The 57,671-nt window shown below is 32.7% G+C and carries 54 protein-coding genes and 1 pseudogene (1 of these 55 running past the window's edge); 25 read left to right on the plus strand and 30 right to left on the minus strand.

What is annotated here, in order from left to right; translation table 11 throughout:
- Positions 1 to 220 (plus strand): annotated as a pseudogene (locus AC8GF4_RS17680) (IS4 family transposase); the annotation flags it as partial.
- A 63-nt stretch (positions 221 to 283) separates the two neighbouring features.
- On the opposite strand, the gene AC8GF4_RS17685 reads toward AC8GF4_RS17680, so the two are convergent.
- A complete protein-coding gene (locus AC8GF4_RS17685; protein WP_506596633.1) occupies positions 284 to 721 on the minus strand; it encodes a hypothetical protein in 438 nt (145 codons plus the stop codon).
- Between the two features lie 474 nt (positions 722 to 1,195).
- Between AC8GF4_RS17685 and AC8GF4_RS17690 the strand changes: the two genes are divergently transcribed.
- Positions 1,196 to 1,534 carry a hypothetical protein gene (locus tag AC8GF4_RS17690; protein WP_506596635.1) on the plus strand — a complete coding sequence of 113 codons (339 nt, stop codon included), beginning with the start codon at positions 1,196 to 1,198 and terminating at the stop codon, positions 1,532 to 1,534.
- Positions 1,535 to 1,657: 123 nt separating this feature from the next.
- Here AC8GF4_RS17690 and AC8GF4_RS17695 read toward each other — a convergent pair whose 3' ends face one another.
- Entirely contained in the window at positions 1,658 to 2,314 is a 657-nt protein-coding gene (locus AC8GF4_RS17695) for an NAD(P)H-binding protein (RefSeq protein WP_506596637.1), read from the minus strand.
- Positions 2,315 to 2,322: 8 nt separating this feature from the next.
- A complete protein-coding gene (locus AC8GF4_RS17700) occupies positions 2,323 to 2,787 on the minus strand; it encodes a DUF1456 family protein (protein WP_506596638.1) in 465 nt (154 codons plus the stop codon).
- 345 nt (positions 2,788 to 3,132) lie between these two features.
- Here AC8GF4_RS17700 and AC8GF4_RS17705 point away from each other — a divergent pair, with 345 nt between their 5' ends.
- Positions 3,133 to 4,644 (plus strand): redoxin domain-containing protein, encoded by a 1,512-nt coding sequence (locus tag AC8GF4_RS17705; RefSeq protein WP_506596640.1) that lies wholly within the window; start codon positions 3,133 to 3,135, stop codon positions 4,642 to 4,644.
- Positions 4,645 to 4,787: 143 nt separating this feature from the next.
- Here AC8GF4_RS17705 and AC8GF4_RS17710 read toward each other — a convergent pair whose 3' ends face one another.
- Positions 4,788 to 5,594, minus strand: a complete 807-nt coding sequence (locus AC8GF4_RS17710) for an alpha/beta hydrolase (protein ID WP_506596643.1) — start codon at positions 5,592 to 5,594, stop codon at positions 4,788 to 4,790.
- 58 nt (positions 5,595 to 5,652) lie between these two features.
- Here AC8GF4_RS17710 and AC8GF4_RS17715 point away from each other — a divergent pair, with 58 nt between their 5' ends.
- Entirely contained in the window at positions 5,653 to 6,054 is a 402-nt protein-coding gene (locus AC8GF4_RS17715; protein WP_506596645.1) for a TerB family tellurite resistance protein, read from the plus strand.
- On the opposite strand, the gene uvrB is transcribed toward AC8GF4_RS17715, so the two are convergent.
- The 15 genes from uvrB to AC8GF4_RS17790 form a co-directional block, all read right to left on the minus strand.
- Complete coding sequence (gene uvrB / locus AC8GF4_RS17720) at positions 6,051 to 8,042, minus strand: excinuclease ABC subunit UvrB (RefSeq protein WP_506596647.1); 1,992 nt, start codon at positions 8,040 to 8,042, stop codon at positions 6,051 to 6,053. The genes AC8GF4_RS17715 and uvrB overlap by 4 nt on opposite strands.
- Before the next feature lie 42 nt (positions 8,043 to 8,084).
- A complete protein-coding gene (locus tag AC8GF4_RS17725; protein WP_506596648.1) occupies positions 8,085 to 8,390 on the minus strand; it encodes a type II toxin-antitoxin system RelE/ParE family toxin in 306 nt (101 codons plus the stop codon).
- Positions 8,375 to 8,593, minus strand: coding sequence for a hypothetical protein (locus AC8GF4_RS17730; protein ID WP_506596650.1), 219 nt, complete (start codon positions 8,591 to 8,593; stop codon positions 8,375 to 8,377). Before AC8GF4_RS17730 ends, AC8GF4_RS17725 begins: the two co-directional genes overlap by 16 nt.
- Positions 8,594 to 8,638: 45 nt before the next feature.
- Positions 8,639 to 9,586 carry a 23S rRNA (adenine(1618)-N(6))-methyltransferase RlmF gene (gene rlmF, locus AC8GF4_RS17735; RefSeq protein ID WP_506596652.1) on the minus strand — a complete coding sequence of 316 codons (948 nt, stop codon included), beginning with the start codon at positions 9,584 to 9,586 and terminating at the stop codon, positions 8,639 to 8,641.
- Positions 9,587 to 9,821: 235 nt separating this feature from the next.
- Positions 9,822 to 10,484 (minus strand): thiamine diphosphokinase, encoded by a 663-nt coding sequence (locus AC8GF4_RS17740; protein WP_506596654.1) that lies wholly within the window; start codon positions 10,482 to 10,484, stop codon positions 9,822 to 9,824.
- A 420-nt stretch (positions 10,485 to 10,904) separates the two neighbouring features.
- Positions 10,905 to 11,729, minus strand: a complete 825-nt coding sequence (locus tag AC8GF4_RS17745) for a DUF4249 domain-containing protein (protein WP_506596656.1) — start codon at positions 11,727 to 11,729, stop codon at positions 10,905 to 10,907.
- Between the two features lie 37 nt (positions 11,730 to 11,766).
- Complete coding sequence (locus AC8GF4_RS17750) at positions 11,767 to 14,148, minus strand: TonB-dependent receptor (protein ID WP_506596658.1); 2,382 nt, start codon at positions 14,146 to 14,148, stop codon at positions 11,767 to 11,769.
- Between the two features lie 528 nt (positions 14,149 to 14,676).
- A complete protein-coding gene (locus tag AC8GF4_RS17755; protein WP_506596660.1) occupies positions 14,677 to 14,994 on the minus strand; it encodes a hypothetical protein in 318 nt (105 codons plus the stop codon).
- A gap of 186 nt (positions 14,995 to 15,180) precedes the next feature.
- Positions 15,181 to 17,403, minus strand: a complete 2,223-nt coding sequence (locus AC8GF4_RS17760; protein ID WP_506596662.1) for an NADP-dependent isocitrate dehydrogenase — start codon at positions 17,401 to 17,403, stop codon at positions 15,181 to 15,183.
- A gap of 297 nt (positions 17,404 to 17,700) precedes the next feature.
- Positions 17,701 to 18,051: a 50S ribosomal protein L19 gene (gene rplS / locus AC8GF4_RS17765; RefSeq protein WP_506596663.1), complete on the minus strand. Its 351-nt coding sequence runs from the start codon at positions 18,049 to 18,051 to the stop codon at positions 17,701 to 17,703.
- Between the two features lie 201 nt (positions 18,052 to 18,252).
- Entirely contained in the window at positions 18,253 to 19,374 is a 1,122-nt protein-coding gene (locus AC8GF4_RS17770) for an agmatine deiminase family protein (protein ID WP_506596665.1), read from the minus strand.
- Positions 19,375 to 19,482: 108 nt separating this feature from the next.
- Complete coding sequence (locus AC8GF4_RS17775; RefSeq protein ID WP_506596667.1) at positions 19,483 to 20,307, minus strand: AraC family transcriptional regulator; 825 nt, start codon at positions 20,305 to 20,307, stop codon at positions 19,483 to 19,485.
- 118 nt (positions 20,308 to 20,425) lie between these two features.
- Entirely contained in the window at positions 20,426 to 21,106 is a 681-nt protein-coding gene (gene trmD / locus AC8GF4_RS17780; RefSeq protein WP_506596669.1) for a tRNA (guanosine(37)-N1)-methyltransferase TrmD, read from the minus strand.
- Positions 21,107 to 21,238: 132 nt separating this feature from the next.
- Positions 21,239 to 21,883 (minus strand): DNA/RNA non-specific endonuclease, encoded by a 645-nt coding sequence (locus AC8GF4_RS17785; RefSeq protein ID WP_506596671.1) that lies wholly within the window; start codon positions 21,881 to 21,883, stop codon positions 21,239 to 21,241.
- Between the two features lie 122 nt (positions 21,884 to 22,005).
- Positions 22,006 to 22,449, minus strand: a complete 444-nt coding sequence (locus tag AC8GF4_RS17790) for a DUF1569 domain-containing protein (RefSeq protein WP_506596674.1) — start codon at positions 22,447 to 22,449, stop codon at positions 22,006 to 22,008.
- Between the two features lie 181 nt (positions 22,450 to 22,630).
- Here AC8GF4_RS17790 and AC8GF4_RS17795 point away from each other — a divergent pair, with 181 nt between their 5' ends.
- From AC8GF4_RS17795 to AC8GF4_RS17850, 12 genes are all read left to right on the plus strand, one after another.
- A complete protein-coding gene (locus AC8GF4_RS17795) occupies positions 22,631 to 24,757 on the plus strand; it encodes a M3 family metallopeptidase (protein WP_506596675.1) in 2,127 nt (708 codons plus the stop codon).
- A 439-nt stretch (positions 24,758 to 25,196) separates the two neighbouring features.
- A complete protein-coding gene (locus tag AC8GF4_RS17800; RefSeq protein ID WP_506596677.1) occupies positions 25,197 to 25,490 on the plus strand; it encodes a type II toxin-antitoxin system HigB family toxin in 294 nt (97 codons plus the stop codon).
- Between the two features lie 5 nt (positions 25,491 to 25,495).
- On the plus strand, positions 25,496 to 25,852 hold the full coding sequence (locus tag AC8GF4_RS17805) for a helix-turn-helix domain-containing protein (RefSeq protein WP_506596679.1): 357 nt from the start codon (positions 25,496 to 25,498) through the stop codon (positions 25,850 to 25,852).
- Positions 25,853 to 26,020: 168 nt separating this feature from the next.
- Complete coding sequence (locus tag AC8GF4_RS17810; protein ID WP_506596681.1) at positions 26,021 to 26,737, plus strand: hypothetical protein; 717 nt, start codon at positions 26,021 to 26,023, stop codon at positions 26,735 to 26,737.
- A 218-nt stretch (positions 26,738 to 26,955) separates the two neighbouring features.
- On the plus strand, positions 26,956 to 27,456 hold the full coding sequence (locus AC8GF4_RS17815) for a hypothetical protein (protein WP_506596682.1): 501 nt from the start codon (positions 26,956 to 26,958) through the stop codon (positions 27,454 to 27,456).
- Positions 27,457 to 27,777: 321 nt separating this feature from the next.
- Positions 27,778 to 28,623 carry a hypothetical protein gene (locus tag AC8GF4_RS17820; protein ID WP_506596684.1) on the plus strand — a complete coding sequence of 282 codons (846 nt, stop codon included), beginning with the start codon at positions 27,778 to 27,780 and terminating at the stop codon, positions 28,621 to 28,623.
- A gap of 452 nt (positions 28,624 to 29,075) precedes the next feature.
- The gene (locus tag AC8GF4_RS17825; protein ID WP_506596686.1) at positions 29,076 to 29,630 is read left to right on the plus strand and encodes a hypothetical protein; all 555 of its coding nucleotides are present in this window, start codon (positions 29,076 to 29,078) and stop codon (positions 29,628 to 29,630) included.
- Positions 29,631 to 29,633: 3 nt separating this feature from the next.
- Positions 29,634 to 29,837, plus strand: a complete 204-nt coding sequence (locus AC8GF4_RS17830; protein ID WP_506596687.1) for a helix-turn-helix domain-containing protein — start codon at positions 29,634 to 29,636, stop codon at positions 29,835 to 29,837.
- A 519-nt stretch (positions 29,838 to 30,356) separates the two neighbouring features.
- A complete protein-coding gene (locus tag AC8GF4_RS17835; protein WP_506596689.1) occupies positions 30,357 to 31,289 on the plus strand; it encodes a peptidylprolyl isomerase in 933 nt (310 codons plus the stop codon).
- A gap of 266 nt (positions 31,290 to 31,555) precedes the next feature.
- Positions 31,556 to 35,179, plus strand: a complete 3,624-nt coding sequence (locus AC8GF4_RS17840; protein WP_506596690.1) for a hypothetical protein — start codon at positions 31,556 to 31,558, stop codon at positions 35,177 to 35,179.
- A 2-nt stretch (positions 35,180 to 35,181) separates the two neighbouring features.
- On the plus strand, positions 35,182 to 36,270 hold the full coding sequence (locus tag AC8GF4_RS17845; protein WP_506596692.1) for a caspase family protein: 1,089 nt from the start codon (positions 35,182 to 35,184) through the stop codon (positions 36,268 to 36,270).
- A gap of 28 nt (positions 36,271 to 36,298) precedes the next feature.
- Positions 36,299 to 37,363 carry a hypothetical protein gene (locus tag AC8GF4_RS17850; protein ID WP_506596693.1) on the plus strand — a complete coding sequence of 355 codons (1,065 nt, stop codon included), beginning with the start codon at positions 36,299 to 36,301 and terminating at the stop codon, positions 37,361 to 37,363.
- Between the two features lie 116 nt (positions 37,364 to 37,479).
- On the opposite strand, the gene AC8GF4_RS17855 is transcribed toward AC8GF4_RS17850, so the two are convergent.
- A complete protein-coding gene (locus AC8GF4_RS17855; RefSeq protein ID WP_506596695.1) occupies positions 37,480 to 38,373 on the minus strand; it encodes an alpha/beta fold hydrolase in 894 nt (297 codons plus the stop codon).
- 135 nt (positions 38,374 to 38,508) lie between these two features.
- Between AC8GF4_RS17855 and AC8GF4_RS17860 the strand changes: the two genes are divergently transcribed.
- A complete protein-coding gene (locus tag AC8GF4_RS17860; RefSeq protein WP_506596697.1) occupies positions 38,509 to 38,844 on the plus strand; it encodes a tRNA-binding protein in 336 nt (111 codons plus the stop codon).
- 229 nt (positions 38,845 to 39,073) lie between these two features.
- Here the strand turns inward: AC8GF4_RS17860 and AC8GF4_RS17865 are convergent, their stop codons facing one another.
- The 3 genes from AC8GF4_RS17865 to capB all read right to left on the minus strand — a co-directional run bounded on the left by AC8GF4_RS17865 (position 39,074) and on the right by capB (position 42,227).
- Positions 39,074 to 39,892 carry a sulfurtransferase gene (locus tag AC8GF4_RS17865; protein ID WP_506596698.1) on the minus strand — a complete coding sequence of 273 codons (819 nt, stop codon included), beginning with the start codon at positions 39,890 to 39,892 and terminating at the stop codon, positions 39,074 to 39,076.
- A 248-nt stretch (positions 39,893 to 40,140) separates the two neighbouring features.
- Positions 40,141 to 40,686, minus strand: a complete 546-nt coding sequence (locus AC8GF4_RS17870) for an RBBP9/YdeN family alpha/beta hydrolase (RefSeq protein WP_506596699.1) — start codon at positions 40,684 to 40,686, stop codon at positions 40,141 to 40,143.
- Between the two features lie 278 nt (positions 40,687 to 40,964).
- Complete coding sequence (capB, locus tag AC8GF4_RS17875; RefSeq protein WP_506596701.1) at positions 40,965 to 42,227, minus strand: cysteate-C-fatty acyltransferase; 1,263 nt, start codon at positions 42,225 to 42,227, stop codon at positions 40,965 to 40,967.
- A 326-nt stretch (positions 42,228 to 42,553) separates the two neighbouring features.
- On the opposite strand from capB, the gene AC8GF4_RS17880 reads away from it, so the two are divergent.
- The 5 genes from AC8GF4_RS17880 to AC8GF4_RS17900 all read left to right on the plus strand — a co-directional run bounded on the left by AC8GF4_RS17880 (position 42,554) and on the right by AC8GF4_RS17900 (position 46,880).
- The gene (locus AC8GF4_RS17880; RefSeq protein WP_506596703.1) at positions 42,554 to 42,766 is read left to right on the plus strand and encodes a hypothetical protein; all 213 of its coding nucleotides are present in this window, start codon (positions 42,554 to 42,556) and stop codon (positions 42,764 to 42,766) included.
- Positions 42,767 to 42,916: 150 nt separating this feature from the next.
- Positions 42,917 to 43,705: an NYN domain-containing protein gene (locus tag AC8GF4_RS17885; RefSeq protein ID WP_506596705.1), complete on the plus strand. Its 789-nt coding sequence runs from the start codon at positions 42,917 to 42,919 to the stop codon at positions 43,703 to 43,705.
- 362 nt (positions 43,706 to 44,067) lie between these two features.
- The gene (locus AC8GF4_RS17890; protein WP_506596707.1) at positions 44,068 to 44,649 is read left to right on the plus strand and encodes a non-canonical purine NTP diphosphatase; all 582 of its coding nucleotides are present in this window, start codon (positions 44,068 to 44,070) and stop codon (positions 44,647 to 44,649) included.
- A gap of 140 nt (positions 44,650 to 44,789) precedes the next feature.
- Positions 44,790 to 45,740, plus strand: coding sequence for a transporter (locus AC8GF4_RS17895; protein WP_506596709.1), 951 nt, complete (start codon positions 44,790 to 44,792; stop codon positions 45,738 to 45,740).
- Positions 45,741 to 45,761: 21 nt separating this feature from the next.
- Positions 45,762 to 46,880, plus strand: a complete 1,119-nt coding sequence (locus AC8GF4_RS17900) for a GTP cyclohydrolase (protein ID WP_506596710.1) — start codon at positions 45,762 to 45,764, stop codon at positions 46,878 to 46,880.
- A gap of 72 nt (positions 46,881 to 46,952) precedes the next feature.
- On the opposite strand, the gene AC8GF4_RS17905 is transcribed toward AC8GF4_RS17900, so the two are convergent.
- A complete protein-coding gene (locus tag AC8GF4_RS17905; protein ID WP_506596712.1) occupies positions 46,953 to 47,333 on the minus strand; it encodes a PUR family DNA/RNA-binding protein in 381 nt (126 codons plus the stop codon).
- 67 nt (positions 47,334 to 47,400) lie between these two features.
- Positions 47,401 to 49,161 carry an ABC transporter ATP-binding protein gene (locus AC8GF4_RS17910; RefSeq protein ID WP_506596713.1) on the minus strand — a complete coding sequence of 587 codons (1,761 nt, stop codon included), beginning with the start codon at positions 49,159 to 49,161 and terminating at the stop codon, positions 47,401 to 47,403.
- A 201-nt stretch (positions 49,162 to 49,362) separates the two neighbouring features.
- Between AC8GF4_RS17910 and AC8GF4_RS17915 the strand changes: the two genes are divergently transcribed.
- From AC8GF4_RS17915 to yajC, 3 genes are all read left to right on the plus strand, one after another.
- Positions 49,363 to 50,469: a Glu/Leu/Phe/Val family dehydrogenase gene (locus AC8GF4_RS17915; protein WP_506596714.1), complete on the plus strand. Its 1,107-nt coding sequence runs from the start codon at positions 49,363 to 49,365 to the stop codon at positions 50,467 to 50,469.
- A gap of 242 nt (positions 50,470 to 50,711) precedes the next feature.
- Positions 50,712 to 51,623 carry a transcription antitermination factor NusB gene (gene nusB, locus AC8GF4_RS17920; protein WP_506596879.1) on the plus strand — a complete coding sequence of 304 codons (912 nt, stop codon included), beginning with the start codon at positions 50,712 to 50,714 and terminating at the stop codon, positions 51,621 to 51,623.
- 106 nt (positions 51,624 to 51,729) lie between these two features.
- Positions 51,730 to 52,005, plus strand: coding sequence for a preprotein translocase subunit YajC (yajC, locus tag AC8GF4_RS17925; protein WP_506596716.1), 276 nt, complete (start codon positions 51,730 to 51,732; stop codon positions 52,003 to 52,005).
- Positions 52,006 to 52,087: 82 nt separating this feature from the next.
- Here yajC and AC8GF4_RS17930 read toward each other — a convergent pair whose 3' ends face one another.
- The 5 genes from AC8GF4_RS17930 to AC8GF4_RS17950 all read right to left on the minus strand — a co-directional run.
- Complete coding sequence (locus tag AC8GF4_RS17930) at positions 52,088 to 52,639, minus strand: hypothetical protein (RefSeq protein WP_506596717.1); 552 nt, start codon at positions 52,637 to 52,639, stop codon at positions 52,088 to 52,090.
- A gap of 849 nt (positions 52,640 to 53,488) precedes the next feature.
- Positions 53,489 to 54,934 (minus strand): DUF6029 family protein, encoded by a 1,446-nt coding sequence (locus AC8GF4_RS17935; RefSeq protein WP_506596719.1) that lies wholly within the window; start codon positions 54,932 to 54,934, stop codon positions 53,489 to 53,491.
- Positions 54,924 to 55,406, minus strand: a complete 483-nt coding sequence (locus tag AC8GF4_RS17940) for a TlpA family protein disulfide reductase (RefSeq protein ID WP_506596721.1) — start codon at positions 55,404 to 55,406, stop codon at positions 54,924 to 54,926. Before AC8GF4_RS17940 ends, AC8GF4_RS17935 begins: the two co-directional genes overlap by 11 nt.
- Positions 55,407 to 55,590: 184 nt before the next feature.
- Positions 55,591 to 56,157, minus strand: a complete 567-nt coding sequence (locus AC8GF4_RS17945) for a TlpA family protein disulfide reductase (protein ID WP_506596723.1) — start codon at positions 56,155 to 56,157, stop codon at positions 55,591 to 55,593.
- Positions 56,158 to 56,306: 149 nt separating this feature from the next.
- Positions 56,307 to 57,671, minus strand: partial view of an ATP-binding protein gene (locus tag AC8GF4_RS17950; protein ID WP_506596725.1) — the 3' portion only. The gene runs 102 nt beyond the window's last position; the window shows 1,365 of its 1,467 coding nt (coding positions 103–1,467); its start codon lies off the right edge, out of view; it ends in the stop codon at positions 56,307 to 56,309.

The following is a 57,671-nucleotide window of genomic DNA, read 5'->3' on the forward strand; positions in this document are numbered from 1 at the left end:
AAGACTGGAAAAACTATTTTCTCTAACAATGATTGCTTTTGTATGGTGTTATAAAATTGGTGACTATTTGGATGAAAACATCAAAAAAATAAAAATAAAAAAACATGGCAGAAGAGCTGTAAGCGTGTTCAAATATGGATTAGATTACTTGTCGAAATTTCTTTTTACAGGATTTAACTCTTTAGATAACAGTCTTTTTTGCTTTTTGTCATGTACTTAAAAAATATTTTACTAATAGCCATCGAATCAATGTACCTTTGAATATTGCTAAGCGATTGATTGTTTAATGAAATTTGCTGTAATTGAAAATTGGTTCTTTTAAGTAATTCAATAATATAGATGTGGTAGTAAGCTCACGAACCGTTTGCATTTTACTTTTATCTTTTATTATTCCCTTTATAGATTTCTCTTTCCATTCAACAAGTAATGCCAATTCAGCAGTAAACCCTTTGTAATCGATACCTTCTTTAAGGATTACTCTTGCTTTTTGGATTTGTTCATTAATTTCATTAAAACTTGAGTTTTGCCTGCTTAATAATACATTTAAATCATAGTTTTCTTGATTTTCTTTCAAATTCTCAATATGCAATTTCTGCATTAATGAATCCAGAAGTTTATCCTTTTGGGTTTCAGTTTTTATTACGGGTGAGACTTTATCTTGCCCACAAACATTTAATATGCTAAACAAAAAAGTAAATAACAAAAAATTATTATAAATCATTTTTAAATAGTTTATCATTTTTCTTGAAATAAATTAGTTAATTCTGAAGTTTAAAAAAGATAGTAATGCAAATCCATTTGTGATTAAAAGTAGGAAAAAAATAAATATACTGGTCTTTATAAATATGATTTATTTTAAAAAATCAACATAAAACTATTTGATATTCAATTTGATAAGGTCATCAGCGTGTTCTATGTTAAGTTGTAGCTCTTAGATTTTTTTTTACTTGAATGTTAACAAAAAAATGCTTTGCGTTTATTTGGTTTTAAATGCTTTTTTGTTGCTTTTTTCTTAAGTTTTTAAGATAGAAATTTTGAAGAATATAATTTTAATTAAATTGAGGTGTCAGATATATAAAGTAGTAAAAGTAGGAATGTTTTTTGTAATTTAAAAATCGGTTAAGTAATTGATTTATTGGTTTTTATAGTGTTTTTTGAATGTAATTTTGGGTAACAATCTTAAAACAAACAAATCATGAAAAATTTATTTTTATCCGTTATTGTTACTTTATTTGTAACTTCTTCATTTGCTACTGCTATTAATGAAGAGCCTAAAGTTGTTTTGGTAAAAACTACAAAAGAACTAACGCAATTGCTTAATTCAACTTATTCTGAAGGTTTTTTAGAAAAAAATGAAAAAGTAAAAGTATTATTCACTGTAAATGAAATGAATCAATTGGTTGTATTGCAAGTGAATACTAAAAATTCTGACATTCAATATTTTGTAACAAAAGCGCTTAACTACAAAAAAGTAGTGTCTAATGAATTGAAATTTGGAGTGAACTACCTTGTTGAGGTGGATTTTAAAATGTAAAAAAGAGTTTTCAAATTATAAAGGCTGTCTAAAAATTTTAGACAGCTTTTTTTTGTATGGTCATTATTTATTTGTCAAAGCAATTGGATGAAGTTCAAACTTTCATTCAGGCTTCGATTTATATTATTTTCCAATTTCTTGAATCCAATCCGATTCGTAAATTTTAAATCCTTTATTATTTTGTTGCGCTATTGCAAAAAGAGCTTTTGCAACTATTGCGCTTTCTATAGGTTTGTACTTTTTTAATTTTCCAATAAAAAAAAAGGAAAATGTTTTCATAAAAAAAGCCCCAACTTTTTCTCCAAATCTAAATTCTGTTCGATTGCCTAAAAGTAGGGAAGGTCTCAAAATGCTGACTTTTTCTAGTGATGAAGCTTTAAGAAAACTTTCGATTTCGCCTTTTGTTTTCAAATATAAATTAGATGAAGTTGCATCAGCACCAAGAGAAGAAATAATCAAGAATTGTTTAATTTTTTTCTCTTCATCAATTTTTGCAAATTGTTGAGGATATTCAAAATCTACTTTTCTAAACGCTTCTTTGCTTCCAGCTTTGTTTATAGTTGTTCCAATAGTACAAAAGAAATCATCACCTTCAACTAAATCCTGATAACTTTCGGGTTTGTCAAAGTCAATAATATGTTGTTTTAATTTTGGGTGTTGAATACCCACATCTCTTTTTACGAAAGTAATAACGGTCGAATAGTCCTTACTCTCCAAAAGAAGTTGAAGCAATTGTGATCCAATAAGGCCAGTGCTACCTATAATTAAAGCGGTTTTCAAGATATGTACTAATTTTTACCTTTACCAAAATTGTATTTCACTTTCTCTACCACTTGAATTTTGTCATTTCCTTTTGGAAATTGTTTTTTTGATGGTCTCTTTGCTGCTGGTTTCTTTTTAGAAGGACTCTCGTCACCTCTTCCTCTTTCTTCGTCTTTTGCTTTTGGTTTGAATTCGGGTCTTTTAGAATCTCCTTCTTTCGCAGGAATTTGAGCTTTGTGTTTGGCCAAAACGTCATTTGGATTTTTTGGATTTTCTTTGGTTCCACGCAAATGAATTACCAACCCATTTAAGAAATTACGCAATACTTGATCGCCACATTCCATGTAGTTTTCGTGTTTTTCATCACGAAAAAAAGCACCCAATTCTGATTTTGTAATTCTAAAATCTACCAATTCCAGAATTTCTACTATTTGATCATCGCGTAACATCAAGGCTACTCGAAGTTTTTTGAATATATCGTTATTTGTCATTTTTTTTGTATTTAAAGTGCAAAGATAAGCATTTAACAAATGAATTTCCGGTTATTGTTTTTCTGACATTAAAAACACTGTGCCAATAATTTGAAATTCGATTTAAATTCTATTATTTTTGGATAATCAAATAGGTTTGATCATTATAAAAACACGTTCTACCATGAATTGTGTGGATAAGAAAAAAATAAAGAAAAATATCACCATTAAGAGATCTAGGACTTAATTAACCTTAATAACGTAATGGTGCAAAGGAAAATTTAATTTTAATTTTTAAAACCCACACGATTGAGTGTAGAAACTAAAAACCCAATAGTATAAATATCCAAAAGAGTATCATAAATTATGAAGAAAATCACAATCAGTATAGTTCTCTTTTTTAGTATAATGTATGTTCAAGCTCAAGCAGGTCATGAAATTAAGATTAATTTGAAGAATTGTAAAGACACCATTGCTTATTTAGCCTTTTATCAGTTTGATAAATTGTACGTTTCCGATACTTGTAAAAAAGTTGTCAACGGAAATATTGTATTTAAAGGAAAGAAAAATTTAGACAAAGGAGTTTACTTTTTACTCAGTCAGGAAAAAGGAAATTATTTTGATTTTATAATAGACGAAAACACTCAGAAACAACAAATCAATTCGGATAAAACCAATTTACTGGAAAATTTAAAAGCGGTAAATTCCAAACAAAATGAAAATTTCTTCAACTACATTCGTTTTGTAACCACCAAAAATAAAGAGTTTGATAGTTTTAAGAAATCAATTAAAGAACAAAAGAAACCAGATTCTATTGCTCTTTTAACCAAAGAATACAAAGTCTTAAACGATGGTATACTCATAAATGACCTAAATACAATTACCCAAAATAAAGGAACTTATCTTGCCGATATCATTAATTTAAAAACCGAAAAAATTGCCAAGGATGTTCCAAAAGCTTCCAATGGCAGACCCGACAGTGTTTTTATATATAATTATTATAAAAAACATTTTTGGGATGGTGTCAATTTTCAGGATGACGCTATGTTACGCAACCCATTTTTTACGAATAAAATAAAGCAATATTTTAATACGGTTGTATTACAGCACCCTGATTCGGTTTGTGTAGAAATTGACCGAATGATGCTTAAAACTAAGCAAGGCACCAAAATGAACATGCTTTTACTGGCTTATTTTACCCAAACGTATGAGATTCCAAAACTTATGGGAATGGACAAAGTGTTTATTTATATGGTTGATAATTATTTTAAAACAGGTAAGGCCAATGGTGTTTATGATGAAAGTGTGATCAAAATCATTATCAATAGGGGCAACGTTTTGGCTCCATTACAACTCGGAAAAACCGCTCCTGAGCTTTATATGATTGACATTCCTACTCATGATAAAATTGCCAAAATGGGTTTTGATACTGCCAAAACCAGCGAAGAAATAACCAAAATCTATTATGCCAATAAACCCGAAATTGAACAATCATACGTGACTTTAACCAGCATAAAAGCCGATTATTTGATTCTAATGTTTTGGGATGTAGATTGTGGACATTGTCAAAAAGAAGTGCCGAAAATTCTGGAAATGTACCACGATTTTCAAAAAGAGGGGAAAGATGTGAAAGTTTTCGGAGTCTACACGCAAAATGATTTTGAGAAATACAAGAAATACATAATTGACAATAAAATCGATTGGATCAATGTCTACGATGGAGTTCATATCAATAATCTCAAAGATAAATATGATGTGGTAACCACTCCTGTAATTTATATTTTGGATAAAAACAAAGTCATCAAAGCCAAAGGAATTGGTTCCGAAGCCATAAAAAGTATCATCACCCAAATGGAAAAGGAATATTCTAAAAAATAACGATTTAAGAATGATGATTGCTTCGCCAGTTCGCCTTTCAGGCTCGGGTAACGATTTTTGATTTTTAGATGTTGTGTAATTCTATAATGCTTCGCCAGTTCGCTATCGCTGGGGTCAAAAATCGTTAATCAAAAATCATAAATTTAATACCCCAACCAAATAATGGCATTTGCAAAACCATCCCGCCATAATTTTTCATTGTGATGACCGCCTTTTACAATTACTTTCTTGTTTAAATTTAAGCAATAACAACGGTTGGTATTCAGTAGTAGTTCCATGTGATTGAGATCTTTTACCATGTCATCATCATCTCCTTCCGAATCCCCACAAAGGAAATATATTTTAGCTTTTAGTTTTTTGCTGGTCGCCATATAATCATTGATGTCTTTTCGATTGATCCAAAAAGCAGGAGAAAAAACACCTGCTTTACCAAAAACTTCAGGATATTTTATAACAGCATAAAAAGAAGTTAATCCACCCAAAGAACTCCCCATAATGGTGGTGTTTTTGGCATTAATTTTCGTTCGGTATTTATTGTCAATTTCGGGTTTTAAAGTGTTAACGATAAATTCGAGGTATTTATCGGCATTTCCTCCACCGTATTTATCGTTTTTATAAGGGGTTAGCTCTTCCAGTCGTTTTTCGCCTCCGTTTTCAATACCAACTACAATTACTTGCGCGCTCAAACTATCTAGTTTTTCGTCCACATTCCATTCGCCTGCAAAAGAAGTTTTGGCATCAAAAAGATTTTGAGCATCATGCATGTAAATTACAGGATATTTTTTGGTTGAAGTTTTGTAGTTTTTAGGCAAGTAGAGCCAAATTTTACGGCTTGTTTTCAGTTGAGGAGCTTCTACTATAAAAGTCGAAACTTGTTTGGAAGCAGTGCTTTCTTGAGCTGTTGATTTACCAATAAATAGTAGTAAAGAAATTAAGTAAATGAATTTCAAGATGATTTAATTTTTAGATTTAAAAAAAAAGAATATTTTAGCTAAAATTAATCATTAGATGAACACACACATAGAAAAAATAAACTTATTATCGGAAATGATAGCTTTTTCATTGGTAGATGGTCGGTTGCACGAAAGAGAATATCAATTTGTTTGGATTGTTGCACAGGAATTAGGTATAAGCAAAAAAGAGTTCAGCGATTTATTTCATCAAGAGTTGCCCACAGGAGTTATAAAATCTGAGTTTGAAAGAATTCAGCAATTTTATCGTTTGGCATTATTGATGCATGTTGATGGTGTTTTACATCAAAAAGAGGAAGAAGCCATTCGCCAAATTGCCATTAATATGGGATTAAATCCAAGCGCAACGAATCGTATTCTTAAGTTAATGAAAACTTCGCCAAGCGCTATAATTCCTGCAGAAGTATTATTGAATCATTTTCAGGAACAATTGAATTAATGGATTTTTGCTTGCAAAGCTTTAATGTCATCTCTAAGTTTTGCTGCTTGCATGAAGTCTAGATCCTTTGCTGCTTTTTCCATTGCTTTTCGTTTTTCTCGAATGAGTTTTTCCAAATCAGGTTTAGACATATAGGCCGTTTCAGGTTCGGCGGCTACATTCATGATGTGTCCCAATTCGTATTCTACCAATTTGTTATTGGTAAAGGCACTTTCTATTTTTTTGTTTAATGCTTGTGGAACTACATTATTCTCAGTGTTGAAATTGATTTGCTTGGTTCTTCTGTAATTGGTTTCGTCAATGGTTTTTTGCATACTGTTTGTGATTTTATCAGCATACATAATTGCTTTTCCATTCAAGTTTCTTGCCGCACGCCCAATGGTTTGAGTAAGTGAACGATGGCTTCTCAAGAAACCTTCTTTGTCGGCATCCAAAATTGCTACCAATGAAACTTCGGGTAAATCCAATCCTTCACGAAGTAAGTTAACTCCAATTAGAACATCAAAAATCCCTTTTCGTAAATCTTGCATAATTTCAATACGTTCCAGAGTGTCCACATCCGAGTGAATGTAGCGGCAACGAATGGAAACTTTCGTTAGGTATTTGGCTAGTTCTTCGGCCATTCTTTTGGTCAGAGTAGTAACCAAAACGCGTTCGTCGAGCTCGCAACGTTGTTGAATTTCTTCAATCAAATCGTCAATTTGGTTCAAGCTGGGGCGAATTTCAATTATAGGATCCAATAAACCAGTTGGTCGTATGACTTGTTCGACATAAACTCCGTCACATTTTTGCAATTCATAATCAGCAGGAGTTGCTGAAACATAAATAACTTGGTTTTGCATGGCTTCAAATTCGTCAAACTTTAAAGGTCGGTTGTCCATTGCAGCCGGCAGGCGAAAACCATATTCCACTAAATTCTCCTTGCGGCTTCTGTCACCTCCGTACATGGCGTGCACTTGTGAAAGGGTTACGTGACTTTCATCCACAACCATCAAATAATCCTTTGGAAAATAATCCAATAAGCAGAAAGGTCTTGATCCCGATTCTCTTCCATCAAGGTAACGGGAATAATTTTCAATTCCAGAACAATATCCCAATTCTCGTATCATTTCGAGATCAAAATTGGTACGTTCTTCGAGGCGTTTGGCTTCTAGATGTTTGCCGATTTCTTTGAAATAATCCACTTGTTTTACCAAATCCTGTTGAATCTCCCAAATGGCGTTTTGTAACACATCTGGCGAAGTCACAAACATATTGGCTGGATAGATAGTGAGTTTTTCGAATCGCTCAATAACTTTGGATGTTTTTATATCGAAACTTTCCATTTCTTCGATTTCATCCCCAAAAAAATGAATTCGAAAAGCATCGTCAGCATAACTTGGGTATACTTCAACAATATCTCCTTTTATTCTAAAATTTCCAGGTGTGAAATCAGCTTCGGTTCTGGAATATAAACTTTGAACTAAACTGTGTAGCAATTTGGTTCTGGAAATCATTTGGTTTTTCTCAATGGAAATTACATTTTTCTGAAATTCTACGGGATTTCCAATACCATAAATACAAGAAACGGAAGCGACTACCAAAATATCTCTTCGTCCAGAAAGTAGGGAAGAGGTGGTGCTTAAACGCATTTTTTCTAGCTCTTCATTGATAGATAAATCTTTTTCTATGAAAACACCAGTTACAGGCATAAAAGCTTCGGGTTGGTAATAATCGTAATACGATACAAAATATTCCACTGCATTATTGGGAAAAAATTGTTTGAACTCTGAGTACAATTGAGCCGCCAAGGTTTTATTGTGTGCCAAAACCAATGTGGGGCGCTGTATTTCCTGAATAACATTCGCCACTGTAAATGTTTTTCCGGAACCAGTAACTCCAAGCAAAGTTTGAAATTGTTCGCCAGCTTCAATGCCTTGAACTAGTTTTTCAATGGCTTGTGGCTGATCGCCTTTGGGCTGATACTCGGATACGACTTGGAATTTCATTTGTTTGGAACGAAGGTTCAGAGATAAAAATTTTGGAAATATTTATTTGTAAAACTTTGGATTTCTACTAGTATGTCGAACTCGAATTATATAAATAACTTTCTGGGTAATTTTATAAGAAATTCTGTAACTGAATTTTTCAAAGGCTCTATACTTTTCATTAATTGGAATTCTCATTTCATCAGTTTCATAAATCTCCCAACCTGTTTTAAGGATTAATACTGAATCTACAATTGAATCAATGACTTTGTCAGGAACTGTAAAACCTTTGGTTTCTTCAAGTAAGTAAAAATAAATATCTTTTAATTGGTCTTGAGAAGTTGAAGTCCAAACTATCTCTTTTTCCATTCAGCAATTTTTTCTAAAACTTGATTATGAGAAAATACATTTCCATTAACAATATCTTTTTCAGATTTCTGCAAATCCTGATTATAGCTTTCAATGTTTTCTGATTTACTGTCCAAAAGTGTATTTATTGCTGACAAAAAAACTTCATCATCAATTTCAGATATTTTGGAAATTAAAATATTTTTTAATTCGATTGCGCTCATAATAAATGAATTTATACAAATTTAATCAAAAGAGTGTTGCAAATATTAAAACTTCCAAGCTTTTTGTTGTGCTTCGGTCATAAAAGTCCAAGCGACAATACGGCTTGTTTTTTGGCCTTGAGCCATTTCTATGGTTTTGTGAATTGCTGCCACATTATTCAGTGTTTTGTAAATCGTATTCAAGTTCGATTGTTTGGAAACCAAAGTGGTAAACCAAAGGCATTGCATAGGATATTTGGCGCTTTCAAAAATCATTTGTTTGATGAAACCCAATTCCCCACCTACACACCATAATTCCGCATTATGACCACCAAAATTAAGAACTGGTTTTGCTGTTTTAGGAGCATTTGGAGCCAGATTGTTCACTTTTCGAATACTGCTTTTTGTTGCTTCTTCGGATGAAGAATGAAAAGGAGGATTGCAGATGGTAAAGGTAAATTTGTCTTCGGGTAATATAATGTTTTTGAAAATAAAACGGGAATTCACCTGTAATTGTAAGCTTACGGCCTCAACTAGTTTAGGATTATGTTCAATAATTTTTTTGCAGTTTTGAATAGCATTTTCGTCTATATCAGTTCCTACAAATGACCAGCCGTAAATAGCATTTCCTAATATTGGATAAATGCAATTGGCACCAATACCTATATCGAGTCCGACAACCGATTCACCTTGTGGTATTTCACCGTTATTTGTTGTAGCCAATAAATCGGCGAGATGATGAATATAATCTGCTCTTCCAGGAATTGGGGGGCATAAAAAATCAGTAGGAATGTCCCAATTTTGAATATTGTAGTTGGTTATTAATAAGGCATTATTAAGTGCTTTAACCGCATCGGGAATGCTAAAATCTATTGTTTCGATATCATGTTCATTGATAAAAACAAATTCTCCCAATTTGGGGTAGTTTAATGTTAATAGTTCAAAATTATATCCAAATCGATGAAGATTTCTAGGGTGTAATGTTGTTTTTTCGGTATTCTTTATCGTTTTCATTTTCTAAATTTCGTTGCAAATATAGTCAATCATTTGATTGAAAAAAGTAAAACGGCTAGTAGTAGCTATTTTGATTTTTTTATTTGCAATAATCAAGCCAAAGTATTTGATATGTAGGTTGTTATGGTTTTTTGATTGTGGTCTATAATTTTTATTTTGAAAAAATATCTAAATGTATGTCAAATTGTATTTTAAATATTCAATGTTTATTAGTTCTTTGAGTACTATAGTTTTACTAATCTATGCATTCCATCAATAACAAATCGCCATCATTGTGGTTTATGGTAACTAATCCATCATGAGCTACTTCATTACTGCTGCCAGTTCTATAACCCATAGTAAGAGTGTCATTTTCTAAAGGATATACTAAGTTTTTAGAATAGATTCCGTTTACAACTCCTATAGGGATTAACGAAATTGGAGTGCCAGCAGTGTACCATTTCTCGAAAGTATTGGGAAGTAAATGTATTTTTGAATGATCGTCGAGTATTACGATTTTGATTAAATTTCTATAACGAACAATATTTGTCAGGTTGGTAATGGTATGATCGGCTCTTCTTCCGGTGGCCCAAACGACATTTACTGCAGGTATTTTTCTTTCTATTAAATAATCCAATGCTTTTTCTAAATCGGTTTTGTTTTGATCCGGAGTGTGAATGATTTCAATTGGATATTGAGAAGTTTGATATTTTTCGGGTTCAAATCCTCTATCAAAATCACCCAGCAAGACATCGACTTTTATGTCTAATTCCATTACACGTTCCATAGCCGAATCCAGTACAACTACTAATGGAGACCATTCTAGTAATTGTCCGAGTAATTCTGGATGACAAGAGGCGCCGTTTGCAATTATTAATGCGGGTTCTTGGTCGTCCCGTACGATATGGTGTGAAGACATTTGAATTTTAGATTTTAGAGTTTTGAATTTTGATTTATGATTTTGGTATAAATGGTAATCTTTAAAATTCAATTGTTTTTTTGGTAATAAAGGGGCAAATTTACGGATAATAAACTAATTTCTTGGAAGTTAATTTCCAACGTGTATAGTAGAGAATATTATTTAGTAGAAACTTATTTTTTGAGTTTATACACTTTAATGATTACCTCCAAAAAAACCTAATGATTTCTTTTTAGCGCCCACATAAGGGATGTACCTTGTGAGTTCCACTTTTTCTGTGGGATTCACAAGGTTTGGAAAAATGGCGGGAACGATGTTGGCTGAAAATGCCTAATCTTTCGCTCCAAATTATTTTGTATACAATTTGTCGTGCACCTTTCTCCAATTGAACACTAATTACGGAATATTAAATACTAATTCTTATTGAATAGTATATTCTCGGGAGTCAATTTCACTTACAGAAAAATATCCCAAAGGGTAATTTGCTGTATTGGTCGTATTTACTACATTACCTCTGATAGTTGATGGTGGGGATTGAAATGGGCCACCACCACTTTGACCAGCGAGATTAATGATAATGCTCATATAATTGTAATAGCTTTTGGAAACGCCTAAGTGGGTAATGTTGATTTTCTGACCTACTTTTAAAGAATCATTTTGAGAAATACTGAAGAATTCGTTTCCATTAAAAAAGGAGTCTTCATCGGTATATAAATCGGATTTTTTTTGGTTTTTTATGTAATCATAACGATATAAGTAGAAATTTTGTTCGTTTGCAGGATCGTTATAAAACGCTTTAATTTCAATGTCTTTACCTGTAAATCCGCCTTGATTGTTTTGAACTATTTTGGTAATTGGAGCAACGGCTAACATTTTTTCAGTAGCAGTGTATGTTTCTCCCTTTATTTTAATGGTCAAAAAATAGGTTTCGTTTAATTTTGGAGCAAAATCGGAACAGAAATAAATACCAGTATTTGGATTTTCAATAAAGTTAAAAATAGTATTTGAATTATCTTTAACAAAAACTTCAGCTCCTGAAGCTGGTGGAATTATTTTGTCAAAATAGCCTGTAGAATAAGTGAGTTTTATAGTTTGTATATTTCCAGTAGTTCCTTTTTGCCAATTTAAAGCTGCTTCTACTGCTAATCTCGGAGCAGCAGTAGTCAAATCGACTTGTATGACATCTTCACAACTTGTAATTGCAAAGGATAAGATAATGAGTAAAGTTGTTATTAATTTCTTCATTGTTGTTTGTTTTTGTAATTGCTTGAACAAATATGTTTTAAAATTTAAAATTGTAGCTTACTGAAGGAACTATACCAAAAATGGATGTTTTTACCGCTTCGTTTGCTCCCGTGTCAACATTTTCTCTAAATCCTACAGAAGCCGCATTTTTTCTATTGTAGAGATTATAAATACTAAAAACCCATTCAGCTCTCCAGTTTTTGTTTGGATTTGATTTTGGAGTTAATGTAGCCGAAATATCCAAGTGATTAAACGATGGAAGTCTTTCTTCGTTGCGCAATCCATAGATAGGTATACTCAATCCAAGATAGTCGTATTGTCCGTTTGGATAAGTGGTTGGCTGCCCTGTTTGGTATATAAAGTTAGCACCAAATGTCCATTTTGGATTTAAATAATACGAACCTGTTACAGCCAAATTATTGACTTTATCATATACTGAATTGTACCATTGTCCATTATTTATACCGGTTTCAGTCGCTGTTCTTCCAGGTGTTTTTTGCTCGGATTTGGACAGCGTATAGGATATCCATCCCGTTAAATTTCCTTCGTTCTTTTTGAACATAAATTCTAAACCATAGGAACGCATTTGCCCGTTTAGAATTACTTGTTCAATAGCTTTATTGGCAATTAAGTTGGCGCCATCTATATAATCCAATCTGTTTTGTACTTCTTTGTAATAAGTGCTTACTTCAGCAGAGTACGCTCCTTCTTTGAATTTTCTAAAATAACCAAATGCTACTTGGTCTGCGATTTGAGGTTTAATATAAGTACCACTTGGTGTCCAAATGTCTAATGGTGTCGGAGATGATGTATTGGAGATTAATTGAAGGTATTGCACCATTCGATTGTAGCTTGCTTGAAATGATTGATCATCGTTGAGTTGGTAGTTGATGCTTAGACGAGGTTCCAAGTTGTTGAAGCTTTTTATAACTTCATTTTTAGTATAATATTTTGTGTCTATAGGTGTTGCTTTTTCATAAATCTGAAAATCTGTATTGAACAATACGGGGTTGTTATTATCGTACAAATTGACAGTAGAACTTCCTATGTTGTAAAATAAACTGTAGCGTAAGCCATAGTTTATGTCAATACGTTTCGAAATTTTTTGTTCTGCATTGATGTAAAATGCGGGTTCAAATGCATATTTCTTTTCCAGTTGGTCGAAATTAATTCCAGATTCTGGACTTGAAGGTTTAATGGTTCCAGGATTAAAATCGTAATAAATTGCATTTATACCATAATTTAGTTTTATACGATCAGAGATGTAACTTTTTAAGTCGTATTTTATATTGTAATTTTTAATGCCAGATTTCCATTCAAATCCCACAAAATCTAGATCCAAGCCGTAATAATAATCGCTATAGATTAGTGATAAATTCGAAAATAATTTATCTGAAAATAAATGATTCCATCTCGTATTAAAAGTAGTGTTTCCGTAAATATTGGTAAAACTTTTATTTAATTGAAAAACATCTCTACCAAAATAACCAGATACATAAAGACTATTGTTTGGATCTAATTTATAGCTCAATTTGGTGTTTAAATCATAAAAATAAGCGGCATTGTCTTTTTGGTCTTTAGATAATTTTAAAAATAAATGCGCATAAGAGGCGCGTCCAGCGATTAGGAAAGATCCTTTGTCTCTTACAATTGGTCCTTCGGCCAAAAGACGACTTGTAATAAGCCCGATTCCACCATTCATATGAAAGGAATTACTGTTTCCGTCTTTTTGATAGATATCCAAAACCGAAGAGGCTCGACCTCCATAGCGTGCAGGAATGCCTCCTTTGTATAATTTTAAATCTTTAATTGCATCAGGATTGAATACGGAGAAAAAACCAAAAACGTGCGACGAATTGAAGATAGAAGCTTCATCTAATAAAATTAAATTCTGATCAGCGCCGCCACCACGAACGTTAAATCCTGAAGCAGCTTCACCAGCATTGGTAACGCCAGGAAGTAAAAGAATTGATTTTATAATGTCCACTTCACCGAGTACCACTGGCATTTTTTTGATAGTAGAAACCGAAAGTTTATTGACACTCATTTCGGGTTTTCGATTTTCGGTTTTATTGTCGTTGCTATTAATTATAACTTCTTGTAAAACATTTTCGGAACTCGTGAGCTTAAAATTTTGTTTTGTGTTTTTATTTAGTTCAATAGTTTCTTCAATGGTTTTAAAGCCTAGTGATGTTATTTCTATTTTATAATTTCCTTTGGGTAGTGTGATGGAATAAAATCCATATTCATTGGTAATGATGCCTGTTTTTAATTCGGGAATTAAAATGTTTACACCTATTAAAGTTTCATTACTATTTGTGTCCGAAATGGTACCACTTAAAGTGAATTTTTCTTGTGAAAATAAATGGAAAGTAGAGATAAATAGAAGGAATACGAATATTTTCTTATTTGTAATCATTGGTAAGATTTAGTATTACAAAATAAGTGAATTTATTAGCTAATAATAGAGGAACGAGTGTTAATGTAACGTTAAGAAGCTACACTAGTTGTTTGAACTTTTTTTAGTTTTATTTTTAACTTTTTTGATTGCAGATGCACTTACTTTGATTTTAAATCATGATAATTAATGAAGATTAATTAAAAAGTTTTAAGTCTTGAAAAATTGATGTTCGATAGGTACAAAACAATCATGCAATACAGACAGAAAACCATTTTTTTTCTATCTGTATTTTATGATTGGGAGTGAAATCTAGGCTTAGATCTTGTTATAGTGTGTTTTATAAAAATACAATCAAATGGAAAAGGATTTTTTCAAGAAATATATTGCTGTATTTTGAATCTAAAAATAGTAGAGCCAAACAAAGTATATCTTGAACTCCATATTAATTTTAAAATATAAAAAAGTTCTTAGGTTTGAAAAAAATTTTAGCTGTAGTAGATTTCTAATTCGGAATCTGTTTTATATATAATTCTTTTTTTTATTACTTTATAAAATAAGAATTAACAATAGAATGATAATGATAATGGCTCCAATTGATAAATAGACTCCATTGCCAGAAGCTTTTAAGCTTGCTTTTATTTCTCGAACTTCTTTACGTAACTCTTTTTTTTCTTTAGCATTCAGGTTTGATTTGTCCATTGCTTTAATTTCTTTTAGACGTTCAAACATAACTTTTACTTCAGCTGGCATTTCTTTGGGGTTTGAAGTGACAGGTTCTGTATTTTTTTCTGATGCATAACCAATGGTAGGAAGAATGCTTAATGACAACACCATCATCATTAAATAAAGGGATAATTTTTTCATATTTTTTTGTTTAAAATGTTAAATAATTTACGTTATAAAGGTGAAAAAATCTGGCGTACAATGTGTTGCATATTTTTTAGTAATAATTACAAAATTCACACATTGATAAAGTTTAAAATTTGACAAAAAAAAGACAGCTGTTTCCAGCTGTCTTTTGAATGTGTTTAGTAATTAGTACTACTAAAATTATGCTATTTTAGCCAAAATTGTATTGAAAGTGGCGCTTGGACGCATTGCTTTGTCTGTCAATACTGGGTTTGGTTGGTAATATCCACCAATGTTTTGAGGTTTTCCTTGAGACCCTATTAATTCAGTATTTATTTTTGTTTCATTGGCGAAAAATTCAGCTGAAATTGGAGTAAATGTTGCTTTTAGTTCACTGTCTTTGTCTTGATTTGCCAAAGCTTCTGCCCAATACATAGCCAAATAAAAATGAGATCCACGATTATCAATTCCGCCTATCCTACGGGAAGGAGATTTGTCAGTTGCCAAGAATTTTTCGGTTGCAGTATCCAAAGTTTCAGCCAAAACGATTGCTTTTGGATTGCGTAATGTTTGACCTAAATGTTCTAATGAAGCACCAAGAGCCAAAAACTCTCCTAATGAATCCCAACGCAAGTAACCTTCTTGGATGAATTGCTCCACATGTTTTGGTGCTGATCCACCTGCGCCAGTTTCAAATAAACCACCACCATTCATCAATGGAACAATAGAAAGCATTTTGGCCGAAGTCCCTACTTCAAGAATTGGGAATAAATCGGTTAAATAATCTCTCAAGACGTTTCCTGTTACCGAAATAGTGTCCAATCCTTTAATGATTCGCTCCAGGGTAAAGTTGGTAGCTTCGATAGGATTCAAGATTTGAATGTCTAAACCAGTTGTATCGTACTCTTTTAAATATTTTTCAATTTTAGTGATTAATTCTCTATCATGTGCTCTGTTATTGTCTAACCAGAAAATAGCAGGAGTATTAGACAAACGAGCTCTGTTTACAGCTAGTTTTACCCAGTCTTGAATAGGCGCGTCTTTTGCCTGACACATTCTGAAAATATCGTTTGTTTCTACATTTTGTTCCATTAAAACAGTTCCATTTGTATCAACAACACGAACAACTCCGTCTGCTTTCAATTGGAAAGTTTTGTCATGAGAACCATATTCTTCGGCTTGTTGTGCCATAAGTCCAACGTTTGGAACACTTCCCATTGTAGTCGGAACAAAAGCACCATGTTTTTTACAAAAGTCAATAGTGGCAGTATAAACTCCAGCATAACATCTGTCTGGAATAATCGCTATCGTATCTTGTTGTTTCCCTTCTTTATCATACATCTGTCCAGAAGTACGAATCATAGCAGGCATAGAAGCATCTACAATCACATCCGAAGGGACGTGAAGATTCGTGATTCCTTTGTCTGAGTTTACCATTGCTAATGCTGGACCATTCTCGATAGCCTTTGTAATTGCAGCTTCTACTTCGCCTTGTAATGGATGTCCTGCTATTTTAGCGTAAACATCACCTAATCCATTGCTGGTATTGATGTTTAATTCTGAAAATAAAGCAGCGTATTTTTGAAAAACATCAGCAAAGAAAACTTCTACAATTGCTCCAAAAATTAAAGGGTCAGAAACTTTCATCATTGTAGCTTTCAAGTGAATCGAAAGCAAAACGTTTTGTTCTTTGGCTTCTTGTATAGTTTTGTTAACAAATGATTTTAAAGCATTAAGGTTTAAAACCGAACTGTCAATAATTTCTCCTGATTTCAAAGGAGTGCTTTCTTTTAAAACAGTTGTACTACCATCTTTGGCAATAAATTCGATTTTTACATCGGTAGCCTCTGTCAAAGTCAATGATTTTTCACTTCCGTAAAAGTCACCACTTTCCATAGATGCTACACGGGTTTTTGAATCGGCAGACCATGCTCCCATGGAGTGAGGATTGGCTTTTGCGTAATTTTTTACTGCTTTTGGAGCTCTACGATCTGAGTTTCCTTCGCGTAAAACAGGATTTACAGCCGAACCCAAAATTTTTGAGTATTTGGCTTTTATGTTTTTTTCGTCTTCACTTTGCGGGTCTTCTGGATAATCTGGTAAATTGTATCCATGAGATTGTAATTCGTCAATGGCAGCTTTTAATTGTGGAATTGAAGCTGAAACATTTGGTAATTTTATAATGTTTGCTTCGGGAGTTGTAGCTAATTTTCCTAATTCTAATAACGCGTTTTCCGTTTTTTGATCTTCTTTTAAAAATTCAGGAAAATTGGTAATTATTCTTCCTGCTAGAGAGATGTCTCTTGTTTCAATTTCGATATCAGAAGTAGCAGTAAATGCTTGAACAATTGGTAAAAAAGAGTAGGTTGCCAATAAAGGAGCCTCATCTGTAAGGGTGTAAAAAATTTTAGCTTTTGATGTCATTTTTTTATTTTTTAAAATCTAAATCACAATTTATAAACGGCCTTTTGAATAATTACAACGTTTGAGTTAAGGCGGGCAAAGATACAAAATCAAGTTGTAATAGAGATTGAAATGTTATATAAAAAAATAATTATAGAAAGGTATTCTGTGATATTTTTTAATAATTAGAATATGATATTTTTAACCCCTTTTTATTTTTAAATTCTTAATTTGAATACGGTATAATTATCAAAAAAAAAGTCCCAATTTCGATTTTCATCGCATTGGGACTTTTTGTAATAAAGTAAATAGTTTGAACTATCTTCTTTTATCTCTAATTTTTGCTTTTTTACCAGTAAGTTCTCTGAAGTAGAAAATTCTTGCTCTACGTACGTGACCTTTCTTGTTGATTTCAATTTTTTGCAAAGCTGGCAAGTTTACTGGGAAGATACGCTCAACTCCAATTGCTCCTGACATTTTACGAATTGTAAAAGTTTCTGTGTTTGCAGAACCTCTTCTTTGAATAACAACACCTTTAAAAAACTGTGTTCTTGTTTTTTCACCCTCTTTAATTTCGTAGTAAACTGTGATAGTGTCTCCAGCTCCGAATACAGGGAAATCTTTTCTTGTTACAAATTCGTCTTGAACGAATTTCATTAAATCTGCCATGATGTTTTTTTATTATGGTTTTTATCAAATCAACATTCGCGGACTTCGCCAGAGGTTAATCTAAATTTGGGTGCAAATGTAAGGCTTTTGTTTGAAATCACAAATTTTATTTTTAAGTAATCAGTATTCCCTTTCTTAGTGTTCAGTTAAAACAAAACGATTAGAAACTAATTACTAAAAAACGGAACACTGACTACTCTTTTACTTTGGTTGTTGTTGCGTAACACAGTGAATCATTCCTCCGTTGGCGTACAAATTACGAACATCTATACCAATTACTTTTCTATTTGGATAAATAGACTGAATCAAACTATTGGCTTTTGCATCGTTTGGGTCATTATAATTAGGGACTAAAACTACTGTGTTTGCGATATAATAGTTTACATAAGACCCTTTGTATCCTAGTTTTTTGCCGTATGTCGTAACTACTTCATTTTGAGTCAATGGAAGTTTTAAGAAAGTATAACTTTTGCTGTTTTTGTCTTTAGCATTGTATAAATTTGTAATGTCGGTTTGAGGTACTTCCCAATACAATAAGTCACTTTCGTTCATCGTAACTATTGTGTTAGTGTTTCCAAAACGAGCAAAACCATCAATATGCATATCCGTGATTTCTCTTCCTGCTTTACCTTCTAACCAAATAAAATGTGTAGTTCCAAGGTACTTCTTGAAAATAGCTTCTGCTTGTATTTGTGTCATACCTGGGTTGCGATTCGAATTCAAAATTGAACTTTTGGTAGCCATTAAAGTTCCGTTTCCGTCTATTTCTATTGCTCCACCTTCATTGATCATAATAGAATTCAAATCAACCATAGCGGTTTTTTGATCGTTTGCAATTTGAGTCGGTATGGTATTGCAGTTTTCAAAAGCGGCTTTTTTGCCCCAACCATTAAATCCCCAATCTTGAATAACCAATTGATTGTTTTTGTCTCTTACATATATAGGTCCATTATCTCGAACCCAAACATCATCTGTTTTGTGAATTTTAAATTCAATATTCGATAATGATACTCCAGCATTTTCAAGTATTGAAATTATTCTAGATTTTTCAGTACTATCGTAAGCAACAATATGAACTTTTTCACTTCCAATTAAAGATTTTGTCATAGCAACCCATGTGTCATCAAGGTCGTTTCTAAAATCATTACCATATTGGTATTGATGGGGCCATTGCAACCAAGTTCCTTCGTGGGGTGCCGATTCTTCGGGCATAGTATACATGATTTCTGAGTTAATGGGTTCGTCTGGCGTATTTGAAACAGGTTCTTCTTGACAAGAAGTTAATAAAGGGAATAATAGTGGTAAGAAAAATATTTTGTTCATTTTTTGAGTTTAATTGTATTAATAATAAAATTGTCGATCAGTACTAGTATTTTGACAGGACAAATGTATTTCTAAACACAACCCAATAAGTTGTCCAAAACGGACAATTTACAAAAGTGGAATGTAAATCGCTGTTACGTAGTCTTCTTCGTGATTGCAGTTGGCTTCGTTTTTTATATATTGCTCAACTACTGCGGTGTGCGAACATTCGAATTCATTATCCAGAAGCCAGCTTCCAAAGATTTGTTGGTACGTATTTTCTAATGAGTCGTAGCTGCCATAGTGATTAAATTTGGCATAATTGCCGCCAAAGATGGATTTAGTGGGAAAGCTTTTTATTGAAATACTCGTTTCTATACAGGCATCATAAGTACATTTTGACTTTTCTGTAATTACTATATCATCTGCAATTACACCAAAGTATGCTGAATTGGATTCTGTTATGTCGTTTTTTAAAAAATTTTCCCAGAGACTTTCTATATCTGGATTGATATACGAAGTTTTGCAACTCATATAACAAACTCTAATTTCTGGTTTAAAGAGAATTTTCGGATTCAAAAGACAAGTAATTTTTTGTTGAGGATGTATGTCATTCAACAGGATTTCTTTTTGACTTCGAGCCGCAGAAGGTGAGAAATTGAAATGTTTCTTAAAAGTTTTTGAAAAAGATTGAACATCAGAAAAGCCAACTTCAAGAGCAATATCTGAAATCTGTTTGTTGGTATATAATATTTTTTTATACCCGTTTTCTATCTTCAAACGAGTATGAAAAGAACCAATAGTTTCATTAAAAAGAGAGTAAAAAATACGTTGTAAGTTTCTGTACGAATAACAAGAAATTGATTCTAGGATATCAGTTGAGATGGTTTTATTGTAATTGGTCTCAATATAATTCCGAGTATCATAAATACGTTTTAGGTTAAAATCACTCATTTTTTAGTTTTCAATTTTAAGAAAAAAGTAATTAAAGAATAATGCTTCAATCTAGGTTACAATTGCAACTTTTTATAAAAAATTCAAACTGATTACTAAAAACCGACCACTGCCAACTTTAATTCTCCTCCAACAAATCCGGTCTCCTGTTCTTAGTATGTTCATAAGCGGTGTCTTCTCTCCATTTGTCAATTTTAGCAAAATGGCCACTCAATAATACATCAGGAACTTTCCAACCTTTGTAATCGGCAGGTCTGGTATATATAGGACCAGAAAGCAATCCATCTTGAAAACTATCCGTCAATGCTGAGGTTTCGTCACTCAAAACACCTGGAATCAAACGGATTAATGCATCGGATAACACCAAAGCACCCAATTCTCCTCCAGACAAAACATAATCACCGATTGAAATTTCTTTGGTGATAAAATGATCTCGTACCCGTTGATCCACTCCTTTGTAATGACCACACAAAATGATGATGTTCTCATACATTGACATGGTGTTGGCCATTTTTTGGTTTAGTGTCTCACCATCTGGAGACATATAGATGATTTCGTCGTAGGTTCTTTCGCTTTTCAAGTGAGTGATACAAGCGTCAATTGGCTGTACAGTCATTACCATTCCGGCACCTCCGCCAAAAGGATAATCATCCACACTTTTTTGCTTGTTGGTCGTATAATCTCTTAAATTATGAAAATGAACTTCTACCAAACCTTTGTCTATGGCACGTTTCATAATCGAAGCTTCAAAAGGACTTCTTAATAATTCAGGTAATACAGTAACGATATCAATTCTCATGGTACTTTTTTAAGAACCACAAAGGTACATATTAAATGATTTAAGATTTTCAGATTAACGATTTTTGATTAACGATTTTTGACGTTTAATTTTTCAATCTAAAATCTAATATCGTTAATCACTATTCAAAAATCAAAAACTCCATTCTTTGTAACTCATCTCTTTTTGTATCTTTTCTTCAATTTTTTCAGATATTTTCTGATTGAAATCAATACCTGTAATTTCTTCAATTTCGGTTATAGTGGTGGCAAACTTGTAAAGTGGAGCATCCGATTTTTCATTGGGAACCAAAAACGGAATCATAACCAAACCATCGTTTTGAACCCGTACCAAGATTTTGAAAAAATAATCGGGAACAGACACTTCTTCTTCACCAATTGTAATCAAATTATCATGTAAGATACTTCCAGTTACAATGAAAATTGCTGTATATTTTTCAGCCCAATAGCGTGCTTTTTGTTCCAAACGATTCCAAATACCGGAGTTGAATTCTTTGTTCTGTGGTGCTACATTCGAAGTGTAAAAAGTTTCGTGATAAGCTTCCTTCGAGAATTTCATATCTGCTGCAGGAACCAAGTGTCCTTTGTCATAACCTGAATCTTTATAGTTTTTCCAATGAGCAGATTCTGTCTCAATCAAAGGGTCTTGTGAAAAATAAGGTCTTTCAAAATGATGTTGGCGATTATTTTCACTCATTAAATAGTAAGCAACCCATTCTGCTTGTTCATGTTCTTCAGAATAAGAAAGAAAAAAATGTTTGTGTCGAACGATACTCATGTGTTCAATTGGTTTAGAATTGTATTGGCCTCAATTTCGATCTAATTTTGATAAAAAGGGTCCTTTGAAAAACACAACCTTTTGGGTCAAATTATTTTCTAGATTTCTAGGTGTCAAGATTTTTATACACCAAACTGTTTTAAATGATGATCCACATGTTTCCACATCAATTTATCCCAATCTTCATAAGTCATTTTGCCCCAAAACGGGTGATCCATTACTTTGATAGTTTGCTGCCCTTTTGCAAATTGATTAAAGCTTTCTACAAATTCTTTTTTTGCTATTTCAAGATCATACTGATTGGTAAAAACAAACTCTTTGGCAGTTGGGCTGTTTTTTCCAAATTCACTATTAAAAACTTTGTTTTTCAGCATTTTTCCAAGAAAACGCATCAGGAAATTCACTTTTACATCTTGTTTGTCAAAAGCTACATTAATAGCACTGGTACAATGTTTGCACATTTGGTCCACTGTCATTTTTCCCCACAATGCTTTAGAATCAGGTGTAAGGGAATTAATTCTAGCAATTATAGCTTCGTTTTCAGCTTTGTCAAAAATTGAGTTCATTTTTTTTGTTTATAATGATATTCACAAATATATAGGAATATTTAGAGAAATTGAAGTTAATTTTTGAGGGTTAATTGTCATGCTTCTTAAAAATTTGGACAATTCTAATAAATAATGATAACGTTATCGTAAATGTTTTTTTTGACTACTTTTATAGCTTTAAAATAAACAATTCTTAATTATGCAAAGTTTTTCTAAAGTAATTATTGCAAGTTCATTGTTTTTGGCTGCATCGCTACAAACACAAACGATGACAGCACAAAACAATTCTGTTAAAATGACAAATCCGTTATTACAAAAAAGCACTTTACAATATCAAGCACCTGATTTTAGTCTGATTAAAGACGAACATTTCAAACCCGCTTTTGAGTATGGTCTTAAAATTCACGATCAAGAGGTTGAGGCAATTGCCAATAATACTGTAAAACCTACTTTTCAAAATACCGTTTTAGCATTAGAAATTTGTGGTGTTGATTTAAACAGAGCCGTTGGTCTTTTTTATAATCTAACAGGATCAAATACCAATCCTACCTTGCAAGCCATTGAAGCAGAATATGCTCCTATATTTTCAGGGCACAACGACAAGATTTACTTAAACAGTACATTATACAATCGTTTCAAAGCCATTGATTTGAATAAATTAAAAGGGGAAGACAAAAAACTAACTCAATATTATTTGCAACAATTTGAATTGGCTGGAGCCAATTTGTCTGACGCAGATAAAGAAAAAATGAAAAAAATAAATGAGGAGTTAGCAACTTTAAGTACTCTTTATGGAAATAAGTTATTGGTATCTCGTAAAAATGCTGCTGTTGTATTTGATAATGTAGCCGATTTAGATGGACTTGGTGCTGATGAAATTGCTGCTGCAAGCGCAAAAGCAAAAGAAGCAGGTCTGGAAGGTAAGTATGTAATTGGGATCATGAATACTACACAACAGCCATTATTGTCAAGTTTGAAAAACAGAGCGTCTAGAGAAAAAATCTTCAAAGCATCTTGGTATCGTGCCGAAAAGAATGATGAGGGAGATACTCGTGAAGTCTTAGAGAAAATTGCAAAATTGCGTTTGCAAAAAGCCAATTTAATGGGTAAGAAAAGTTTTGCCGAATGGAAATTGCAAGATCAAATGGCTGAAAAACCAGCTGCTGCAATGGAGTTATTAGCCAAAATTGCAGCCCCAGCTGTTGCCAAAGCCAAAATTGAAACCAAAGAAATACAAGATTTAATCGATTCTCAAAATGGAGGGTTTAAACTAGAACCTTGGGATTGGAATTTCTATGCAGAGCAAGTGCGTAAAGCAAAATACGACTTAGACGAAAGTCAAATTAAACCGTATTTCGAATTGAATTCTGTTTTGGAAAATGGAGTTTTCTTTGCTGCCAAACAAATGTATGGTATCACCTTCAAAGAAAGAAAAGATCTGCCAGTTTACAACCCAGACGTAAAAGTCTATGAAGTTTTTGATGACAAAGGAACATCAATCGCCATATATTACCTTGATTTTTATACCCGTGATAATAAAAACGGAGGAGCTTGGATGAATAATATCGTGAGTCAATCCCATTATTTAAAACAAAAACCAGTAATTGTAAACGTATATAATTTCTCCAAACCAGTAGCGGGAAGTCCTTCTTTAATCAGTTTTGATGACGTAATTACTACTTTTCATGAGTTCGGACATACGCTTCATGGATTGTTTGCCGACCAACAATATGTTACTTTGTCGGGGACTTCGGTTCCAAGAGATTATGTAGAATTTCCTTCTCAAATCAACGAACATGCCGCATTGGATCCAGTAGTTTTGAAGAATTATGCGTTGCATTACCAAACCAAACAACCAATACCTCAAGAGTTAATTGATAAAATTAAAAAAGCAGAAACGTTCAACAAAGGGTATGATGTAACCGAATTACTAGCAGCAGCAACCCTTGATATGGCTTGGCATAGTGTAGAAAAAGAATCTGATTTTAAGCCTACTTTAGTTTTCGAGAAAGAAGCATTGGAGAAATACGGATTATTAGTTAATGAAGTGCCAACGCGTTACCATACACCATATTTCGCACACATTTGGGGAGGTGGTTACTCAGCAGGGTATTATGCTTACACTTGGTCAAAAACTTTAGATTACAATGCCTTTGATTGGATGGAAGCCAATGGAGGTATGACTAGAGCAAACTGTGAACGTTTCAAAAAATACATTTTATCCGTTGGGAACAGTGTAGATTTAAACAAAGCTTTCAAAGATTTTATTGGTCACGACATGCAAACAGAACCGTACCTGAAAAACGCTGGACTATCAGCACATTAATTTTAAAATATATTTAATATCAAAATGGCATTCGAAAGAGTGTCATTTTTTTTTGGAGCAATTTCCAGCTCTTTGCTTCAAGCTTGCTCATATCCTTGTTTTTTCTTGGACCAAAAAGGAGCTTCCTCTGGTCGCTCTTTTTGGTCCAGAAAAAAATCAAGGCTTTTTCACAAGGCTTTCCACTTCCATCTGGGCTAGGGTAAAGTGTAGTCAAGAACGCTATATAGCATTGTGATTTTTGTAGTTATGTAAGGCAAATTTTAATGCATTTACAGAGTTATAATTTGTAAATAATAGTTAAAACAAACAGAATTTGTAAATAATAGGTTTTGTTTTGTCAGACTTATTTGTAAGTTGGCAGTCATACTCATGCGACGAAAAAAAATAAAAATCCCGTTTCGGGAACTTTTTTTATTATCTTTAAAAAAAATTAATACATTTGAGAGTAGTAGCTAAAAAAATATTAAGAGATTTTTGGGAGATACACGGTGATTGTGAACAACAATTAAAATCATGGTTTCAAGAAGCAAGTACCGCTGAATGGAAAAACCCAAACGAAACAAAATTAGATTATCCTAGTGCTAGTATATTAAATGATAATAGAATAGTATTCAATATTAAAGGAAATAATTATAGATTGATTGTTAAGGTAACTTATGAATATCAAATGATTTGGATTAGATTTATTGGGACACATGCAGAATATGATAAGATTAATGCAAATGAAATTTAAATATTATGGAAATTAAACCTATAAAAACAGAAAACGATTACAATAAAGCTTTACAAAGACTTGAAATAATCTTTGATGCAAAAAATGGCTCTCCTGAAGGAGACGAACTCGAGGTGCTCGGTATTTTAATTGACAAATATGAAAATGAAAAATTTCCTATCAGCTTACCAGACCCAATCGAAGCAATTAAATTTAGAATGGAGCAAATGGGTTACAATCAAAATGATTTAGCAAATATTGTAGGTCTGAAAAGTCGTGCAAGCGAAATTTTAAACCGAAAAAGAAAACTTTCTTTGGAAATGATAAGACAATTACACGAAAGGCTTCATATACCTACTGACGTTTTAATTCAAAATTATTAAAAGTACGACAGCCAACACACGCTACAACGGATTTGGGCAATTGGCTTAATGGAAAGTTGGTTTTGTATTTGGGATGATTTGGCAAATCCGAAAATAGGGCTTAATTTAGTCCCAAACCCGCTGTAGCACGAGAACGTTATGCACAATGCAAAAAAAAATAGAGACTATATGAAGTTAAAAATATATTATTTATCTTTTTTTATCTTGTTACTTTGTTTTACAAGTTACAGCCAAAACTATCAGTCTATCCCAAAAGATTTTATTGAAACAATTCCACCAAAAGTAGAAAGTGAAGAATGGTATAAATTAAATAATTCTCACAATGAATTTGGAGTCAAGATTGGTAACGGAAAACTTGAAATTGAGAAAACTAAAGAGAATAATAAATGCTCGCTTAAAATTAAGGACGGAACACTTGTCGGAATGGATGGTGGAGAATTTGGGAGTCAATTAATTTTTGAACCCGATGATAAAACTAAGTCGACAATAAAAATTAATAGAGGAAATGTAAAATATATTTTCAATTATAAGGACAAAACATATTTCATACTTGGATATGCTCATATGGCTACTAGTGCAGGTGCATTATATGAACTTGAAAGAAAAAACAACGAATTTACGTTTAAAATGCTTATTGACTTTGGAGATGCTCCTCAAGCATTTACTATATACAAAGACAAATTTCTTGTAGCAACATATGAAAATTTTTTTATAGTACAGGATTTTAAAAAAAAGTTGGTTTTTGAAAAAATATTTTGGAATGGGCTATATCCCAATTCAATTTCGGTAGTTGATGATAAAAATGTATTCGTTGGAATAAGAAGTGGAATCGTAAAAATTGATTTAAAAGAAAAAACCTTGAAATTTTTTAAAAATACTAATTAAAAAGCACCGTGCATAACACACGCTACAAGCAATTTGGGAATCAGGCTCAATAGAAAAATGGTTTTGTATTTGGTAAATTAGTCAAAATCCAAAAATAATTACTTTATTTAGCCTGACCATCGCCTACTAGCAAGGTGTTAGTGTCAAGCGACTGGAAATAAATTCATTAGTGTTATTGAATATTTATAAACTATAAAAAACAACTTAAAACTTAAAAAATGAATTATTTTAAAATTGTATTATTATCTATTTGCCTTACTTCAAATTTTATCTTTTGTCAAACGGAGAAGGAATTTACAACTTTAAAAACCAATACAAGTGATGTGAAAATTCCAGGAATATGGGAAGAGTTAAATAAAATGGACGATTCTGGACAAACTTATATGAAAAATAAAGAAAGAATAATTATTGCAGTTGCTCAAAATCCGAAAAAAGCATATCCAACGTTTATAAAAACGAAATCTGATTACGAAAATGTAAACTTATTTTACAAATGGGATTCGGATTATTATGCTGAAAATAAATTTAAAACAAAACTACTAAAAGAAAACAGTAATCTAGAATATGTAATTTGGAAATACAACGATAATAAACTTGATAATGTATTTTTATTTGGTTCATCAAAAGATAATTTTCTAAATTTACTTGTGTACACCGACAAATGGAGTGAAGAACAAAAAATTACTTTTTTAGAAGAACTTTATCAATTAAATAAATAACTACAAGTTTAAATACCAACTTTCATAACTTACACAAAATTTATATAAAATACTAAATTAACAAACTTGATTGTTGCTAAGCTTTTTAAAACAAGATACAAAGAAAATATAATTATAATTTAAAAATATTGCCAGCGGCTAACACACATACTACAAGCAATTTGTATAGTAGGCTTAATTTGAAATTGGTTTTGTATTTGGAAGATTTGCTTCGCCTGTTCGCTTTCACTCGGGTGGCAAATCCGAATATTAGGCTTAATTTAGTCTTAAACTATGTAGCACCAATACGTTAACAAGAATAATAAAAAAAACTCAGTAAACATGAATATATCAGGCATTGAAGATGAAATTTTTAAGTATAATAATTCTCCTTTAGAAAAATTATCAGGACTCACTCCTACGCAAACTCATGAACTGATCCATAATCCTTTAGGTGAAAATTCTTGCATTAAATTTAATACTAAATTTAATTCTGAAATACTTGATAAAAGCCCTTTTTTTAGAGTTTCAGAAGAGTTTTTAAAAATTATTCAGCGTGAAGGTTTTATAAAACTCACACCACTCGGTGCACTTCCAAAAAAAGTACTTGTTGAATTATATGATTACAAGTTTATTATTGACGAACATATTGAAGCAGGAATAAGCAAACTTTATAGAGAAGACGAATGCATTTCACTAAAAACTGTCCGTATAGTATGTCAATTGACAAATCTTGTCAAAAAAAGTAATGGAAAATTACTGCTCACAAAAAATGGGGAAAGATGCTTGAAAGTTGAAAATCGTTTTGAACTGTTCAAAGTTATTTTTTTAATTTTCACAGAAAAATTTAATTGGGCATTTAACGACGGTTATACAAAAGAACCTGCTGGACAATATGGCTATTTGTTTTCAATCTACTTATTGAAAAGATTTGGAGAAAAAGAAAATTTGACTAGCTTTTATTCATCGAAATATTTGCAAGTTTTCGAAAAGTTTATTACACTATTCGATAAAGATTATTCAACACCTGAAATGCAATTCAACAATTGTTATACTATAAGAACTTTTGAAAGATTCACCGAATGGTTTGGTTTTACAAACACAACTGGAAAACTAAATTTCTTTGACCATGAAAATGCAAAAGTTGTAAAAACGGAACTGTTAGATAATTTATTTGTCCATGATTAATAATTACGGTTACTAAAAGCTATAATATCATTTTGGACAATTTGTTTGTTCGGACAGTAATTTTTATTTGGTTAACAAGTAATTACCCTGAAAATTCAGTTTTGTTTAATTTAAAATAACTTGCTGTAAATTATAGTTGTGTTCAAGCAAGCTTTATTTGTTTTAACCTAAAATCCGCATTAGACTTCATAGTGAAGCTGAATTATTTAATAAAAGCAAGTGTTTAATTTTGCAGAAGAAATTAATTCACTAAACACCTAATAAATTTGTTTTTTTTTGTAAAGTAATTCTGACTTAATAGATTTCTAATGCGGAATTTGGGTTTGTTCCTAAAAAAAACTTTAAGAAATTGATTTCTAATTTGCTTATTTATTCTTTATTATTACATATTTGTTGTTATTCAATAAATATTTAGTATTTTTGAATAAAAATTTTAAATCTAAAAATGAATTATGGAAATTAAAATCACAACAAAACAGATATTGTATGTGCTAAACATACTTACTTGGATTATTTTTGTCGGACTTTGTATTGATGCTGGGGGTGTTTTAAGCAATACCTTGTATTCCTTACTTTATAATCCGTTGGCCGCTGCTCATTTTTGGTATGAAATTGATTTGTCAAGTCTATTGGATTATGACAAAGGGTATTTTATTACAGAAACTATCTTAATGTCTATCGTTGCTGTTATGAAAGCAACTCTTTTTTATTTAATTATAAAAATAGTACACGACAATAAAGTAGATTTTATAAAACCTTTTAATATCGAAATGCAGCATTTTGTTTCAAATGTTTCTTATTTGGCTTTGGGTATTGGCTTATTTTCAAGTTGGGGTCAAAATTATACAAAATGGTTGGTTGAAAAAGGCATTGCAATGCCCGATATTCAGAGTTTGCGATTGGGTGGAGCAGATGTTTGGTTGTTTATGGGAATTACCCTTTTGATCATTGCACAAATTTTTAAAAGGGGAGTAGAAATTCAATCAGAAAACGAATTAACAATTTAAAGTATGGCAATAGTAGTAAACTTGGATGTAATGATGGCCAAACGCAAAATTTCGTTAAACGAACTCTCTGAAAAAGTGGAGTTAACCCTGTCGAATCTGTCGATTTTAAAAACAGGAAAAGCAAAAGCCATACGTTTCAGTACGCTTGAGGCCATCTGCAAAGCTTTAAATTGTCAGCCTGGAGATATTTTGGAGTATATTGATTAATTTCAAAATCCGCATTAGACTTCATAGTGAAGCTGAATTATTCAATAAAACCGGATGTTAACAGACTCCATTTTAAATAAAAAAAAACCGTTGGGTGTAATTATTTTTCACCACTTAGAGTTTATTGTTTTTAAAAGAAAGAAATAAACGTTTTACTTTTTACATAGAAATTCTATGTGTGAAATAGTGCTATTTCTATTTATTCTTTGCCTATTAAGCATTAATCTAAGATTCTATGTGGTTGAAATTTTATTTTATTTGAATTTCACCCAACGGGTTAAAAAAACTTTAGTCATTTGATTTTAAAGCTAGGAAAATGAATCAAAGGGTTTCTATACTCTTTCCTTAAATTTTTAATTCCGTTTTTATTTCTTGGTTATAAAGTGAAAATTCAGATTTTGTAGATTTATAATGTGGTATCTGAGTTAAAGAAATGATATAAAAATGGTTTTATACAAAGTCATTTTCTCATTCTCTAATTTTATTCGTAAATTTGCACTTCAATAAAAAATAAACAAAATGGAAAACGGAATATACGCTAAATTCAACACCGCAAAAGGGGCGATTTTAGTAAAACTAACACACGATTTAACTCCAGGAACTGTAGGGAACTTTGTTGCTCTTGCAGAAGGAAACATGGAGAATAAAATTAAACCTCAAGGAACTAAATTCTATGATGGTTTAAACTTTCATAGAGTGATTCCAAATTTCATGATTCAAGGAGGTTGTCCTCTAGGAACTGGAACTGGAGACCCAGGTTACAAATTTGATGATGAGTTTCATCCTTCTTTAAAACACGATCGTCCAGGAGTACTTTCTATGGCTAACTCTGGTCCAGGTTCTAATGGATCTCAGTTTTTCATCACTCACATTCCAACAGATTGGTTGGATAACAAGCACACTGTTTTTGGACATGTTGTAGAAGGTCAAGATGTAGTAGATGCAGTTGAAGGAAATGATTTGTTAGAAAGTGTTGAAATTCTAAGAGTTGGTGAAGAAGCTCAAAAATGGAATGCTATCGAGGCTTTTGTTGGTTTAAAAGGTGCTCGTTTGAAACGTGATGCCGCTTTGAAAGCAGAATCTGAAGCAAAAATGGAACAATTGGCTGCTGGTTTCGAAAAAACAGAAAGTGGTTTGCGTTACCAATTCATCCAAAGAGGTGATGGGAAACAAGCAGAAAGCGGTAAAACCGTTGCGGTTCACTATGAAGGTTCATTAGAAAACGGAAAAGTTTTTGATTCTTCTTATCCAAGAAAAAAACCAATCGAATTCCGTTTGGGTCAAGGTCAAGTAATCGAAGGATGGGATGAAGGTATTGCATTATTGAAAGTTGGAGACAAAGCTCGTTTTGTTATTCCATCTGAATTAGGTTACGGATCTCGTGGTGCTGGAGGTGCAATTCCACCTAACGCTACTTTGATTTTTGACGTAGAATTAATGGAAGTAAAATAGTTGGTTCATAGCTATTAATAGGAAATCCCAAAACGGTAAATCGTTTTGGGATTTTTTTTGCAATTATTTTGTCTTAGTTTTTTTTTGTTCTACTATACTTCATTTTGGTTTTGATGTTTTATTCTTTTATTTAGCGATATTGCTGTAATTATCTTAAAAATTATGATAATATAGTAGTTTAATAATATTATTTTAATGATAAATTTCTTGGTAATATTTTTTTTAATTGAAAATTAAATTTATTTTAGTTCTTTAAAATAAAATTAATGGAAAAAGAAACACAAAATTTATCTGTTGTCTCTGGGCCAGATAGCAATAGAAAATTTAAAGGAAAATTAGTCTCTTTGGCAGGAAAGCATAAAATGAATAACATAAGTGTATTCATTCATTCTAGTCATAATGATAATAAGACAAGTGAAATTGTTGGAGTTGGTAAGACAGATAAAGATGGTAATTTTTCTATTGCTTATCCTAACGGACAATTTTCAACTGCAGAATTAAAAACAAATGTATCCAAAGAGATAATTCCAATTTCATTAAATCCAGACGGTACTTTTCCTAATTTTACTTATGCAGGATTAGAAAAAGTAGATGAAGAATTATTGGACAATTGTAGTTGTGGAACAAAAACACCAAGACTACCCGATGAGGAAGATTTTACAATATCTGATTCTTATTCTCAAGATATTGGGGGAAGTTGTGTCAATTTTACAACACCAAACAGAGCATTAGAGGAGTTTTCATACTACTCAATTGTGCGATTAACCGATCCCGGAGTTAGTTTAAATGCTGAAAATCTAAGAAATAGGTTAAGTATTATTGATGCTCAGATCAATTTATTAAGGAAGGAACTTCAAACTGTATCTGGACCAATTAAAGGAATGACTTCAAAAGAAGTTTTGGTTACAGATGAGCTTAATGTAATGTACAAAGACGATTATCGTCTTCAAATGATAAATTTACTCAGAAAAGAACGTGAGCAATTGGTTCGAACAGGAAGAAAAGAAGTATCAATAGTGAGTCCGATCAATTGGGATAGTGAGATTTCTGATTCAAATCAGGCTACTAGTTTGGCATTTGGACATTTGCTGCATTTTAAACAAGTATGGCGTGCCGATGGTTATTCCTTAGGCGATTTGGTTTATAGTTTGCCTCTAGCTCCTGGTCAAAAAAAGCGATTGGCAATTATGGATTGGTCACGCAAAGAATTGGCATCTAAGTCGGATGTTTCTACCTATGAAGAAAGTATGTCTAATACTATGACAAGAGATCGTGACATTAACGAAATTGTTAATTCGGTCCTTTCTGAATCTATGTCGGCTTCTAGTGATTCTAAAATTAAGAGCAATAGTTGGTCAATTGGGGCAAGTGTAAGTGTACCAGCTGGACCAGTTAGCGTTGGTGTTTCTGGAGGATACTCTTCTTCTAATACTACGGGTAGTTCAAGTGCAGAACAAAATGCAGCTCGAAATTTAACCGCTGGCAGTATGCAAAATATTAGAGACAAATCCATGCAAAGTGCTTCGGCATTAAGAAGTCAACGTTCTACTGTTATTACAACCACAGAACAGTCTGAGACTATGACAGTGCAAACAGAAGTCTTGGCTAATTACAATCATTGCCACGCAATAACCATACAATATTTTGAGGTTTTGCGCCACTTTGCTTTGTATACAGAGCTTGCAGATGTGCAAGAGTGTGTTTTTATTCCATTGATTATGAGTACGTTTTCTTTAGGAAAAGTCGCCAAATGGAATGACTCTTTGGAGCCTTATATTAAAGCTAATAATTTTCAAAAATATAAGATTTATAAAAAAGGATTGGAAGCTTGTGTAAAAGAAGATGAGGCACTTAAGAAAAATCCACCTGCAGATCCGTATGCTGGCTTACCGCTAGGAAGCTATGCTGATGATGATTTGGTTGAAATTTGGGGAAAATTAAAAATCCGAGCTAATATAACAAGGCCGGCAGAAGTTTATCCTGATCCTTTGCCAATAGTTCCTGAGGGAATTTTGTTAGAATCTGTAAAAGAAACCATTTACAGTCAGGCTTTATTGAATAATCCGGTTGATAAGCAATTTTGGCAAACACAATTGGGATTTATTGATAACTGGGAAAGTATTCGAAGAAAAGTATATAGTGTAGTTTCTAAAGATAGAGATAAAGTTTTTCAAGAAGCTATTTCGAGTATCAATTTTGGAGAACAGATCTTAAATAAAATGGGTTTTTGGCTAAATAAGTTCTCATCAAACAGCCCAAACCAAAGATTTAAACCCAAGTTTAGAACTATTGTTAGAACTAAAGCTAATAAAATGGGGCAAATATCTAAAGGTCTTTCAGGTGAGGTTTTTGAATTTGGTTTCAAACACAATATGACTTATAATGTTCCAAGAGCTCAATTAAAAGCAATTCAGCTTTGGGCACAAGATTTTGCAACAGGGGATTTTTTGGGTTTACCAGCTGGATCATTCTTTATTTTAGAAGAATTAAATGTTCAATATAAAACAAAGTTTTTTTCTAGTTACTTAATCAATAGCTCGAGTATAAATGATGACCTAAATAAAGTATTGGCTTTGACTTATGATATTCCATTGTCTTCTACAGAAATGAAAAATGTACGAGCTGAGTTTAGGGAGGCAAAAGAGTCTGTTATTAGACATTTAAATGAGAATATTGAATATTATCACAAAGTCTTATGGTCTACAATGGATCCCGATAAACGATTGATGATGTTAGAGTCCTATCACGTTGAAGTCCCTGGTAGGATTATACCAGGAAATACTTTGCCAGAACCTTCTGAGTTTCGATCATTAGCGTCGGTAGTCGAAAATAAGCTTATTTCAATAGTTGGTAATTCAATAGTTATGCCAGTGGCTAAGGGCTATAATTTGAATCCTAGATTTAGATTTGAAAATGATGAAGTGATTTTGGAAGATGGGAAAAAAGTATCCAAATTACATAATTATTATATGCCAGAAGGATTGTATAAGTCGGCTCCCTATAGAATAAGTGTTCCTACCGAAGGAGTTTTTGGAGAAGCAGTGAGTGGAGCTTGTAATTCTTGTGAAAAAATTGATGATTCTCGTTTTTGGAAATGGGAAGATCATCCAATACCAGATGATACCACAGAAATAGCGCCAATAGATATGGGATCTAGAAGATCAGACCCAGGTGATCTTTCTGCAAAGGATTTTGCTCAAACACTGATGCAAATGAAAGATCCATTAGCGACTGTTGATCCTACCGGATTAGGTAAAGCATTGGATATTATCGGAAAAGGGGATTCCTTTAGAGATATTACTGGTTTGACAGAAAATCAAAAAAATGCTTTAGCGGGCTTACAGGCTACCCAAGCAGGAGTAGATAAAGCGATGGCAAATTCAATTGAAATGTCCAAACAAGCTGCAGAAATGTATAAATTCCAACAAAATCTTAAGAATTCGGATAAAATTGAAGATAAAATTAAAAATTCCAATTTGCCCGACGATAAGAAACAGGAATTGATGGAGAAACATTTAAACAGTTTAATTGGTGGAGATACTAATAAAGAAACTAGTGATAAGTCAAATTCTCCAATAGGTAAACTTATTGATAAAGCGATTACTAGCAACAAAGGTAAAGTAAATTATACCGATGCAGACGGAGCAAATATTGATATGGACTTTGAGGATGAAAATGTTGTTGAAGATGTTATGCCTTCAGAAGATTTAGTACCGGGTAGATCAACAGCTCCATCCGTTTTGGACAAAACAGAAGAAGTAGATATCACCGATCCTGATTTTATACAAAAGAGAGCTCTTATTGATCAATCTCTTTCAAACATGAGTGTAGAATTAGCGCAGTTGGTTGATCAATTCAGTACAAACAATTCTAATCCTCCAATGGCATAATTATGGCAGTACCAAAAAAAATGGCATTATTAATTGGATGTACCAATTTTGAAAACAATATTTATCCTCCTATTACAGGCGATAAAGACGCAGTTGTTTGGAAAAGTATACTTATTAATCATCATTGTTATGATGAAAATAATATTTTCGAACTCATTGGAACCGATGTTACGGTTAGAAATATTGTTATTACTATGTTGGCAATGGCAAGTAAGTTGCAAGAAAAAGATCATTTGACAATCTTGTACTCAACTCATGGGGAATATGACAAAAGTGAAGACAAACATTATTTTACTACTTATGAGAAAGATAAGTTCATGTCCGATTCTATTCTGTTTTTTTTACTTCGTTTTTTTAAACCCGATATTTGTATCACTTTAATAACAGATGCCTGCCAGATTGGTACTCTAATGCAAGGGATTGATACTGACGGTTTGAATAAAAAGGAAACTGAATTTATAGAAAAAGCAGTTAGTTCAGAATCGGCTGCTATCCAAACAGAGGTGCGCAAAATGCTAGCTGTTCCTGCTTTACCGCTAGCCGTTTCCATAGCACACTTGGCTGCAGTAGACAATTATACCAATGCATTTGATTCTGTTTTGACTCAAAGTGTTGAGGTTTTCTATAACAAAGTAATGCTCAATGAAGATACTTTTTCATTGGGTAAAATTTCAAAGCTCAAATTTAAATTAGCAAGTATCTACCGCGGTGGAATTTGGTATATGAAATTAAAAACATTTTTGACTAAGATGAAAACTTTTGGAACTCAAAATCCATCGATTAACGACGGACTAAAACGTGATTTAGGTGTTGATTTTGAACATTTAATAATTAATAAAGAACTTTTTTATGAAGATTTTTATTCTTGTATTGGAAAAGAAAAAGATATACCTGCTTTTATAGAGAAATTTAAAGCGAATATAGATACTTATTGTGATTTTTTGAATCCTGGTGAAAAATATGAATTTTTAAAAACGCAATTCGAAAATTTAGAAAATGCGTATAAATATAAGTCCAAAGATCTTCCGATGCTTTCTTTTAGAGGTATGTCTAATTCTCGATTTGACACCAATTATGCATTTGAAGCCTAATGTTTAACCCAGTAATACACTAATTAATATGCCTGTAGCAAATAATTTATATTATCCCAAAGGATATGGACTTTGTGTGGGAATCAACGAGTTTGTAATATTTAATGATTTGGAAGCGTGCTTGTCAGATGTTGAATATTGGCAATATCAAATGGTACAACAACGCGGTTATGAATATGTTGTTCAATTAAAAGATGCTAATGCAACACTTCGAAATGTGATTGCAAGTTTATGGTTGTTGGCTCAAAAAGCCATTGCTGGTGATATTGTTTTTATTTCTTTTTCAACGCACGGAACTGCAGACTACAAAGGATTTAATAAACTTTATTTGCATGATAATATTTTTACTGAAAGGATGTTGCATTTTATGTTAAAAGCATTTAAACCTTTAGTTCGAGTATATGTAGTAACCGATATTTGCCAGTCTGGAACATTTATTGGTGGGGTTTCTTCTCCTATTTCAGACAACGAAATTATATTGATTCGTGCAGCCATGGCAACGCTTTCGACCCAAGCCGTCTCCGAATGTGATGTTTTAATCGCTAATCAAGAGAGTCTCAAAATAAGTGCTAGTGTGGCGCATATAGCCTCTGTAGGTGATCAATTGTATGTACCAGATGGAATTCTCGTAAAAGAAAGCAAAAATACTTTTAAATGGTCATTTAGTTATACGGCTGAGGAATATAGAGCAGATTTGGAACAACGATTTGAAAACAATTTTTATAATAACGCTTCAAAACTAGTACAGAATTTGAATTTTTATGGAGAAAAAGACAGTCGACTAAAAAATTATCTGCTAAAACAATGTACTTTTAATGAGCAAACATTAGAGGAGTATGTTAAAACTGCAATGAATCATAATATGATTTTTACAAGTTTTATTCCTGTTCTAAAGAGTAATAATTACACTTTTGATGGGGATCTTTTTGTAGTTGAAGATTTTAATAAGTTTTTAGATAATTGGTTGAATAAGCAACAAATAGCATGGCTTACCAATCCAATTTTAACGTATGTTGGGAGAAAATCAATTGCTTTTGAAAATCAATATGTTTTCAAAAAATACAGTCGTGATTATTATAACGAAAATGTTTAAATCAACTTTTTTGCCAATTTGAATTTTGACGTAGAATTAATGGAAGTAAAATAGTCGGTTCTTAGCTATTAATAGGAAATCCCAAAACGGTAAAAAGTTTTGGGATTTTTTTTTGACTATGTTTTTAAAAAGGCAACCAAATCTTTATTTAATTTCTCTTTTTCGGTATAAAATAATCCATGTGGGGCATCTTTATATATTAAATACGTATTGTCTTTAATTAATTTTGCTGTTTTATCAGATGAAATTTCGATAGGAACAATTTCATCTGCACTTCCGTGTATGATTAAAGTGGGTACATTTATGGTATTCAGTTCGTCTCTGAAATCTGTTGTAGAAAAAGAGTTTGCACATTCTAACGTAGCTCGTGGAGATCCAAAGGAACATAACATTCTATAATATTCAAGCAATGGAGTGCCTATTGGTGTGTTTGTAATGTTTACTCCAAAAAAAAGTTTGCCAAAATTATCTATAAAGCCAATTCTATCGCCTTTAATTTTTTGAGCTGTCGCTTCATTCTTTTCTTTTGGATGTCCTTCAGGATTGTCTTTTGTTTGTAATAAAAAAGGAATTATTGAAGAAATCAACACCGCTTTTGCCACTTGTTTTCCGCCATATCGACTAAAATATCGAACAACTTCTCCTCCTCCCATAGAGAATCCGACTAACGAAACTTCTTTTAATTCTAATTGTTCAATTATTGACTGTAAATCATCTGTCAATGCATCATAACTATAACCATTCCAAGGCTGTGACGATTTGCCAAAACCACGACGATCATAAGCAATTACTCTAAAATTATTTTCGACTAATGAGGCAATTTGGTATTCCCACATTTCATTAGACAGAGGCCATCCATGAATTAAAATTACCGGTTTGCCTTCTCCATAATCTTTCAGGTAGAGCTTTACATTTGGAGCAGTTTCTATATATTTATCCGTATTAATAGTCAAAATAGCAGCATTGGATTCTTTTATGAACTCATCTGGTTTGATTTGAACGTTTTCCATGTTTTATAAATTTAAAAGAACCTATTTGTTCCAATGTAAAATTAGAACGTACTTTTAAAAAAAAAGTTATATAATTTGTTGCTATAGTTGTAAAATTGATATGTTTGTTTATAATTAAAAAATAATCATATCATTATGGATTTAACTTGGTCAGAATTTGAAAGAGTAGAAATGCGAGTGGGAACGATACTCGAAGTCAATGATTTTCCCGAAGCCCGAAAACCGGCTTTTCAATTAACTATTGATTTTGGTTCCGCTATTGGAATCCGAAAAACGTCGGCGCAAATAACCAAAAGATATGCCAAAGAAGTTTTGGTTGGAAGGCAAATCGTAGCGGTTGTTAACTTTCCTAAAAAACAAATTGGAAAGTTCATGAGCGAATGTCTGGTGCTTGGTGCAGTAGGTGAGGATGGAGATGTTATTTTGTTGGCTCCTGATTTCAAAATAGAAAACGGATTGCGAATTGGGTAGATTTAGGCAAAGTTAAAAACTATCAACCTTAGTTCGATAATGGTTGCATATAAAAATTGATAGTAAATAAATAGGTACTTTACTATTCCTGCAAGGTCTTTTTCGAGACCTTGTAGGTATTTTATCAATAGTTATTATACCTACAAGGTTAAAAAAAACCTTGCAGGACTTCCAAAGAATAAAATAGTATTGATTAACAGAGTTCAGGTTATCAATATTTTCGATTTATCTACTTCTCAATAGGTAAATCATTAGAACCCCATTCGGTCCAGGAACCATCATAAACGGCTTTTGGATTGTCCGAAATCAATTCGCAAGCTAATAAAACAATACAAGCGGTTATTCCAGAACCACAGGTAAAAAGCAAAGGCTGGTCGTTTAGTTTTAGGATTTTTTTTAATTCTTCTGTTGATTTGTATTTTCCGTCTTGTTGCAGTTCAGTAAAAGGAACGTTTATGGAACCGGGAATATGTCCACTTCTTAATCCAGCTCTTGGTTCTTCGTTGGTGGCGTAAAAACGATCTGCTGATCGGGCGTCCATTAAGACCGCCTCTTTTGTGGAAATGTTTTCTAAAATCTCTTCTTTGTATTTGATTAACTCGGGTTGAAACTTAGCTTCAAAATCGCCTTTTGGATGGCTTTTCTGCTGTTGGTTTTCTGTTGAATATCCTTCTTTAATCCATTCTGGAAGTCCACCATCCAAAACATAAACATTCGAATGTCCCATGGCTTTAAGCATCCACCAAGCTCTTGGGCTCGAATAAATTCCTAATGTATCGTAAACGACAATCGTACTATTTTTGCTGATGCCTAATTTTTGGGATTCGGCGGTAAATTGTGTTTCCGATGGGAAAGTGTTTGGTAATGGATTGCTGGTGTCACTAAAATTGTTTTTGATGTCAAATAAGCGAGCGCCTTTTATTTGTAAATCAGGATTTTGATTTTCCAAATTGGATTGATTTTGGTCTAATCTTGCTTCGAGAATTATTAAATTGAAATCATGCAAATGTTCTTGAAGCCATGATGCGGAAACTATTGGATTTGTCATTTTTAAAGTTTTTTTTGTAGTTATATTCTAAATAAAGAGTGTTTAATTTTAAACATGTAAGTCATATAAGTATAAAGTTATTAGTTTGTCAAAACATAGATTTTAAAGGAGATATAAGTTGAAAAAACTTTGTAGTTTAAGTAGCTTTACTTTAATGAACTTTTGGTTTAACTTGATTTTTTAAATTAATAACTTCTATGACTTCTATGTTTATCAATGTATTTGACTGAATAGCGTTATTTGTAGAATTAATTTATTTTTGCGATTAATTGGTGTAAAAAAGTTTGCCCTTCTTCCCAGTATTCTAAATTAGAATCGGAGTTGACGTGTCCTTTTAGGCCGATGTTTATAAAGTCACTTCCCCAATAAACGGCTAATTCTTTGGCTCTTTCCAGAGACATATAAGTGTCGTTTTCGGTTCCAATGACCAGCGACGGAAAAGGAATAGATTGTGTTGGAATGGGGCCAAAATGCCTTAGGAAATCGGGTGTGTGTGCAGGAGAATCCACATCGGCGGGAGCTACAAGCAGAGCGCCAACGATGTTTGGATTGTTGTTTAGGGAAGCCCAATGCATTACTAAGGAAACTGCAAGGCTGTGAGCCACCAAAATAGTTGGTTCATCTACTTGTTGAATGGTTTTGTCAAGTCGGTCCAGCCATTGGTCTAATTGAGGTAAGTCCCAATTGTCTTGTATGACTTTGGTCGAATTAGAAAATTTTTGCAACCAAAAGCTTTGCCAGTGTTTTTCGCCAGAATCACCTAGTCCTGGGATAATTAATAAGTGCGGAATCATTTTGAGTATTTTTTGAAACCATAAAAGTACCCATTTTTTTAGGTTGTTTGCATTTGTCTTATGAAAATATAAACATGTAGCATAGCCCCGATGGGAGGGAAAATCCTTTTTTTAAACGCAACCCTTTCAGTGTTTTGAACTCTGAAAGGGTTGCGTTTAAAAAAAGATTGGAAGGACAGCGGGACTGAACTTGTTGAAATTCAGTAATGCTTTGCTCCAAAAAAAAACCATCAGCCTTTCGACCGATGGGTTTTCTGTATTTTGATGGACAGTTGAAATTAAGCGTCCAAATCTACTTTTGTTCTGCTTGCAATTTCTTTGTAAGTACCATTTATTAATTTCTCACGAATCGCTTCAAAGGCAGTAAGTGTTTCGGCAATGTCTGCCAAGGTATGAGAAGCGGTAGGAATAACACGCAATAGAATCATTCCTTTTGGGATAACTGGGTAAATAACGATTGACAAGAAGATACCGTAATTTTCTCTTAAATCGTTTACCATTACCATTGCTTCTGGCACACTTCCTTCTAGATATACTGGCGTAACACAAGTGTTAGTATCACCAATGTTAAAACCTTTGCTTCTCAATCCGTTTTGCAAAGCATTTACATTTTCCCATAATTTGTCTTTCAATCCTGGGTTGTCACGCAACAATTGCAAACGTTTCAAAGAACCAATAGTTTGTATCATTGGCAACGCTTTGGCAAACATTTGAGAACGCAAATTGTATTTTAAGTAATCGATTATGTCTTTGTCAGCAGCTAAAAAAGCACCAATGTTGGCCATTGATTTGGCAAAAGTAGAAAAGTATACATCGATTCCGTCTTGGCAACCTTGCTCTTCACCAGCGCCAGCGCCAGTTTTTCCAAGTGTACCAAATCCGTGTGCATCATCTACAAGCAAACGGAAATTGTATTTTTCTTTCATGGCTACAATCTCTTTCAGCTTCCCTTGTTGGCCACGCATTCCAAAAACACCTTCGGTAATAAATAAAATACCACCACCAGTTGTTTCGGCTAGTTTTGTAGCACGTTGCAGGTTTTTCTCCATGCTTTCAATGTCATTATGACGGTATGTAAAACGTTTTCCGCTATGCAAACGAACACCGTCTATGATACAAGCATGAGCATCTACATCATATACAATAACATCGTTTCTTGTTACTAAGGCGTCAATACAAGACATAATACCTTGGTAGCCAAAATTCAATAAATATGCTGATTCTTTCATTACAAAAGCAGCCAATTCATTCTCTAATTGTTCGTGATATTTTGTGTGACCACTCATCATTCTTGCTCCCATTGGGGCGGCAGCTCCAAACTCGATAGCTGCATCCGAATCTGCTTTACGCACTTCAGGATGGTTAGCAAGTCCCAAATAGTCATTCAAACTCCAGTTCAAAACTTCTTTCCCTTGAAATTTCATTCTCGGTCCTAAGTCTCCTTCCAATTTTGGAAATACAAAATAACCTTCTGCTTGTGACGCCCATTTTCCTAATGGACCTTTATTGTTTTGAATTCTTTCGAATAAATCTGTTACCATAATATATAATATGTACTACTATTAATTTTTAAGAAGTTGCAAAAATAATTATTTATAATGTATTAGCACCTTGAAAGTATGTTTATTTTTTGTATATAAAATCTATTGTGGAGCTTTATCCTGCAGTCCTTTTCAAGGTTTCCGATATAAACCTTATTCCTATTACGCTACAAGGAGCTTCTCCTATGCTCACTTTTAGGAGAAGGGCTAGGTGAGGAGTCGTTCTTGAAGGGTAAGAAAAAATAGTTTTTTTCCATCAAAGCTTTCCATTTGCATAAGGGCTAAACTAGAAATCAACCAATTTTTTCAATAAAAAACATGTATATTTGAAACTGTTTGCAATGGCAATGATAAAAGCAATAGCAATGACAATGACAATTGCAATGACAATAGCAATGACAATAGCAATGACAATAGCAATGACAATAGCAATGACAATAGCAATGACAATAGCAATGACAATAGCAATGGCAATAGCAATGACAATAGCAATGACAATAGCAATGGCAATAACTATAGCATTGAAAATAGAAATATAAATAAAATAGTAATTAAAACAGCAATTTAAAATTATACTTCAATCTTGTAATTTGCAATCATAATCTTGCAAAAATTGACAACTTACTTCTAACCCCTAACCTCTAACCCCTAACTTTTAACCTCTAGCTTCTAACTTCTAACTTCATAATATGTCTCAAATAGCAAAAGAACTAAAACTCGCCGTACTTATTGATGCCGACAACGTTCCTTACAGCAATGTCAAAGGAATGATGGAGGAGATTACCAAATACGGAACACCAACCACTAAACGTATCTATGCAGACTGGACCAAGCCTAATTCAAATGGTTGGAAATCGGTTTTGTTAGAACACGCTATTACTCCCATACAGCAATACAGTTACACTGTTGGAAAAAATTCTTCGGATTCCGCTATGATTATTGATGCTATGGATTTGTTGTATTCGGACAAAGTAGATGGTTTTTGTATTGTTTCCAGCGACAGCGATTTTACGAGATTGGCAATACGTTTGAGAGAATCGGGAATGAAAGTAATTGGAATAGGAGAGAAAAAAACACCCAATTCTTTTATTGTAGCCTGCGATCGATTTATTTATATTGAAGTTTTGGATGGTGCAATCAAAAAGAAAAAACCAAAACCAGTTGCTTCTTCTCCAATTAGTGATACAAAAGACACCAAAAGAACAGTCGAAAAAGAAACAACTGTAAAAATAGACAATCTTACTATTGATTTAATTGAAGATGCTATTGATGCTATTTGTGATGATGCTGGTTGGGCATTTTTGGGTGATGTTGGTAATTTAATAGTCAAAAATAAACCCGAATTTGATCCTCGAAGCTATGGATTTAATAAACTAACACCAATGCTTAAATCCCTGACAGACATTTTGGAAATCGATGAAAGAGATTCAGACAAAAAAGGAATCAAACATGTTTATGTGCGATTGCGATACACATAAAATAATTACAAAAAAAGGAGAGCTTTTCAAGGCTCTCCAATTTGTAAGTTCTGATTTATCATTATCTAACTTATACTTTAAATTCTAGTATAGCTGACTATTGAGATACTTTTTCTAAAATTGAATATTTGTGATATTATATCTCAAGTAATTAATCAAAACCACATTCAAATTTACAATTTAATTACATCTATAATACTTTATATTAGGTTTTTAACTCTATTTTAACCTGTTATGTTTTAGCGGTAAAAAAGGATGTTTTACAGTTCCTAGACTTACTGAGTTAATAATTGAATCAGTTACTTATTTGATTAAGATAAACCAATACATTTGCATTTTTAAATACCAATTCAAACCAACAAATGAAAATAGTCTTCGCTACCAATAACGAAAATAAAATCAAAGAAATACAAAGTATGCTTCCTGAAAGCATTGAAATCATCAGCCTGGAAAGCATAGGCTGTCATGAAGAAATTCCTGAAACTGCAGATACAATTGAAGAAAATGCCATCATGAAAGCCAATTATGTAACCGATAAATTTGGTTTTGATTGTTTTGCTGATGATACTGGTCTTGAAGTGGATGTTCTAAATGGGGAACCTGGTGTTTACTCCGCTCGTTATGCAGGAGAACAACGTTCTTCCGAGGATAATATGAATAAATTGCTTTTGAATCTTGAAGGTAATGCCAATAGGAATGCCCAATTTAAAACCGTTATTACTTTAAATCTAAAGGGGGAACAACATCTTTTTACAGGAATTGCTAGGGGTGAAATCACTTTAGAAAAAAACGGGAATCAAGGTTTTGGTTACGACCCCATTTTTAGACCTGAAAACTATCAAGAAACCTTTGCTCAATTGACATTAGAAACCAAAAACAGAATTAGTCATAGAGGTAAAGCTACTCAGGAATTGATTTCATTTTTAAACAAAAATCAGCAGTAGAATTTGTTTTGCGATATTGAATACAGTAGGGAGTACTTTTTTGAAGTGAATATGCTGCAGTAATTTTTAACCAAATGATAGTTACAATAAAATATAGTACATTTGAAATGCGTTATAGTTTTTCACACAAATAAAATAGTATGTTCAATATCAAAACGGTAATAGTCGCTTCTTTTTTTTTAATCCCAACCATTCATTACGCCCAACACACTGATGAAATCAATTCGAATAGACCAGGAGAATCTATGTCTGCTTTTGCGGTAGGTAAAACTGTACTTCAGGTAGAAACAGGCGTATTTGGTATTAAAGAAAATCATAATCTTTTGAAATATGATGCTAATGGTTTTGGGGTTGATTTTGAAGTACGATATGGTGCTTTTCTTGAGAATTTAGAATTCATTGCAGACGTTCAATATGTAAATGAAACATTTACTTATCCCATGCAAGTGGATGATAGAGCAGATTTTAAACAATCTGTTTTAGGGGCGAAATATTTAATTTATGATCCAAATAAGGGATACAAAAAAGAAGTAAATATGTACAGCTGGAAAGCGAATCAAAAATTCAATTGGCATCAAGTAATTCCTGCTGTTGCTGTTTTTGCTGGTGCTAACTTTACAGGAGCAGATAATCCCTATTCTTTTTCCCCAGAATCGAGTATTTCTCCTAAAATTGCTGTCATTTTACAAAACCATTTGGGTGATGGTTCCTGGGTTTTTGTGACTAATATTATTTCTAATTATATGACAACGGATTATCCAAGTTTGAGTTATATCTTGACTTTAACTAAGGGGATTAATGAGAAATGGTCTGCCTTTGTTGAAAATCAAGGGATAAAAAGCGATTTTTATAGTGATGCCATTGTAAGGGGAGGGGCTGCATATTTAATTAATAAGAATCTACAAGTTGACGCTTCATTAAGTACAAATTTTAAAGATACTCCTTCGGTTCTTTATGGAGGAGTTGGTATGTCTTGGCGTTGGGATGGAAGATACAAAGAGGTTCATCTTTTGACTAAAGAAGAGCAAGCAGCCGAAAAAATGGCTGGGAAAACCAAAACTAAAAAAGGGTTTAAGAAATCTAAAAAATAAAATAATACTACTTAAAATAGGATGATCACCATACAAGAAGCAAAGACCAAAAACGAGTTAATTGAATACATAAAATTTCCTTTTTCCTTATATAATGACAATCCGTATTGGGTTCCGCCCATAATCGCTGATGAGTTGGAAACCTTTGATAAAACCAAAAATCCAGCTTTTAATAGTGCCGAAGCTAATTTTTATGTTGCCTACAAAAACAACGATATTGTAGGAAGAATCGCAACAATTATCAATTGGGATGAGGTCAATCACCAACAGAAAAAGAAAGTCCGTTTTGGTTGGTTTGACGTTATTGATGATATCGAAGTGACCAAAGCATTGCTCGAAAAAGTCTATGAATTGGGACGAAAGAATAATCTTGAATATGTAGAAGGTCCAATGGGGTTCTCCAATCTGGATAAAGTTGGTGTTCTGACCGAAGGATTTGACGAATTGGGAACTATGATTACGTGGTACAATCATCCGTATTATGCAACCCATTTTGAACAATTGGGTTATGTAACCGAAAAAGAATATGTGGAAAATAAATTCCCTTTTGCGAATGCCAAGCCCGAATTTTTTGAAAGAATAAATGAATTAGTCAAAACCAGATACCAACTCAAACCCATCAATTTTAAATCAGCGAAAGCAGTAATGCCTTATGTGGATAAAATGTTTGATTTGTTTAATGAATCTTATGCTAATTTATCTTCGTTTGTTGCGATATCCGATGTGCAAAAAGAATATTTCAAGAAAAAATACGTCAGTTTTATCAATCCAGAATATATAAAATATGTTGAAGATAAGGATGGTAATCTAGTCGCTTTTGCTATTGTGATGCCTAGTTTTTCTAAAGCTTTGAAAAAAGCTAATGGAAAATTATTCCCTTTTGGATTTCTTCATTTATTACATGCAAGACGCAACAGTAAAGATGTTGTTTTTTATCTAATAGGAGTTCATCCCGAATATCAAAACAAAGGGGTGACGGCTATTATTTTCAATGAATACCACAAAACATTTACCGAAAGAGGTATTGAAAATTGTTTTAGAACTCCCGAATTGGCAGATAATATTGCTATTCAGTTGCTTTGGAAAAATTTTAATCCCGTGATTCATTGTCGCAGAAAAACGTTTAGAAAGGAACTTTAAGATAAGTAATTATTAAAAATAAAAAAACCGACAGTGTTTTGAGCGCTGTCGGTTTTTTTATTTTTCATTGATTTAAATATCGTCAAATTCGATATCGGTAAAACTAGAAACACTAGGAACAACATCTTCGTCTGTTTTTTCCAAAGTATATTCTTTTTTAAAGTCTTTTTGATGTCTTTCAGAAATCACTTCTTCTCCTTTGTGGTTTAAAACATAAGAAGTCATTTCTTCTAAAATTTCTGAGAATGCTGTAAAATCTTCTTTATACAAATAGATTTTGTGTTTTTTGAAATGAAAAGAACCGTCTTCTTCAGTAAATTTTTTGCTTTCGGTAATCGTAATATAATAATCATCAGCTTTAGTAGCTCTTACATCAAAGAAATAGGTTCTTCTACCAGCTCTTAAAACTTTTGAAAATATTTCTTCTTTTTCTAATATATCATTTTCTCTCATAATCTTTTCGTCATTTTTTAATTAAATAGCAATCAAAAATCTTAAAAATATATGTATTACACAACAATTAAAGCAATTCTTTTTCTGAAAGTTGTTTTAAATATAAGGATGCATAATGCCCTTCTAGGCTTATTAATTGATTATGAGAACCTTGTTCTATTATTTTCCCGTCCTCAAGTATTATAATTTTATCTGCATTTTTTGCAGATGAAACTCGATGGCTTACAATAATTGTGGTTTTGTTCTTGCATATTTCGTGAAGGTTGTTCAAAATTGCTTCTTCGGTTTCAGTATCTACAGCAGATAGGCAATCATCAAAAAGTAAAATTTCAGGATTTTTTATAATAGCTCTAGCAATAGAGACACGTTGTTTTTGACCTCCAGATAGTGTAATTCCTCTTTCGCCCAATATCGTTTCGTATCCTTTGTTAAAACCAATTATATTGTCGTGTACAACAGCACTTTTGGCAGCCGATTCCACTTCGGTATCTGTGGCATCTTCTTTTCCGAATTTAATATTGTTCTTTATAGTGTCTGAAAACAAAAACGAATCCTGAGGAACTACTCCAATACTATTGCGTAAATCGAATAAATTCAATTGACTTATTTCTTTGTTGTCAATCAAAATTTGACCATCGGTAACGTCATAGAGTCTAGAAATCAGAGATATGATAGTTGATTTTCCAGAGCCTGTTTTTCCTAATATCGCCAATGTTTCTCCTTTGTTTACTGTGAAAGTTACGTTTTGGAGTGCTTTAATAAAAGTATCTTCGTAAGTATAACTCACATTTTCAAATGATAAACTGCCTTCTATTTTTGATTTAGCACTGTTTTTATTTTGTATTTCGGGTGTTATTTTCAAAAATTCATTTAGCCTTTTTTGCGAAGCTTCTGCTTCTTGAACCATGGAAGAAACCCATCCCAAAGAAGCAACTGGCCAAGTAAGCATGTTGACGTACAAAATGAATTCTGCAATAGTTCCAATACTTTTTATGGTACCATTTATATACATCAATCCTCCAAAATAGATGACAATCAAGTTACTTACTCCGATCAAAGCCAGCATTAAAGGTCCAAATAGGGATTGCACTTTGGCCAAACTTAAACTCTTACTCTTGCTTTCGTTGGCCAAATCGGTTATGATAATTTGGTTTTGATCTTCTAATGAATAGGCTTTTATTACACGAATTCCTGAGAAAACTTCTTGGGTATAACTGGATACTTTGGATAAGTATTGTTGAAAGGTAGTGGATCGTTTATTGATTTCTGAACTTAATTTAAAAATACAGTAGGATAAAATTGGGAGTGGTAATATGGTGTATAGTGTTAGTCGGGGCGAAACATTATACATATATCCAATTACAATAGCAAATCGAATTATTGTATTTATGGTATACATTACAGCTGGACCAACATACATTCGAACTTTTGAAACATCTTCGCTGATGCGATTCATTAAATCACCAGTTCGGTTTTGCTTGTAGAAGTTTTGTGATAGATTTTCGTATTGACGAAAGACTTCGTTTTTCAAATCAAATTCTATGTGGCGTGACATTACAATTAATGTTTGTCTCATTAAAAAAGTAAGGAAGCCAGCTATTATAGTAGTAGCTATAATTAATAAAATATTCGATAGTAATTGTTGACTTATTATGCTGGTATCAATGGCTTTGCTTTTTGAAAAAGCTTCTATTTCATTAAACGATTTGCTAATAAGCTTTGGTGTAAATAATGAAAATATTTGTGCGATTATAGTGATTATGATACCAAGTAAAAAGCTGTATTTGTACTTAATGAAATATTTATTTAAATAACGTAATTCTTTCATATTTTAAGAAATTCGGTGTTGAATTGTTTTTTGTTTTTGTATAATGTTTGGTTTTTAACAATTGCTTTGAAAAATTATTTGTTCCAAAATAGTGTTAAATATTTATTTTAAGGCTAATTTAATATTGTATATGTATTTTTTACGTATGTTTGAAGTATCTTTTTGATAATTTCGTAATTTTTAACTAAAAAAAATAGTACTATGAATGCTACCGTTACTACTGGAAAAGAACTTCAAAAAATGGATCCTGTTTTTGGACAATTGTCTTTCAATGATCACGAACAAATTGTTTTTTGTAACGACAAAGATACAGGATTAAAAGCAATTATTGGTATTCACAATTCGGTTATGGGGCCTGCATTAGGAGGAACTCGTATGTTTAATTATGCTAATGAATGGGAAGCTCTAAATGATGTTTTGCGTCTTTCTAGAGGAATGACTTATAAAGCGGCTATTACAGGATTGAATATTGGAGGAGGTAAAGCAGTCATTATAGGTGATGCCAAAACGCAAAAAACTCCCGAATTGATGCGTAAGTTTGGAGAATTTGTACATTCATTAAGTGGAAGATATATTACAGCTGAAGATGTAGGGATGGAAACATCCGATATGGATTTAGTAAGAGATGTGACTCCTTATGTTACTGGAATTTCTGAAGAAAGAGGTGGTTCAGGAAACCCTTCTCCAGTTACAGCCTTTGGAGTTTATATGGGAATGAAAGCAGCCGCTAAACAACAATTTGGATCGGATAATCTTGAAGGTAAAAAAGTTTTGGTTCAAGGAATTGGTCACGTTGGTGAAACTTTGGTTGACTATTTGACCAAAGAAGGAGCTATTGTTTTTATTGCAGATATAAACGAAGAAAAATTGTATCAAGTAGCCGCTAAGTATAATGCGCAAGTATTTACTGGCGATGATTTATACACCGCCGATGTCGATATTTATGCACCTTGTGCCATGGGAGCAACCATCAACGATGCAACCGTAAATAAAATAAAAGCCAAAGTGATTGCTGGTGCTGCCAATAATCAATTGGCAAACGAAAATACTCACGGATTAATTTTACAGGAAAGAGGAATTCTTTACGCTCCAGATTTCTTGATTAATGCTGGTGGAATCATCAATGTTTATGCTGAACTGGCTCATTATGACAAAGCTGAAATCATGCGTAAAACCGAAAATATCTATAATACAACATTGGAGATTTTTGATTACGCTGTTGCAAATGGAATAACAACTCATCAGGCAGCTTTGACTATTGCTCAAAATCGCATTGATTTGAGAAAAATAGAAAACGAAAAGAAGTAGTCAGTATTCAGTTTCTTATTATTCAGTTTTGAAAGAGTGTTCAGTATTTTTATTTTGAAAATGCTGAACACTTTTTTTATGTGCAAATACTGATCACTAAAAAACTTACCACTGATCACTGATTATTTTCTCAAATAAAGCAACTATAAATTTTCATTTAAGCGATGAAATTCTTATTTTTGCAAACTAATTTTAAAAGTTCTTACAAGGTGGTAAATAGAAGACACATTCGCGTTAAAGTCATGCAATCCATTTATGCAATGCATCAAAATGGCTCTGATGATCTAGTAAAGGAAGAGAAATTTCTTTTTTATAGTATTGACGCCATACAGGATTTATACCTTATTATGCTCTCTTCATTGATAGAAATCTGTAAAAAAGAAACTGTTTTTTTACATCTATCCAGTCAAAAACATTTGGCTACAAAAGAAGAACGCAATCCAAACGAAAAATTTATTAAAAACAGTATTTTTCAAATTCTTGCCGAAAACAATTCCCTTAGTATCGCTCTAGAAAATCGTTCCATCAATAATTGGACGCTGAATGATGATTACATTATCCTGTTGCTTAATGCAATTAAGGAAAGTGATTTGTATGCAAAATACATGAGTAATAATGTGAATACATTTGAGGAAGATAGAGATTTTATTGTTGATATATTTTCAGAGGTTATCGTTCCCAACGAAAAATTATACGAATATATTGAAGATGATAAATTAACTTGGATTGATGATGTTCCATTGGTAAACACACATATCATAAAACAACTAAAAGCTATCAAGCAAGGTGAAGATGATAATTTTAGAGTTCCAAAATTGTACAAAGACAACGAGGATAAAGACTATGTGAAAGATTTGTTTAGAAGGACAGTCTTGAACGAATCAGAATTGGCAAAAGAATTTTTGGATAAAACACCAAATTGGGATAGCGATAGAATAGCCGAAATTGATACTATTATTCTTAAAATGGCCATTTGTGAATTTTTGAAATTCCCATCTATTCCTGTAAAAGTTACATTGAATGAGTATTTGGAATTGGCCAAAGAGTATTCTACTCCAAAAAGTAGTATTTTTATCAATGGAATTTTGGATAATTTGGTTAAAGAACTAGAATCCAACAAACGAATTGTTAAGATTGGTAGAGGATTGATGTAAGTCGGAGGTTAGACGTCAGAGGTTAGAAGCGGGAAGTTAAAGGCTTTTAAAAAGCTTTTTAAAAATAAAAATAAAATTCAATTAACAAAAACTAAATATTTAAATTATGGGACAATTAACTCAATTTGCGCCGTTTCTACTAATGTTTGTAGTAATCTATTTCTTCATGATTAGACCACAACAAAAAAGAGCTAAAAACGAAAAAGAATTTGAAAGCGCATTGAAAGTAGGAGACAAAATTATTACAAAAAGTGGACTTCACGGTAAAGTTTCAGAACTTGCTGACACTACTGTTGTAATTGAAACGATGTCTGGAAAATTAAAAATGGAGCGTTCTGCTATTTCTATGGAAATGAGTGCTGCTTTGAATAAAAAAGCATAGTTTAGACAGTTACTTTATAAAAAAATCCCAGATTCCGTTATAAAATTGGAATTTGGGATTTTTTATTTTTGGTAAAATCGAATTATTTTTTCTTGTTCTTTTTACCTTTTTTAGATTTTTTTGCTTTCGCTTTGGCTTTTTTCTCTTTTGCTTTAGCTTTTACTTTTGCTTTTTTGGCTTTATCTTTTTTGGCTTTTTTAGCTTTCTTTGCTTTTGCTTTTGCTTTTTCTTTTGCGTTAGCTTTTTTTGCTTTTTCTTTCTCTTTTTCTTTCATTTTTACTTTGTTTTTTTTCTTTTTGTTTTTTTCTCCGTCTTGAGAAATTATTAAATCTTTTTCGGTAGTATTTTCTTCGATTTTAGGGTCTTTGGCGTCGCTTTTTACAACTCCAGTCGTAGGGGCAGTTACTTTTGCTCTGCTAGGTCTTGATGTTGTAGTAGTAGCAGCGGGTTTTGTGTCAGTTGACTTTGTTGCGGTTGAAGCTCTTGTAACTGTTGGTTTAGAAGCTACTCTTTTTACAGGAGCTGGTTTTACAGCTGTTGGTTTTGCAACTTCTGGAATGATAACATCGCTTTTTATTGTTTCAGTACTTACTGCTTTTTCAGGCAATACCGTTTCGTCTTTTTTTTCTATCATAATTTTAATTATTAATATATTGATTATTGTGTTGGCAATAGTTTAAAATAGGGAGGACGTTTTTCTTAAATCTTTCAGTGTTATTAAATTGTTAGATTTATATTAACAAATGTAATGAATAATTATATATTCCAATGTTAAGCTTTTGCTGATTGTATCTTGAATTCTTTTTTGTGTTTGTTTTCAAAATCCACAAAAAAGCCTCCAAATGATTTAAAATCTTTGGAGGTGTTCGTTTTATGTTTATGGTTCAACCACGAATTGAGTAGGTAAAAATTTAAACACCCCCGAAAGCTTTCCTATCGTGTGGACACAAATATATTCTACTTCATAATGGGACACAGACCCCGATAGCTCAATGTCATTAAGTTAAGCTTTTTTTTTCTCGCCAAGACGCAAAGTTAAGAGTCGATTTCTTGGCGTCTTCGCGTCTTTGCGAGAGTTATATTTTGAAAAAGCGTAGTGAGAAACCCTTAATTACATTGCCCGATAGCTATCGGGGCAGATTGCACAGATTCTTTGATTATAAATTAAAAGTTTGAGTATGAAATATACATTATCTATAAGGCCAGATATGGATTAACTAAATTTTATCTGTGTAAATCCGTCCAATCTGTTAAATCTGTGTTCTATTTTTAGATGTGTCCACACGATAGGAAAGCTTTCGGGGTTCACAAATTGACACAAATTGTATTCAATTCTAAAATAGAATTACACAAATCTCTTTGGTGCCGATTAATTAGAGTAATTAAAAAGTCTCTTTTTCGTGTAAATTAGTGTAATTCATGTTTACTTTTTTGATAATATTAGAATTCGTTGTAGTACCATGTTTTAGATGTATATTATAATTTAAAATCGGGTTGTCCATCTAAGTTCTACTCCTTCATAATCTAAAACTTCGTAGCATATTCCAGCATTGCAAGCAGGACCACCACGGCGCTGTCCGGCAAATAATTGCAAGCTGTTTCCGTTGTTGATTTGATATTTGACATTGCCTCCAATCCAATTTTTCCAAGATTTTTCAGTCAAAAAAGAATCGTTGCTTAGTTCGGTAACTACAGATACTATCCATTTGGATTTAAAAGCATAACCCAAATTGAAAACATGATTTTGTACATTTTCGGCACCACGATTGAAATATTGAAGTTCGTATTCTGTTTTAATGGATGAATTTTTAAATACTTTCCAATCTACATAGGTTCCTGCTGAGATACGATTGCTTTGGTTTTTGAAAGGGTCCTCGGCATAATCTACAAAAAGTTTAATATCGTGACCTTTGGTGGTTGAAAAATCGTATTCGGCAAAATATTCTTGAAATATGAACTCTTTGTTCAAATCATTTTTGGCTATTGCATTATTGAATGTAAGTACTGATGCATTTGGAAAAGTATAATAGGCTTCAACTTGATAGCCCGACTCGTTTATGGGCTGTACAACGTGAGTGCTTCTATTTAAAACTTTGTACGAATGCTCTTTGATCAAAGCAGGTACTTCGTTGAAACCCGAACCCAATAAGAAATTATTATAATCCTTGACTTCTGCGGTGATGCCTAGATTTTCAAAAGTAAAATTGATGTTACCGTAATAGGCATGAATAGAAGAATCTTCTAGGTTGTTTGAAAATTCAGTGTAATAATTTATTGTTGGCGATAGTACTCCAGAAAAAGTAAGCATGCTATAATTACTATTTCCTTTTTCATTATTTAAGTTTAGAAAGGAAGCACCCAAGGTTTGTTTCTTGAAAGTGTAATCGGAGTAAATGACTTTTATTTCATCAATTCTACGAATGGAATTGTCTTGATTGGGAGGGAAAACATTGTTTAGGGGTTTACCCCAAATTACTTTTGTGGTAAAATCTTTTAATTTTAGTTTTGCACTTATTCCTTGAACATCTCTATAGAAATAATTTCGGGAGCGAAAACCTTGATCTTCAAGTATGGCACCTGGGATTTCAAAGGAGCGCAGTATGGTACCACGGCCAATGGTTTCGTTAAAATTTCCTAATGACACATCGAGTAGGTCTGAGTTGTATTTTAATGAATATTGTGTGATTTGTGTATAATTACGTTCTGCATATCGGGTATAGTATTGATCTAATGTGACTCCTGCACTGAATCTTTTGTAATTGTATCCAATAATTCCTCTGTCATACGCGGTTCCAAAATTGATTGAATCTGTTGGGAGTTTACCGTACTGGGTTTCCAAAAGATTGCTTCCGTAGATTTGGGCATAATTTTTTGTAACTCCCAATAAGTAAAAAGACAGAATAGCTAGGAATAAGAGTTTATTTTTCATTGCTGTATTTTTCAATTTGTGCAATAATTTCTTTTTCGTCACCAGAAACAAATCCTTCGTGGATCCATACAATTTTCCCTTTTGAATCGACTAAAATCAAAGTGGGGAAGGCCGCTAGATTGAGTTGTGTTTTGACAGTAGAGTCAATATCTAGTAATACGGGGTAATTCATTTTTAGTGATTTGCTCATTGGCCCTACTTTGGCAACGCTTCTAGGGCCATCACAATTGATACTTATAACAGCAACTCCTTTGTCTTTGAATTGGTCATAAATGGTGTTAAGCTCTGGAATAGCTTTTAAACAAGGTTTACACCAAGTAGCCCAAAAATCAATAACTGTTAGTTTCTCTCCTTTAAGCTCTTCAAAACTATGGTTGGTGTTTTGAGTATCTTTTAAATTGAAATTTTTAACGGTTTGAGCTTGAAGTTGTAAAGTAATACAGAATACAATAGCTAAATGTATGATTTTCATAGTGTATGTTTTTAAAAATTGAAATATTCGGTACGAACCACATCTCTTGTTGGGTGCGCGTGAGGGATAGGAGCTAGCTACCTTGTAGCGTGGATAGCCCGACAGCATAAGGGAAAGGGGCCGAATATGCGCCATGTATATTGGCCCCTTTTGCTTATGGTGGCACGCCCAAATAGCTCTTAAACTATTTTAAAAGTTCGTCAATTTTTGCTTTTGCTGCATCAATATCTGAGGCAGCTCCTTGAGTTCCTGAAAATGCAATTTTACCAGCTTTGTCGATGATAACAATACGGTCGTAAGTGGTTTTGTAACTTGCTGCTACACCAGAGCCTGTAAGAAGTAGCGGAAATCCAACAGCCGTGATGGTTTGAAAGTTTTGAACTTTGGCAGCGTTTCCGTCCCATTGGTCAATACCATAAATTTGGAAATCGGCTCTTGAAGCATAAGGAGCATGCAATTGCATACATACTTTTGGAGCGGCAGCTTTGCAAGATGGACATTCGTTGCCAAAAAAGAAAAGAACCACCACTTTGTTTTTGGAATCGGATAATTTTACTGTTTTATTGTCTAATGAAGTAAGCGAAAAATCGGGTGCAGCGGTGTTGACAGCCACTGGTGGCGGTGTTGCAGTATCTGCCTTGTCATCATCATTTGAACAAGAGTTTAGCGCGATAAGAAAAAGCGCTACCAGAGTTACTTTTAGCATATTTTGAAATATACTTTTTGCGGTGGAAATTGTTGTTGCATTCATAATTTTTGGATTTAATGATTATTAATTATTGGTTTAAAATTTATTTTAAAATAAGGCTAGGCGTTGCCTTGGCGTTATGGAAACACTTTTTGAAAATTGGTTTGAATGAATGGATAAGTTTGGCTAACTGCTCCTGTAAGTTACTTTTTTTAGACGCATTTTAGTTTAAAAATAAAAGAGCTTCCAGCATTTTCGACACTTACCAAATCGAGAGTGGATTGGTGTAAGTCGAGTATCTTTTTTGCAATAGCAAGTCCAAGTCCTGTACTGTTTTTTAAGTCAGTAAAATTGTTGGCTTTGTAATAGCGTGCAAAAATTTGTTCCCTGTCGTTTTCAGGAATTCCAATACCATTATCAGTTACTGATATTTCGATGTTATTATCGGTGCTTTTTATGGTTTTTATCTCTATTTTTCCGCCACTTGGTGTGAATTTTAGCGCATTGTCAATAAGGTTTTGCATTACCCTTTCAATCAAAGAAACATCGGCAAAAACGGGCGTTAATTCTTTGGATAAAACGGTGCTAATTGAAATGTTTTTGGTTTCGGCAATGAGTTGGTACTTGTTGCTGATGTCACTCACCAATTCACTAATAATGAATGGTTCTTTTTTGGCTAATACCTGATTGGCTTCTAGTTTTGATAACTCAAAAAGTTCATTTACTAGTTTTTCCAATTTTTCGGCACTTTCCCTAACTGTGTTTATGTATTGTTTGCGTTCATCGATTGTTATAGTTTCTTCTTTCATTTGCAAGGTCTCAACATACCCGCGAATGATGGCAATTGGGGTACGTAAATCGTGCGAAACATTGGCAATAAGTTCTCGTCTTAGGTTTTCTACTTGTTTGAGTTTGTCAATATTTATCGTAAGAATGTCTGCCATTTCATTAAACATTTCGCCCAATTGTCGTTCGTCTCCCATGGACTTAAATTCAACTCTGGCCTTTAAATCTCCTTGTCGAAATTGTTGCATAACCGTAAGTATCTTGGCGTAGTTGTTGGTGATCACTCGTATGATTAATAGACCAATCAAGAATGTGAACAGCAAAGTGATTCCCATTGTTCGGGCACCCAATTTTAATAGGTAACTCCCAAAAAGTGATTCAGAGGCTTCATCTTGTTTCTCTCCGTTGAGTACCACATAAATATAGGCGTACAACATATTATTCATTGTCAATGGCGAGGCCGAAAATACTTTTTGTTGGGATGGATTCAGCGGGTCGTCTCCTTTTATATATGTATTGTTTTTATCTTTTATAAAACTCAAAACAGGCGCAAGGTTGATTTGTTTCAAAGCGATTTCTCGTCCTGGAGGATACCATGCAATAATTTTTCCTTTGGGATCTACCAAGTACACTTCCAAACTTGGATTTATAGCTCTTACGTGATGAAACATTTCTTCAAGCGCTGGTTTTATGACTTCTCCGTTGTAAAAAGGAGTAGAGTTTTCTACTATATTTTTGGCGGTATCGTGATTGAGTCGTTGGTTTACTTCTTCCAAATAAGTTTTAGAATA

The organism is Flavobacterium rarum (SeqCode) (assembly GCF_965234445.1).
Classification (GTDB): Bacteria; Bacteroidota; Bacteroidia; order Flavobacteriales; family Flavobacteriaceae; genus Flavobacterium; species Flavobacterium rarum.

What these genes read in the sequence shown, in the direction of transcription:
- AC8GF4_RS17685 (WP_506596633.1), bottom strand. Translation starts at nt 721, where the DNA reads ATGATTTATAATAATTTTTTGTTATTTACTTTTTTGTTTAGCATATTA.
- AC8GF4_RS17690 (WP_506596635.1), top strand. Translation starts at nt 1,196, where the DNA reads ATGAAAAATTTATTTTTATCCGTTATTGTTACTTTATTTGTAACTTCT.
- AC8GF4_RS17700 (WP_506596638.1), bottom strand. Translation starts at nt 2,787, where the DNA reads ATGACAAATAACGATATATTCAAAAAACTTCGAGTAGCCTTGATGTTA.
- AC8GF4_RS17705 (WP_506596640.1), top strand. Translation starts at nt 3,133, where the DNA reads ATGAAGAAAATCACAATCAGTATAGTTCTCTTTTTTAGTATAATGTAT.
- AC8GF4_RS17715 (WP_506596645.1), top strand. Translation starts at nt 5,653, where the DNA reads ATGAACACACACATAGAAAAAATAAACTTATTATCGGAAATGATAGCT.
- uvrB (WP_506596647.1), bottom strand. Translation starts at nt 8,042, where the DNA reads ATGAAATTCCAAGTCGTATCCGAGTATCAGCCCAAAGGCGATCAGCCA.
- AC8GF4_RS17725 (WP_506596648.1), bottom strand. Translation starts at nt 8,390, where the DNA reads ATGGAAAAAGAGATAGTTTGGACTTCAACTTCTCAAGACCAATTAAAA.
- AC8GF4_RS17730 (WP_506596650.1), bottom strand. Translation starts at nt 8,593, where the DNA reads ATGAGCGCAATCGAATTAAAAAATATTTTAATTTCCAAAATATCTGAA.
- rlmF (WP_506596652.1), bottom strand. Translation starts at nt 9,586, where the DNA reads ATGAAAACGATAAAGAATACCGAAAAAACAACATTACACCCTAGAAAT.
- AC8GF4_RS17740 (WP_506596654.1), bottom strand. Translation starts at nt 10,484, where the DNA reads ATGTCTTCACACCATATCGTACGGGACGACCAAGAACCCGCATTAATA.
- AC8GF4_RS17745 (WP_506596656.1), bottom strand. Translation starts at nt 11,729, where the DNA reads ATGAAGAAATTAATAACAACTTTACTCATTATCTTATCCTTTGCAATT.
- AC8GF4_RS17750 (WP_506596658.1), bottom strand. Translation starts at nt 14,148, where the DNA reads ATGATTACAAATAAGAAAATATTCGTATTCCTTCTATTTATCTCTACT.
- AC8GF4_RS17755 (WP_506596660.1), bottom strand. Translation starts at nt 14,994, where the DNA reads ATGAAAAAATTATCCCTTTATTTAATGATGATGGTGTTGTCATTAAGC.
- AC8GF4_RS17760 (WP_506596662.1), bottom strand. Translation starts at nt 17,403, where the DNA reads ATGACATCAAAAGCTAAAATTTTTTACACCCTTACAGATGAGGCTCCT.
- rplS (WP_506596663.1), bottom strand. Translation starts at nt 18,051, where the DNA reads ATGGCAGATTTAATGAAATTCGTTCAAGACGAATTTGTAACAAGAAAA.
- AC8GF4_RS17770 (WP_506596665.1), bottom strand. Translation starts at nt 19,374, where the DNA reads ATGAACAAAATATTTTTCTTACCACTATTATTCCCTTTATTAACTTCT.
- AC8GF4_RS17775 (WP_506596667.1), bottom strand. Translation starts at nt 20,307, where the DNA reads ATGAGTGATTTTAACCTAAAACGTATTTATGATACTCGGAATTATATT.
- trmD (WP_506596669.1), bottom strand. Translation starts at nt 21,106, where the DNA reads ATGAGAATTGATATCGTTACTGTATTACCTGAATTATTAAGAAGTCCT.
- AC8GF4_RS17785 (WP_506596671.1), bottom strand. Translation starts at nt 21,883, where the DNA reads ATGAGTATCGTTCGACACAAACATTTTTTTCTTTCTTATTCTGAAGAA.
- AC8GF4_RS17790 (WP_506596674.1), bottom strand. Translation starts at nt 22,449, where the DNA reads ATGAACTCAATTTTTGACAAAGCTGAAAACGAAGCTATAATTGCTAGA.
- AC8GF4_RS17795 (WP_506596675.1), top strand. Translation starts at nt 22,631, where the DNA reads ATGCAAAGTTTTTCTAAAGTAATTATTGCAAGTTCATTGTTTTTGGCT.
- AC8GF4_RS17805 (WP_506596679.1), top strand. Translation starts at nt 25,496, where the DNA reads ATGGAAATTAAACCTATAAAAACAGAAAACGATTACAATAAAGCTTTA.
- AC8GF4_RS17810 (WP_506596681.1), top strand. Translation starts at nt 26,021, where the DNA reads ATGAAGTTAAAAATATATTATTTATCTTTTTTTATCTTGTTACTTTGT.
- AC8GF4_RS17815 (WP_506596682.1), top strand. Translation starts at nt 26,956, where the DNA reads ATGAATTATTTTAAAATTGTATTATTATCTATTTGCCTTACTTCAAAT.
- AC8GF4_RS17820 (WP_506596684.1), top strand. Translation starts at nt 27,778, where the DNA reads ATGAATATATCAGGCATTGAAGATGAAATTTTTAAGTATAATAATTCT.
- AC8GF4_RS17825 (WP_506596686.1), top strand. Translation starts at nt 29,076, where the DNA reads ATGGAAATTAAAATCACAACAAAACAGATATTGTATGTGCTAAACATA.
- AC8GF4_RS17830 (WP_506596687.1), top strand. Translation starts at nt 29,634, where the DNA reads ATGGCAATAGTAGTAAACTTGGATGTAATGATGGCCAAACGCAAAATT.
- AC8GF4_RS17835 (WP_506596689.1), top strand. Translation starts at nt 30,357, where the DNA reads ATGGAAAACGGAATATACGCTAAATTCAACACCGCAAAAGGGGCGATT.
- AC8GF4_RS17840 (WP_506596690.1), top strand. Translation starts at nt 31,556, where the DNA reads ATGGAAAAAGAAACACAAAATTTATCTGTTGTCTCTGGGCCAGATAGC.
- AC8GF4_RS17845 (WP_506596692.1), top strand. Translation starts at nt 35,182, where the DNA reads ATGGCAGTACCAAAAAAAATGGCATTATTAATTGGATGTACCAATTTT.
- AC8GF4_RS17850 (WP_506596693.1), top strand. Translation starts at nt 36,299, where the DNA reads ATGCCTGTAGCAAATAATTTATATTATCCCAAAGGATATGGACTTTGT.
- AC8GF4_RS17855 (WP_506596695.1), bottom strand. Translation starts at nt 38,373, where the DNA reads ATGGAAAACGTTCAAATCAAACCAGATGAGTTCATAAAAGAATCCAAT.
- AC8GF4_RS17860 (WP_506596697.1), top strand. Translation starts at nt 38,509, where the DNA reads ATGGATTTAACTTGGTCAGAATTTGAAAGAGTAGAAATGCGAGTGGGA.
- AC8GF4_RS17865 (WP_506596698.1), bottom strand. Translation starts at nt 39,892, where the DNA reads ATGACAAATCCAATAGTTTCCGCATCATGGCTTCAAGAACATTTGCAT.
- AC8GF4_RS17870 (WP_506596699.1), bottom strand. Translation starts at nt 40,686, where the DNA reads ATGATTCCGCACTTATTAATTATCCCAGGACTAGGTGATTCTGGCGAA.
- capB (WP_506596701.1), bottom strand. Translation starts at nt 42,227, where the DNA reads ATGGTAACAGATTTATTCGAAAGAATTCAAAACAATAAAGGTCCATTA.
- AC8GF4_RS17885 (WP_506596705.1), top strand. Translation starts at nt 42,917, where the DNA reads ATGTCTCAAATAGCAAAAGAACTAAAACTCGCCGTACTTATTGATGCC.
- AC8GF4_RS17890 (WP_506596707.1), top strand. Translation starts at nt 44,068, where the DNA reads ATGAAAATAGTCTTCGCTACCAATAACGAAAATAAAATCAAAGAAATA.
- AC8GF4_RS17895 (WP_506596709.1), top strand. Translation starts at nt 44,790, where the DNA reads ATGTTCAATATCAAAACGGTAATAGTCGCTTCTTTTTTTTTAATCCCA.
- AC8GF4_RS17900 (WP_506596710.1), top strand. Translation starts at nt 45,762, where the DNA reads ATGATCACCATACAAGAAGCAAAGACCAAAAACGAGTTAATTGAATAC.
- AC8GF4_RS17905 (WP_506596712.1), bottom strand. Translation starts at nt 47,333, where the DNA reads ATGAGAGAAAATGATATATTAGAAAAAGAAGAAATATTTTCAAAAGTT.
- AC8GF4_RS17910 (WP_506596713.1), bottom strand. Translation starts at nt 49,161, where the DNA reads ATGAAAGAATTACGTTATTTAAATAAATATTTCATTAAGTACAAATAC.
- AC8GF4_RS17915 (WP_506596714.1), top strand. Translation starts at nt 49,363, where the DNA reads ATGAATGCTACCGTTACTACTGGAAAAGAACTTCAAAAAATGGATCCT.
- nusB (WP_506596879.1), top strand. Translation starts at nt 50,712, where the DNA reads ATGCAATCCATTTATGCAATGCATCAAAATGGCTCTGATGATCTAGTA.
- yajC (WP_506596716.1), top strand. Translation starts at nt 51,730, where the DNA reads ATGGGACAATTAACTCAATTTGCGCCGTTTCTACTAATGTTTGTAGTA.
- AC8GF4_RS17930 (WP_506596717.1), bottom strand. Translation starts at nt 52,639, where the DNA reads ATGATAGAAAAAAAAGACGAAACGGTATTGCCTGAAAAAGCAGTAAGT.
- AC8GF4_RS17935 (WP_506596719.1), bottom strand. Translation starts at nt 54,934, where the DNA reads ATGAAAAATAAACTCTTATTCCTAGCTATTCTGTCTTTTTACTTATTG.
- AC8GF4_RS17940 (WP_506596721.1), bottom strand. Translation starts at nt 55,406, where the DNA reads ATGAAAATCATACATTTAGCTATTGTATTCTGTATTACTTTACAACTT.
- AC8GF4_RS17945 (WP_506596723.1), bottom strand. Translation starts at nt 56,157, where the DNA reads ATGAATGCAACAACAATTTCCACCGCAAAAAGTATATTTCAAAATATG.